The sequence below is a fragment of the Stenotrophomonas sp. 1337 genome (genome assembly GCF_031455455.1).
GTDB lineage: Bacteria > Pseudomonadota > Gammaproteobacteria > Xanthomonadales > Xanthomonadaceae > Stenotrophomonas > Stenotrophomonas indicatrix.
In genome coordinates, this window is sequence record NZ_JAVDSR010000013.1 from 1 (window position 1) to 55,983 (window position 55,983).

Consider the following 55,983-nt stretch of genomic DNA (forward strand, 5'->3'; position numbering starts at 1 on the left):
GAAACTAAAGGGCCTGAGCCCGGTAAAGTACCGGGAACAGGTCGCGCTGGCTGCCTGATCCCCAACTGTCCAACTTTAGGGGGTCACTTCATGGACGGGTTTACGGCGTCCCCCGCAACCGGACCCACCCCGCCATCCCACGGAATGCCCGCTTTTGACGTTGACGTTGACGTTGACGTTGATTCGGCAGGTGCAGGGCGCAGCCCTGCCGATCACCCCACCTGCACCCGCCGCCCTTCGCGCGCGCTATCCATCCCCGCCTGCAGCAGCCGCATCACCTGCAGCGCCTGCTGCGCGCTGACCGTCGGCTCGCCCTCACCCTGCATCGCCGCCGCGAAGTCGGCATACAGGCGCCGGTAGTCGCCCGGCAGGTTGTCCACGGTGCTGCGCAGGACGTTGTCCTCCGCATCGCAGTGCAGCAGCTCGCCGTGGCGCGGATCGATACCCCATCCCGGCGCACCTGGCGCGATGCCGCGACGCAGCTGCCCCTCCTGCACGTCCAGGCCCTGCTTGATCCAACTGGCCCGCGTGCCATGCACGGAAAAACGGGGGGCAGGCGCAGCGACCAGTGAACCGGCATGCACGATCGCGCGAAGGCGCGGGTAATGCAGTACGGCGTGGAAATAGTCGACGCCGCTGCCGCCTTCGCGCTGCACCGCAAGGTCCGCATCGATCGCCTGCGGGCAGCCGAACAGCACCAGCATCTGGTCCAGCAGGTGCGGCCCCAGGTCGTACCACAGGCCGCTGCCCGGCCCGTCCTGCTCGCGCCAGCGTTCGCGCACCTGCGGACGGTAGCGGTCGAAATGTGCGTGGCATTCGGCGATGTCACCGAGCGTGCCGTCGGCCAGCAGCGCCTGCAGGGTCAGGAAGTCCGCATCGAACCGCCGGTTCTGGAACACGGTGGCGATGCGTCCAGCATCGCGCGCTGCGGCCAGCACCTGTTCGGCTTCGCGCACGCTCACGGCGAACGGTTTGTCCACCAGCACATGCTTGCCGGCGGCGAGCGCGGCGATGGCCAATGGCGCGTGCTGTTCGTTCGGCGTGGCGATGACCACCGCATCTACTGCCGGGTCATCGAAGACCTCCTGTGCGGTAGCGCGTACGTGGACGTCGCTGAAGGTGCGCAGCAGCGTATCGCGCTGCGAACTGACCACGCTGTGCAGGGCCAGCCCCGGCGTGTGCTGGATCAGCGGGGCGTGGAAGACGCGGCCGGCAAGGCCGTAGCCGATCAGGGCCAGTTGCAGCTCAGGGCGCATGGGAGGACTCCGCGCAGATCGTGAAGTGCAGGACAGGAACCTCAGGGTAAACGAGATGACTACGCGCCCGGAAGCTGAACCATTCCCGCTGCGGGTGCGCCCATTCACGTGAGCGTGACCGCAGCGCCACGCCTGCACTACAAGCACTTGGCGACACTGGGCGCACCAACCAGTAGGAGAACCAAACGATGAGCACCACGACCCGTACGCTGTTGGCTTCCGCCCTCACCCTGGGCCTGGCGCTGTCCTCCTCGGCCGCATTCGCCCAGGACGCCGCAGCGAAGAGCCCGCCGAAAACCGATCATTCGGCGATGACCCATGCAGACCGCCATGATTCCAACGAGCCGGTCACCGACAGCTGGATCACCACCAAGGTCAAGGCCGATCTGCTCGCCAGCAGCAATGTGCCGGGTACCGAAGTAAAGGTGGAGACGGTCAATGGCGTGGTCAGCCTGAGTGGCACCGTTGCCACCAAGGCCGAGCATGACAAGGCCATCGCCACCGCCAAGGGCATCAAGGGCGTGACCCGCGTTGATGCCGCCGCACTGAAGGTCAGTGCCGCCAAGCGTTGATCGACGCCGCAGGTTATCGGCAGGGGCGCTCCCACGGGGGCGCCCCTGTTTTGTGCTGTGGCGCCTGCTCGATACGTGCTGGTGGGCGCCCCGGCGAATGACCCATTGCCCCAGAGATGTGACCGGCTGCGCTATATTGCCGGTTCCGCCGTGGCCGGTCCTGCCCGGATCGCACTCCCCGGCTGAGCTGACGAGGAACTATGGCGCTGGTTTTCAGTGATGACATCTGGGATCGCTGGCGACTGCCTGCTTTGGCACTGGCAGCGGCAGCCATCATCGTGGTCCCGTGGTTGACCCTGCGCAAACTGCAGCAGGACAACGAACTGGCCATGGGCTGGGTGACCCATACCCAGCAGGTGACCGTGGCCCTGCAGCAGCTGCAGACCGACGTGCGCGACATCGAATCTGCTGCGTTGACGCTGTCCAAGGGCGTGGACGCGCCGGGCCTGCGCGAGCGCATGGGCAAGGCCAATGACATCCCCGAGCGTCTGGCCGAACTGGGCCGGATGACCCGCGACAATCCCGACCAGCTGATCCGCATCGGCCGCATCCAGTCGATGCTGGAAGGCCGGCTGGGGGTTGCGCGTGAACTGGCGAAGTCCGAGCCGAACAGCGACCAGCGCGAGCTGGTGCAGGACCTGAGCACGCGCTACCCGATCCGCGGCCTGGTGGAAGAGCTGCAGGCCAGTGAGGAAGCGCTGCTGGCCCAGCGCACCGCGCAGGCGGAGCGACAGAAGCGGCAGACCAACTTCGTGTCGTGGAGCTCGCTGCTGGTGCAGCTGGCACTGCTCGGCCTGGTGCTGTGGCTGCTGCAACGGCAGATCGGCCGCCGCCTGCAGGCAGAGCGGCAGTCGCAGCGCGCAGCGGCACGCGCAGCGTCGGTGCTGCAGACCGTGCGCGAACCGATCGTGCTGCTGGATCGCGAGCTGCGCGTGCAGCTGCACAATCCCGCGTTCTCCGAGTTGTACGGGCTGCAGGATGAGCGCGCAGACGGCCTGCTGCTGGAAGACGTAGGCGAGGGCGCGTGGCGTGACCCGGTGGTGCGCCAGCGTCTGGCCGATGTGTTGCTGCGCGGCCGCGAACTGTGGGATTTCGAACACGAACAACGCACCGTCGACGGCATGTCCCGTTACATGCTGCTCAACGCCCGGCGTATGCCGCTGCCTGACACCGACGATGAAGTGGTGCTGCTGACCGTCAGCGATGTGACCGTGCAGCGTGCGGTGCAGACACGTGTTGAAGAACTGAACCGGCAGCTGGAGGGCAAGGTTGCCCAGGTCTCGGAGGTCAACCGCGAACTGGAAGCGTTCAGCTACTCGGTGTCGCACGACCTGCGCGCGCCGCTGCGCCATGTCGCCGGTTTCTCGGACAAGCTGTCGCGCCATCTGGGCGAGGCTGCCGACGAGAAGAGCCAGCACTACCTGGGGGTGATCTCCGGTTCAGCGCGGCGCATGGCCACGTTGATCGACGACCTTCTGGTCTATTCGCGCCTGGGCCGCGTGGCGATGCGCCAGCAGACCGTGGACATGCAGTCGCTGGTGGCCGATACGCGCGCGATGCTCGACGCGAACGTGCAGAGCGAAGCCGAGAGCAGTGGCCACGCCCATCAGGTGGAGTGGAGCATCGCGCCGCTGCCGATCGTGGTGGGCGACGAAAACATGCTGCGCCAGGTCTGGCTGAACCTGCTGGGCAACGCGGTGAAGTATTCAGCCAACCGCGAGCCGGCCAAGGTCCGCGTGGACTACCAGCAGCAGCCCGATGGCGGTCATCAGTTCACGGTCAGCGACAATGGTGCAGGCTTTGACATGGCCTACGCCGGCAAGCTGTTCGGTGTATTCCAGCGCCTGCACAAGGCCAGCGACTATCCCGGCACCGGTATCGGCCTGGCCAGCGTTCGCAGGGTGCTGACCCGCCATGGCGGCCGCATCTGGGCCGAAGCCGCACCGGATGCCGGCGCCACCTTCCACTTCTATCTTCCCCCCGTGCTCGACACGGACAAACAGGGCCCCATCGCATGACGACGCTGCGCACCATCCTCCTGGCCGAAGACAGCCCGGCCGACGCCGAAATGGCGATCGATGCGCTGCAGGAAGCGCGCCTGGCCAATCCCATCGTGCACGTCGAAGACGGCGTGGAAGTGATGGATTACCTGCTGCGCCGCGGCGCCTTCGCCAGCCGCGAAGAGGGCCTGCCGGCGGTGCTGCTGCTGGACATCAAGATGCCGCGCATGGATGGCCTGGAAGTGCTGCGGCAGATCCGCGAACACGATGAGCTGAAGCGGTTGCCGGTGGTGATCCTGTCCTCCTCGCGCGAGGAAAGCGACCTGGCCCGCAGCTGGGACATGGGCGTGAACGCGTACGTGGTCAAGCCGGTGGACGTGGACCAGTTCTTCGGCGCAGTGCAGACCTTGGGCAAGTTCTGGGCACTGATCAACCAGGCTCCGGAGATCGAGTAGGCCCATGCCCCTGACCGGTCCCGCGCTCGGCGCATTGCGCATCCTGCTGGTGGAAGATTCCCCGGAGGATGCGGAGCTGATGTCCGAACAGATGCTCGATGCAGGCCTTGAGGCCACCTTCGAGCGTGTCGAGAGCGCGGACGACCTGCGCCATGCGTTGGCGCGCTTTCAGCCGGACATCGTGCTGTCCGACCTGAGCATGCCCGGTTTCTCCGGCGACGACGCGCTGCGCATCGTGCGCGATGCGTTGCCGGAGGTACCTTTCATCTTCGTCTCTGGCACCATGGGCGAGGAGAATGCGGTGGCGGCCCTGCAGAAGGGAGCCAACGACTACATCATCAAGCACCAGCCGGCGCGCCTGCCGTCGGCCGTGGCGCGCGCGGTGCGTGAGGCACGCAGCGCCATCGAGCGCTCGCGGGTGGAAACCGAGCTGATGCGCGCGCAACGGCTGGAAAGCCTGTCGTTGCTGGCCGCCGGGCTCAGCCACGATCTGCGCAACATCCTGCAGCCGCTGCTGATCATGCCGGACCTGCTGAAGGCGCGTACCGAAGATCCGCAGCTGCACCACCTGGCCGACGTGATCGCCGAGTGCGGTCGCCGTGGCCATGAGATGGCCGAATCGATGCTGTCGTTCGTGCGTGGCTCGCGCAAGGCCAGCGAACGCATCCACATCGATGACCTGTTCCAGGCCGTGGCGCTGCTGTTGCGCAGCAACGTGCCCGATGGCGTCCGCCTGGACCTGGTGGTCGAGGATGAGGGGCTGGTGGTCGATGCCAACTACACCGAGTTGCAGCAGGTGTTGTTGAACCTGGCGCTCAACGCGATCCAGGCGATGCCCCAGGGTGGCAACCTGAGCCTGACCGCCAGCCATGGTGGCCAGCGCGATGGCGAGGACTGGCTGCGCATCGCGGTGGTCGATGAAGGCACCGGCATGGATGCGGACACGTTGTCGCACCTGTTCAACCCGTTCTTCACCACCAAGGCCGATGGCACCGGGCTGGGCCTGATTTCCTGCAAGCGCATCGTTGAAGGTGCCGGTGGCAGCATCCACGTCGACAGCCAGCTGGGGCGGGGCACCTGCTTCGAGCTGCGCTTGCCGATGCATGCCAGCGCCGAGGGCGGCGAACCGATCGAACAGCTGGTGGCACTGGGCAGTGGCCAGTCGATCCTGGTGGTCGATGGTGAAGCCACCCGCCTGTCGCTGCTGGGCAATGCACTGTCCAGCCAGGGTTATCAGCTGCAGTTGGCCTCCGATGGCCCGGCTGCGCTGCGCTGGATGCAGCAGGAGGCGATGCCGGCGCTGGTGATTGCCGATGCCGGCTCCAAGCTCTTGTCGGCCAGCCAGCTGCTGGGCGAAATGGCCACGCTCGGCTACCGCGGCCCGGCGCTGGTGCTGGAAGACGCTGCCGGCGAGATGCCGGAAGATGTGTTCCCCGCTGGCATCGAGGTGCACCTGCTGCGCAAGCCGCTGCAGATGCAGCAGGTGTTCCGCGCGGTGGCCGACGCGCTGGGCTGAAACAGGGGTAGTGCCGGGCGCTGGCCGGCATCTGTGGTCGGATCATTGCGGTTGCCGGCCATGGGCCGGCACTACCGGTCCTGGGGTTCCCACGGGAACCGCGGCAGGCTTTCCACCGCCTGTTCCAGCCGTCGCGACCAGTTCTGGTGGATGTCCGCATACAGCGGCGAATCGGCGCCCAGCCGCAGCTGCTGGCTGATCCGCAGTTCGCCGGCGCGCAGCAGCGCCAAGTCGACCGGCAGGCCCACCGACAGGTTGGAACGGATGGTCGAATCCAGCGAGACGATCGCCGTGCGTGCGGCATCTTCCAGGCGCGTGGACGGGGTCAGGATGCGGTCCAGGATCGGCTTGCCGTACTTGGACTCACCGATCTGCAGATAGGGTGTCTCCGGCGAGGCGGCAATGGCGTTGCCCAGCGGATAGACCATGTACAGGCCAGGCTGTTCACCGGCAATCTGTCCACCGAAGATCAGCGTCGCCTGGGTGTTCACCCCGTCGTGGCCATGCTCGGTGTGCTGGCTCTGCACCTGGCTGTCCACCAGCAGGGAGCCGACGTAGGCCGCAGCCTCGAACAGATGGGCCATGTCGCGCAGGTTCGGCGTGCGCCGCTCCTCGGCATCGCGCTTCAGCCGCGACACCAGCAACTGGGTCGTGGCCAGGTTGCCAGCGGCCATCACCACATAGGCGGCCTGGCCGGGATATTCGAACACGTGCAGTTTGCGGTGCACGCGGACATCGTCCAGCGCGGCATTGGTGCGGGTGTCGGCGGCGAAGACCAGGCCCTCGTCCACCTCGATTCCAACGCAATAGGTCATGTCGGTGCCCTATCATATGCGTCCCGGATTGTAGGCAGGCCGTTGTGACGATGGCATGCCCGCGCTCCACCTGATTGCCGTCACCGGAACCGCATGACCACCGTGCTCCTGAGCCTGGGCAGCAACGTCCATCCCCGCCGCTACCTCCACGCTGCGGTGGCGGCCCTGCGCGAGCGCTTTGGCGCGCTGCAGGTGTCTGCCGCCTACCGCACCGCTGCCGTCGGTTTCGACGGTCCGGCCTTCCTCAACAACGGCGTTGCCCTCGAGACCGACCTGCCGCTGCAGGAACTGGATGACTGGCTGCATGCGCTGGAAGATGCACATGGTCGTGACCGCAGCGGCCCGCGCTTCTCCGACCGGACCCTGGACGTCGATGTGGTGTTCTATGGCGACCTGGTGGTGGAGGGCCCCGGCCATCTGCGCATTCCGCGCCCGGAACTGAAGCATGCCTTCGTGCTGAAGCCGCTGGCTGACATCGCCCCGGACTTCGTCGATCCGGTCAGCGGCCTGGACCTGGCCACGCTGTGGCGCGCGCACAAGCAGTTTGGTGAAGCGTTCGAGGTCGTGGACCTGGAATGACGGGTTGTTGTTGCCGCTGCGCTCGCCGGGCATGGCCCGGCGCTACCGGTAGTGCCGGCCGCTGGCCGGCAACATTTCAGCTGACCGTACGCCCACCATCCACGCGCAGGGTGTGACCAGTGACGAAGCTGGCCTCGGCCGCCAGCCAGTACACCGCTTCGGCGATTTCTTCGACGGTGCCGATCCGCGCCAGCGGCGTGCGCGCCAGCAGCGCCTCGCGGGCGAAATCGTCCTTGCCCTGTTCCGGCCACAGGATCGCACCGGGTGCCACCGCGTTCACCCGCACCTTCGGCGCCAGTTCCAGCGCCAGCGAGCGGGTGGCCATTTCCAGCGCGGCCTTCGCCATCGTGTAAGCGATGTGGTCGCGCATCGGGTCGGTGCCGTGCAGGTCGGTCAGGTTGACGATGCAGCCGTGCTGGCGGCGCAGGTAAGGCGCGGCGGCCTGGGCCAGCAGCAGCGGCGCGCGCGCGTTGACCGCGTACAGCTCGTCCATCGCCTCGGCGGTGACCTGGCCGAGCGGGGTGGGGAAGAAGTTGGAGGCGTTGTTGACCAGCGCATCCAGGCGGCCGAAGTGGGTGACCGCCTGCTCGACCAGATCGGCCAGGGCATCGGCGTCGCGCAGGTCGGCCTGCAACGCCAGCACGCTGCCGGGGCGCTCGTTGTCCAGGTTGAAGGCGGCCTGCTGCAGTTCGGCGCTGGAGGTATGGGCGTGCAGCACCACCGACCAGCCACAGGCGTGGAACTGGCGGGCGATGGCCGCGCCGATCCGGCGTGCGCTGCCGGTGATCAGGGCCACGGGGGCGGTGTCACTCATCGAGGGTCCTCCAAGGCTCGGCTATCCTGTGCACCATTGTCACCGCATTCGAAGACGCCATGCAGCCTACCTTCCCCCTGCCCGAAGCCGATGCCCTGGCCCACAGCGATCAACTGGCCGCCGCCCTGCGTGCCGAGATCCTCGCACAGGGTGGGGCGATGCCGTTCTCCCGCTTCATGGAGCTGTGCCTGTACACGCCGGGCTGGGGCTACTACAGCGCCGGTGCCAGCAAATTCGGCGGCAGCGGCGATTTCACCACCGCACCGGAACTCGGCAGCCTCTTCGCCGGCAGCGTGGCCAATGCACTGGCGCCGGTGTTCGGCCAGCTCGATGCGCACGCACGGATGCTGGAACTGGGCGGCGGCACCGGTGCCTTCGCCGAGGCGGTGCTGCTGCGCCTGGCCGAGCTGGAGGCGCTGCCAGCCCGTTACGCGATCCTCGAACCCAGTGCGGACCTGCGCCAGCGCCAGCAGGAGCGCCTGCAGCAGAACCTGCCGCCCGAACTGGCCAGCCGGGTGGAATGGCTTGATCGTCCGTTCGAGGACGACTGGGACGGCGTGGTGTTCGCCAACGAGGTGATCGATGCGCTGCCGACACCGCGCTTCCTCATCAAGGACGGCGAGGTATACGAGGAAACCGTCGAACTGGACGGGCAAGGCAACTTCATCCGTGGCGCACAGCCGGCCGACCTGCTGCTCAACGGCGCGGTGCGCCATCTCGAGCGCTACCTGGAAAAGCCCTTTGCCGACGGCTACCGTTCCGAAGTGCTGCCGCAGCTGCCGTACTGGCTGCAGGCGGTGGCCGGTGGCCTGCGGCGCGGCGCGATGCTGTTCGTGGACTACGGCTACAACCGTGGCGAGTTCTACCAGGAAGAACGCGATGACGGCACCGTGCGCGCGTTCTACCGTCACCACGTGCACAACGAGATCCATCGTTGGCCGGGCCTGCAGGACATCACCGCATCGGTCGATTTCACTGCCATGGCCGAGGCCGGCCTGCACGGCGGATTTGAATTGGCCGGGTACTGCAGCCAGGCCAGTTTCCTGCTCGGCAACGGCCTGGACCAGGTACTGGCCCTGGCCGAGGAGCGCACCGATGAAGTGGGCCGTATCCAGTTGCGCGACCAGGTGAAGAAGCTGACCCTGCCAACGGAGATGGGCGAGCGTTTCCAGGCCATTGGCCTGCAGCGCGACGTCGATTTCGAACCGGCCTTCGAACTGGGCGACCTGAGCTGGCGCCTGTGAGTGCAGCGTTGCCGGTGATCAAGCCGCTGCGGCGGCCGCGACTGTGGACCGCGTTGTGGGTGTTGGCGGTGCTGACGGTGATCGTGGTCTGCCTGATTCCGCCGCCGCCGATCCCGCTGCCGGAAAACAGCGACAAGGGCGAGCATTTCCTGGCCTATTTCATCCTGGCCGGAAGCGCGGTGCAGCTGTTCCGGCGTGGCCGTCCACTGCTGTGGGTGGGTGCCGGCCTGGTGCTGATGGGCGTCGGCATCGAGTTCGCGCAGGGCGCGTTGACCAGCAACCGCATGGCCGATCCGATGGATGCGGTGGCCAACACCGTTGGCGTGTTGGCGGGGATGGCTACCGCATTGACCCCGCTGCGCGACATGCTGCTGCGCTGGCGGGGGTAAGGCAGCCAGGCATGGCCTGGCTCCGCGGTAGATCCACGCCATGCGTGGATGAATCTCGCCGGCGCCAACCAAGGTTGGCGTCTACCAAGGCAGCCAGGCATGGCCTGGCTCTACAGTAGATCCACGCCATGCGTGGATGGATCTCGCCGGCGCCAACCAAGGTTGGCGTCTACCAAAGGCAGCCAGACATGGCCTGGCGCTACAGTAGATCCACGCCATGCGTGGATGAATCTCACCGGCGCCAACCAAGGTTGGCGTCTACCGAAGGCAGCCAGGCATGGCCTGGCTCTACGTTAGATCCACGCCATGCGTGGATGAATCTCGCCGGCGCCAACCAAGGTTGGCGTCTACCAAAGGCAGCCAGGCATGGCCTGGCTCTACAGTAGATCCACGCCATGCGTGGATGGATCTCGGCGGCGCCAACCAAGGTTGGCGTCTACCAAAGGCAGCCAGGCATGGCCTGGCTCTACGGTAGAGCCACGCGATGCGTGTCCGCCGCTATTTCCCCAGCGTCACCTCATCCAGCACCCACATCGCCGGGCGCGTGTCGCCGGTGAAGTTGATGCACAGATCGCCCGTGCCCGAGGTGCCCTTCGGCAAAGCCGCACGCAGGGTCACGAAGCCGTCGGCATCGGTCTGCGCCGGCAGCGGCACCTGCGCCAGGACCTTGCCGGTGCAGTCACCGCGACGGATCAGCATTTCGCCGTGCGCGCTCCGGGCCTTTTCGAAGCGACGCTTCGGCTCGTCGTGGGCCAGCTGGAAGTAGTACGGAATGCGGCCTGCACGCACTTCCACGCTGCCGATGCCATCCAGCTGTGCCTGCGGCCAACGCCAGCACGGCTGGAAGATGTCGACGGTGAACACCGCACGCGCACCTTCGCGCGGACCATCATCTTCCAGGCGCAGTACCAAGCCCTTCTCGCCGACGCAGCTGCGCAGTGCTTCGCTGTGCCGCGACAGCAGCGACTGCGCGGTGTACGACGCCACCGTCGGCTTCGCAGCCAGCGGCTGGCCCTGGTAGAAGGCGGCAGCCTGCACCGTCGCCGGCAGCGTGGACGTCAGTGGCTGCCGGTACAGCGGCGATTGCGCGGTCACCGGCTTGCCGTCGCTGCTGTAGCGCACTTCATAGCCCAGTGGATTGGCCAGCGACACGGTCACCGTGTTCGCCGCGCGGTCATCGGTGTAGGCCACGCCTACTTCGAACGGCGTCTGCGCGTAGGCCAGGCCCCAGGCCCGATAGCGCTGCAGCTGCGAGGGCAGGCGTGCCAGGAAGTCGCGGAAATCGCGATGCTCCGGCGTGCTCCAGCCGGTCTCGGCCACGGCGGCCAGGCGCGGGAACAGGTTGTGCTGCAGACGCGCGTAGGTGCGCGTGTGCTCGGTGAACATGTTCGCCTGCAGGCCGAGGATGTGCCCGCGCTTGTCGGCGGCCAGTTCGGCCGGCACCGGTTCGTAGTTGTAGAGCTTGGCCAGGTTCACCTGCGTCGGCCGGCCCGGCGGTTCGTTCGGCGAGGACGTCTGCAGGTAATCCAGGTACAGATGGCTGACCGGCGACATCACCACATCGTGGCCGGCGCTGGCCGCAGCAAGGCCGCCTTCGGTGCCGCGCCAGGACATTACCGTGGCCTGCGGCGGCAGGCCGCCCTCAAGGATTTCGTCCCAGCCGATCAGGCGGCGGTCGTGTTGTTCCAGGAAGGTTTCCAGGCGCTTGATGATGTGGCTCTGCATGGCCATCTCATCCTTGATGCCCAGCGCGCGCATGCGCTGCTGCACCTGTTTTGACGCCTCCCACTGGTCCTTCACCGCCTCGTCGCCACCCACATGCACATACCTGGCCGGGAACAGCTGGATCACTTCTTCCAGCACGTTTTCCAGGAAGGTAACGGTGCCGTCCTCGACGTTGAACAGGTTCGGGAACACGCCCCATTCGCTCAACGGCTTCAACGGCGTGTCGATCGTACCCAGTTCCGGATAGGCGGCGATGGCAGCGGTGGCGTGGCCGGGTACATCGATCTCCGGAATGACCTGGATATGCAGCTTGGCGGCGTAGGCGATCACTTCGCGGATCTGGTCCTGCGTGTAGAAGCCGCAGTACGGATGCTCCTTGCCACTGACCGGATCGATGCCGCCATCACCGGCCGGAAGGCGGCAGCTGCCGACTTCGGTCAGCTTCGGGTAGCGCTTGATCTCCATGCGCCAGCCCTGGTCGTCGGTCAGGTGCCAATGGAAGGTGTTGAGCTTGTGCGCGGCCATCGCATCGAGCACGCGCTTGATCTCGTCCAGGCTCTGGAAGTGCCGTGCCGAGTCGAGCATGAAGCCACGCCAGCTGAAGCGCGGCGCATCCTGGATCTGCACGGCCGGCAGCACGCCGTTGCTGCCGCCGGTGGCGAGCTGGGCCAGGGTGGTGGCGCCGTAGAACAGGCCGGTCTCGTTGCCGGCCTGCACCAGCACGCCCTGCGCGGTGCTTTCCAGCGTGTAGCCCTCGCCGCTGTCGCGGAAGGTCGGCACGATCTGGAAGCGGATGCTGTTGCCCTTGGCGGCGGCCTTGCCGTTGGCCACGGCCAGTCGCGGCCCCCCACTGCGCGCCAGCAGGTCGGCGAACTGTGCGGCCACGCGCTGTGCGGCTTCGCCATCGGCATGCAGCACGGTAGCGGCGCCCACGGTGATGCCCGCGCCGTTGCCGCGCTGCACGTTGGCCGGTGCGGGAATCAACATCAGGCTGCCGGCGCGCAGCTGCGGGCCAGGGCCGGTATCGAGTGCCGGGGCATCGGCGGCCAGTGCCGGCAGCACAGGCAGGGCGGCCAGCAGGCTGCCCAGCAACAGAAGGCTGCGCATCCTGGCGCGGGTGGGCTTCGTCATCGGAAGGACTCCTTGGATCGGGTGCGATGTTCGCTATACATGAAAAACGCCGGGCCCGGAATGACCCAGGCCCGGCGTGCGTGCACGACTCGGCGATGAGGCTGCCGCTGGATCAGTACTTGAAGCGGAAGTTCAGGTAGTACTGGCGACCGTTGCTGTAGAACGAGGTCGGAATGGCCGCGGTCTGGTAGTACTTGTAGGTCGGGTTGTTGAGGTTCAGGCCATCCAGGCTGATGCTCAGCCAGTCGGTGGCCTTGAAGCTCAGCGACGCCGACAGCGTGCCGAAGTCATCCTGGTAGTACGGGTTGGTGCCCGACAGGCTGATCAGGAACGAGGAACGGTGGGTATAGCTGACCCGTGCACCGAAGCGCTCGTTCTCGAAGTACGCGCCCACGTTGTAGGTGTTCTTCGAGGTGCCCAGCAGGTTGTGCGAACCATCGGACCAGGTGTGCGCGGTCGTGCCGTTGGCGTAGGTGTAGTTGGCGTTGACGCCGAAGTATTCGCCGATCGGCTGCTCATAGGCCACTTCCACGCCGGTGACCTTGCCGTCGGCATTGATCGGGGTGGAGATCTGGTAGGTCTCAAGCTGGTTGGTCAGTTCGCTGTACAGCTGGCGCGAGACGACGTCGAAGGCGATGTAGTCCTTCAGGTCCATGTGGTAGGCGCCGATCGACAACAGGCCGCGCGGCATGAAGTACCACTCCAGGTTGGCATCCAGGTTGGTGGACAGGGTCGGCTTGAGGTTCGGGTTGCCGCCGCCGCCGGTCCGGTTCAGGTCGGAACCGTACGAGGACGCGCCCAGTGCCGAGTAGTCCGGCAGGGTCTGGGTCTGCGACGCGGCCACGCGCAGCACGAGGTTGTCGTCCAGGTCGAACTTGATGTTGGCGCTGGGCAGCACGCGGTTGCGCTTGTTCTGGAAGGCCATGCGTTCCCACATGCCGAACAGGCTGCTGACATCCGCATCGGCAGCATTGCTGACGGCGTTGTAGGTATCGATGTCCTGCTTGATGTTGACGTAGCGCAGGCCCAGGTTGCCGCTCCACCAGTCACCGCGGAAGTTGGCCTGCACGTAGCCGGCGAAGTTCTTTTCCTTCACCTGCCACTCGGCGCCGTAGTTGTGGCGACCGGTCGGGCCGTCGTTGCCCGCCAGCCAGGTGGAGTTGTTGGTCACCGCATCCTTCAGCGCACCCGGGGTGAAGTACCAGATGTTGCGCGGGAAGGTGCCGCCGATATCGCCGGCAAAACCGTTCGGGTAGTTGGAGGTGGCGCCGTTCTTCAGTGCACTCCAGATGTCACCCGGGGTCGCGCCTTCCGGCGACAGCGCTTCGCGCTTGTGGTCGGCAAAGCGCACACCGAAATCGAGCGAGCTCAGCACGCCGCCGTCGTTGAAGTACTGGTTGAAGTCGAGCGTGGCCCACTTCTCCTTGTCTTCGGCGGTGACCTGCTGGTTGCCCCAGGTGCCGAAGCTGGTGACGCCGTTGGGCGAGAGGTCGCCGCCGACGTTCCAGTCGATCGGCGAGCCGCTGCCGTGCGTGGCCCAGCTGGCGCCACCGCCGCCGGCCAGGGTGACCTCGGCGATGTACTGGCGCGGGGTCTCACCGGTGCCCTTGGTGCTGCCGGCCTGGAACTTGGCGGTCAGGCTGTCGCTGATCTGCCAGTCGGCATCGAAGGTGACGTAGCTCGACTTGGCCTTCGACTCGCGGTAGATCATGTCGTACACCGCGTAGTTGGTGCCCGGCACGCCTGCGTAGGTGGCGTTGGTCAGCACGCCATCCTTGACCACATAGCCCGGGTTCGGCGCCTGCACCTTGGCGAAGCTGTTGCCGAACATCATGAAGTTGCGGTTGTAGTTGTTCGCCTTCAGCTCGGAGCTGAAACCATTCAGGCCCAGGGTGAGGGTGTCGGTCGGCTTGAACTGCAGCGAGACCAGGCCGCCCTTGCGCTCACGGGTCTGTTCGAACAGGGTCGAACCCAGCAGGCCGGGAACGTTGACGCCGATCAGGTCCGGATTGGTCAGGGCCACCGGGTCGTCGGCGCCGATCTTGAAGAAGCCACCCGGAATTTCCTGCGCTTCACGGCGCAGTTCGCGCTTCTGGCTGAAGCCCTGCACCATCACGCCGAAGGTGTTTTCTTCGTTCTTGTAGTTGAACAATGCCGAGTACTGCGGGTCGTTCGACTTGGCCTGGTCCGAGCGCACCATGCCGATCGAGCCTTCAGCGGTGAACTGCTTGGAGAACTCCAGCGGCTTGCGGGTGATGATGTTGACGGTACCGGTGGTGCCACCGTCCTGCAGCTTGGCCTGCGAGGACTTGTTCACTTCCACCGAGCTGACCAGTTCCGACGGCAGCAGCGAGTAGCTGACGCTGCGGCCGACGTTGTTGCCCTGGCTGAGCACGAACCAGTCGGCCGAACCGACGGTGTGGCCGTTGATCAGGGTCTGGGTGAGGCTGGGGCTGGTGCCGCGCAGGCTGACACGGTCGGCTTCGTCGAAGCCGCCCTCATCGGCGCTGGACGAGCTGATGTTGACGCCCGGCAGGCGCTGCAGGGTATCGGCGACGTTGTGCGCCGGCAGCTTGCCCACGTCTTCGGCGGTGACCACTTCCACGCGCGCATTGGCTTCGCGCTTGGTGTCCAGCGACTTCTCCATCGAACCGCGGATACCGGTAACGGTGACGGTGTCCAGATCGGTGGCGGTCGGGGCGGCCTGCTGCGCGTGCGCACTGAAGGCGATGCAGCTGACGATGGCGGCCGAAAGCAAGGTCTTGCGGGTATTCATGATGTCTCTCCTCATCACTCGATTGGATGCCGGCGGCGATATGGGATTGCGGTTGCGATGACGTGCGCGGGGCGGCGGCGATGTCCCGGCATTGGCGTGCCACGTACTGCGTGCTGCGATTGCGTTGAAGCCGATTGCAGGTTCAGGCGTCGGCGTGGAGCAGGTACCAGCTGGCAGCGCCGATCACGCCCAGCTGTCCGTGCTCGACCACCTTCACCGGGATGCGTGCCAGCGCCTCGCCCATCGGCCCCTTCTGCAGGTAGCGTTCGACGAAGGTGCTGGTACGCAGGTACTCGCGGATCTGCGGCAGGATCCCGCCGGCCAGGTAGACCCCGCCGTGGGCGCCATAGAACAGGGCCATGTCGCCGATGGTGCTGCCGAGCAGGCCGCAGAACACATCCAGCGCCTGACGCGCCAGCGGATCGGTGCCGGTCATCGCCGCAGCGGTGACCGCATCGGGGCTGGCCAGCGCCGGTGCCTGCCCCTGCAGCGCGCAGATCGCGCGGTACAGGTTCATCAGGCCGGGACCGGAAAGGGCATGTTCGATCGACACGTGCGCGCGGTCGCGCTGCATGTGGCGGACGATCGCCATTTCCAGTTCGGTGCTGGCGGCCAGGGTCGGCTGCCCGGCCTCGGTGGCCAGCACCACCGGGCCGTTGGCGGTGGGAATCCACAGCGCTGCGCCCAGGCCCGTGCCGGGGCCGACCACCAGGGTCGGGCCGCGCGGCGCCGTTTCCGGGCCGCACAGGTGCAGCACGCCGCTGGCATCGACCTGCGCGGCCGCGTAGGCCACCGCTTCGAAGTCGTTGACGATGTGCACCCGCTGCAGGCCGACGTCGGCCTCGATCTGCCGCGCCGACAACGGCCACGGCACGTTGGCGGTGATCACCGTGCCGTCTTCGCGGGCATAGCCGGCGGTGGCGACCACGCAATGCGACGGGCGCGGGCCTTCGGCCAGGAAGTCGGCGAGGATCGCGCTGAGCCCGGCGTGGTCGGCGTTGCGGTACTTGCGGTAATCGAGCACCTGCACCGGATGGGCATCGTCGCCGCTGGCCTGGACCCGGGCGACACGCACATGGGTGCCGCCAACGTCGGCAGCCAGGAACGAGGGCGCGACGCGGGACAGGACATGGGCCGGGGCGGGATGGCTGGCGGTCACGCGGGCTCCTGCTGCAGGTGAGGCCGGCCCCGGGAAGGGCAACGATGGAGCCGGCGATTGGGCGGAGTCTGTAACCGCGTTGACAACGATGTCAACGAGTTCGTGACACTTTCGTTGCTGCGCCGCAACGAATGCAGATCGCCGTAAACGTTTACATGGCGTGAGTACTGCATCCCGGGCGGAACCGTTGCAGCAAGGGGCTTCAAGGGCCAAGCGCATTCAGCGGATGGCCGTGCAACGCGCTTGCGCAGTGCAACATGAGGTGTGGTGACCCGCGCATGGAAGTTGACAAACGGTCGCTGTCCATCGAAAGAATGTGACAACGTTGTTCCCAGCCACTCTCCGACGCCGTGTTCTGCGGCCGTCGCCGCAGGAGCCTTCCTGATGTCAGCCGTCCCCGCTGCAAGCGCACGCCCGAACGTGGCCTCGTCCATCGCCATCGTCGGCGTGCTGTTCTTCCTGATCGGCTTCTTCACCTGGCTCAACGGCCCGTTGATCACCTTCGTCAAACTCGCCTTCGAGCTGAGCGAGGTCGGCGCCTTCCTGGTGCTGATGGTGTTCTACCTGTCCTACTTCTTCCTGGCCCTGCCGGCGTCGTGGATCCTGCGCCGCACCGGCATGAAAAAAGGCCTGAGCCTCAGCCTGCTGGTGATGGCCGGTGGTGCGGCGTTGTTCGGTGAATTCGCCACCCAGCGCTGGTATCCCGGTGCACTGGGCGGCCTGTTCGTGATCGGTAGCGGCCTTGCGCTGCTGCAGACCGCGATCAACCCGTACATCTCCATCCTCGGCCCGATCGAAACCGCCGCACGGCGCATCGCGATGATGGGCATCTGCAACAAGATCGCTGGCATCCTTGCGCCGATATTGATCGGCACCCTGGTGCTGCATGGCATCGGTGATCTCGACGCTCAGGTGCAGGCCGCCGATGCGGCCACCAAGGCCACGCTGCTCAACCAGTTCGCGGCCAAGATCCACGCGCCGTATCTGGCCATGGCCGGTTTGCTGGTGCTGCTGGCGGTGGCGGTATTGTTCTCGCCGCTGCCCGAAATCAAGGCCTCCGAGGCCAATGCCACTCCGGCCGGCGTGCCAGGCAAGGCCGAGCGCAGCAGCATCTTCCAGTTCCCGCATCTGTGGCTGGGCGTGCTCTGCCTGTTCGTCTACGTCGGCGTGGAAGTAATGGCCGGAGATGCCATCGGTACCTACGGTCATGGCTTCGACCTGCCGCTGGACCAGACCAAGATGTTCACCGCGTTCACCCTGTTTGCGATGCTCATCGGCTACGTGGTCGGCCTGGTGTTGATCCCGCGAGTGGTCTCGCAGTCGCGCTACCTGACCATCTCGGCGGTACTGGGCGTGCTGTTCTGCCTGGGCGCCTTCTTCACCCACGGCTATGTGTCGGTCGCCTTCGTGGCGCTGCTGGGCTTTGCCAACGCGATGATGTGGCCGGCGATCTTCCCGCTGGCGATCCGTGGCCTGGGCCGCTTCACCGAAACCGGTTCGGCGCTGCTGGTCATGGGCATCGCCGGCGGCGCGATCATTCCGCAGCTGTTTGCCGTGCTCAAGCAGCACATCGACTTCCAGCTGGTGTTCCTGCTGCTGATGGTGCCCTGCTATCTGTACATCCTGTTCTACTCGGTGGTCGGCCATCGCGTCGGCCTGCCGCAGGACAAGGTCTGATCGGCGATGATGGACGGCAGCCAACCCCAGGAAAAGCCGATGCGCAGAGCGACCATCAAGGACGTTGCCGAAAAGGCCAAGGTCTCGCTGAAGACGGTGTCGCGGGTGATCAACAACGAGCCCTCGGTGATGCAGGCCACCCGTGCGCGGGTGCTGCGTGCCATTGCCGAGCTCGACTACGAACCCGATCCGTCGGCGCGCAACCTGCGCAGCGGCACCACCTTCGTGATCGGGCTGGTGTACGACAACCCCAACCCGTACCACATCATCGGCGTGCAGAACGGCGTGCTCGCGGCCTGCCGCGAAACCGGCTTCGGCCTGCAGATCCATCCGTGCGATTCCAGTTCGCCGCTGCTGGCCGATGAACTGGCCGACTGGGTGCAGCGCTCGCGCCTGGCCGGGCTGGTGCTGACCGCACCGATGTCCGAACGTCGCGACCTGGTCCAGGCGCTCACCGCGCGCGGCATCAAGCTGGTGCGGATCATTGCCGCCACCGAAGATCCGGCCGATGGCGCCTGTGTGTTCGTCGACGACCGCGAAGCCGCCTATGAAATCACCGAGCACCTGATCCAGCTGGGCCACCAGCGCATCGGCTTCCTCTGGGGTGGCACCTCGCACCGTTCTTCGGGCGAACGCTACGCCGGTTACGAGGCCGCGCTGAAGGACTACGGCATGACCGTGGACAAGCATCTGGTGGTGCAGGGCGACTACACCTTCGACGATGGTTTCCGCGGTGCGCGGCGCCTGCTGGCACTGCGCGAACCGCCCACCGCCATCTTCGGTTCCAACGATGAAATCGCCGCCGGCGTGCTGGCCGCAGCGAAGTCGGCCGGCATGAACGTGCCCTACGACCTGTCCATTGCCGGCTTCGAGGACAGTCCGTTCTCGCGCCAGTCGTGGCCGCCGCTGACCACTGCCAAGCAGGCCACCGAAGACATCGCCCGCCATGCCGCGCGCCTGCTGATCGCACAGCTGCGCAGCGATGCCTACGACGATGCGCCGGCGCCGCTGCACAACCAGGGCTTCGTGCCGCAACTGGTGGTGCGCGGCTCGACCGCACCGATGCGTCCTGCCGCCGCGCGTCCCCTTCCTTCCGATCCTTCCTGAGCCTGCCATGTCGCTGTCCGATCCCACCGCCACCCTGATGTTCGCCGAGGCTGCCGAAGCGGCCGAGGTCGTTGCCCGCCAGTTCGCCCGCAACCACGCCGTGATGGAGACGCTGGCAGCCAGCCTGCGCGCTGCGCCGCCGCCGTTCGTGGTGACCTGCGCACGTGGCAGCTCCGACCATGCCGCGACCTACGGCAAGTACCTGCTGGAAACCCAGCTGGGCCTGGTCGTTGCCTCGGCCTCGCCATCGGTGGGCTCGGTCTACGCGGCACCGCTTCAGCTGCGCGGTGCGTTGTTCATTGTCATCTCGCAGTCCGGCAAGAGCCCGGACCTGCTGCGCAATGCCGAAGCGGCCAAGGCCGCTGGCGCGCGCGTGGTGGCGCTGGTCAACGTCGAGGATTCTCCGCTGGCACAACTGGCCGACACGGTCATTCCGCTGCATGCCGGCGTGGAGAAGAGCGTGGCGGCGACCAAGAGCTACCTCGCTTCGTTGTCCGCGCTGCTGCAGCTGGCCGCGTACTGGAAGCAGGACAGCGCGCTGCGCAACGCTCTGGACCTGCTGCCCGATGCGATGCGCGAGGCCTGGCAGTGCGACTGGAGCGCGGTGACCGATGGCCTGGTGGAGGCCAACAACCTGTTCGTGCTCGGCCGTGGCCTCGGCCTGGGCGCGGCGCAGGAAGCGGCGCTGAAGTTCAAGGAAACCTGCAGCCTGCATGCCGAGGCCTACAGCTCGGCCGAGGTCAAGCATGGTCCGATGGCGCTGGTCGATCGCGGCTTCCCGGTGCTGGCCTTTGCCCAGCCCGATGAGACCGGCGCCGGTACCCGTGCCGTGGCTGAAGAGTTCACCGCACGTGGCGCCAAGGTGTGGCTGGCCGGTGCCGGCGGCAACCTGCCGGTCGCTGCCGCGCCGCATCCGCTGTGCGCGCCGCTGCTGACGGTGCAGAGCTTCTATCGCGCGATCAATGCACTGGCGCTGCGCCGTGGCTTCAACCCGGATCTGCCGCCGCATCTGAACAAGGTGACGGAGACGGTGTGATGGCAACCGTCCTGCGCAATGCCCGCATTCTTGCCGGCGATGAGTTCCGCGATGATCTTGCGGTGGTGATCGAAGACGGCCACATCAGCGCGCTGCTGCCCGACGCGGCGCCGCAGCTGGGTACGGCCGACGAGCAGGTGGATCTGGGCGGTGGCTGGCTGCTGCCCGGCTTCATCGATGTACAGGTCAATGGCGGTGGCGGCGCGCTGTTCAACAACACGCCCGACGTCGAGTCGCTGCGTACGATTGCCCGTGCGCATCGCCGCTTCGGCACCACGGCGATGCTGCCGACCCTGATCAGTGACGGCGTGGTCGTGATGCGCGAGGCGATCGGCGCGATGCGCCAGGCGATCGCACAGGGCGTGCCCGGCGTGATCGGCATCCACCTGGAAGGCCCGTACATCGCACCGGCGCGCAAGGGCACGCACGATGCCAGCAAGTTCCGCGTGCCGGACGAGCAGGAAATCGAACTGGCGTCGTCGCTGGACAACGGCGTGACCCTGCTGACCCTGGCGCCCGAGCGCGTGCCGCTGGAGACCATCCGCGCGCTGGTCGAGCGCGGTGTGATCGTCGCCGCTGGCCACACGGCCGGCACCTATGAAGAGATCCGTGCCGGCCTCGATGCCGGCGTGCGTGGCTTCACCCATCTGTACAACGCGATGTCGCCGCTGCAGGGCCGCGAACCCGGCGCAGTCGGCGCGGCGCTGGAAGATCGCGACAGCTGGATCGGCATCATCGTCGATGGCGTGCACGTGCATCCGGCCAGCCTGCGGGTGGCGCTGGCGGCCAAGCCGCGTGGCCGCCTGCTGCTGGTGACCGACGCGATGCCGCCGGTCGGTGCCGACGATCCGAGCTACGTGCTGTATGGCGAAACCATCACTGCCATCGACGGCGTGGTGCGCAACGCGGCCGGTTCGCTGGCCGGTTCGGCGCTGGACATGGCCACCGCCGTGCGCAACACCGTGCAGTTGCTGCGCCAGCCGCTGGCCGAAGCCGCGCGCATGGCATCGACCTATCCGGCGCAGTTCCTCAATGTCGATGATCGCCTGGGCTACATCGCCGAGGGCTACCAGGCCGACCTGGTGCTGCTGGACGACGCGCTGCAGGTGCGTGGTACGTGGATCGCCGGCCAGTACGAGGCGGCCTGACGATGAGCAGCGCGCCGCCACGCCGGTTGGGCTCGATCGACGCCCTGCGCGGCATGACCGTGGCGGCGATGCTGCTGGTCAACAACCCAGGCGACTGGAGCGCGGTGTTCGCACCGCTGCGCCATTCCGACTGGCACGGCTGTACGCCGACCGACCTGGTGTTCCCGTTCTTCCTGTTCCTTGTTGGCGTGTCGATGGCCTTCAGCGTCGCACCGCGCGCGCTGGATCCGGCCGCACGGCCTGCGCTTGCACGTGGCGTGCTGGAACGCGCGCTGCGCATCGCCGTTGCCGGTGTGCTGCTGCACCTGCTGGTGTGGTGGGCACTGCACACGCACCATTTCCGCATCTGGGGCGTGCTGCAGCGCATTGCGCTGTGCGCGGCCGTGGTGGGCGTGCTGGCGGTGTATGCGCGCCCGCGCGTGCAGGCGGCCGCGCTGGTGGCGCTGCTGGTGGGCTACGCCGCGCTGCTGCTGGGCGTGGGTGACCTGGCGCCGTGGACCAACCCGGCCAGTCGCCTGGATACCACCTTGTTCGCGCCATGGATCTACCAATGGCAGGCCGATACCGGCCTGGGCCATGACCCGGAAGGATTGCTGAGCAGTCTGGGCGCATTGGCCAGCACCGTGCTGGGCCTGCTGGCCGGGGGCCTGCTGCGCAGTGGCCGCGCCGGTGCATTGGCCGCGCTGGGTGCGGTCACCGCCGTGCTTGGCCTGCTGCTGGCAACCATACTGCCGCTCAACAAGCAGCTGTGGACGCCCAGCTACGTGCTGTGGACCGGCGGCCTGGCCGCGCTGGCATTGTGGCTGGGCCACCTGCTGATCGACCGCAAGGGATGGCCGGCACTGGGCCGGCGCTTCGGCGTCAATGCCATCACCGCCTATCTGGGGGCCTCGGTGATGTCGGTGATCCTGCTGGCCACCGGCGCCTGGGGTTGGGTCTGGCAACAGTTGGCCGCAGCGATGCCACAGGCGCTGGAGCTGGCCTCGATGCTGCAGGCGTTGGCGTTCGTCGCGCTGTGGTGGGGCGTGGCGTGGTGGTTGGACCGGCGTCGCATTTATCTGAAGATCTGAGCGCGGCAAACATCGTGGAGAAAGGCCCATCCACGCATGGCGTGGATCTACTGGGCATGGCCCATCCGGGTGTGGATCCATGGCTATCCAGGTGTGGCATGCCCGCTGTGCCATGCGTGGATGTTCCATCCCGGGCGATGGGAAATGAATCGGTTCATCGACATGCGGGCTGCGTGACTACTTCCCGGTTTCACAACGAAAGCGTGACCGACTGCCGATAAGTTCACCTATCGAAACCATTCATGGCAGGGCAGACTGCATCGGCAGTGTCGTACAGAGCATCCGCAGTTCCTGATCCCCGACCCAGGAGTGCTGTATGTCCCATGTCGTCCCGCGCGGGTTCCGCCAGCGCCGCTTGACCGTTTCCCTGCTGCAGATCCTGGCGATGCCCTCGCTGCTCGCCCTGTCCGCCCCTGCCGCCTGGGCCGGGTGCGACGCGACGGCTCCCGTGGCCGGGCAGACCGTCACCTGCAGCAGCACCGCCCCCAATCCCGAGACAGCAGCCATCAGCGCCAGTGGCGCGACGGGCATCACCGTGAATGTTGGCAATGGCGCGCAGCTGCAGCAGGCCGGCGCGGGCAGCGCCGTCTCCCTGCTCGGCGCGGGCGGGCACGTGCTCACCAATCTCGGCACCATCAGCTCGGCGAGCGGTACCGCGGTACAGCTTGGCGGCGGCAGCCGCGTCGACAACACCGGCAGCATCAGTTCCGGCAGCGGTATCGCACTGCAGTTCAGCGGTGCCGGCGACAGCGAGCTGGTCAACCGCGGCACCATCAGTGGCAGCAGCGGCGTGCAGTTCGGTGCCGGCAACGATCGTCTGCAGATGCTGGCCGGCAGCATCAGCGGCGGCGTGCAGCAGGGCGATGGCAACGACGTGCTGCTGCTCAGCGGCGGCACCATCGACAGCCTCGACCAGGGCAATGGCGATGACCAGCTGACCGTCAACGCCGGCACCATCACCGGGCTGGTGACGCAGGGCAGTGGCCGCGATGATTTCGTCATGACTGGCGGCACCATCGGCGCCCTGCAGCAGGGCGACAACATCGACACCTTCCGCATGAGCGGTGGCCGCATCGTTGGCGCGTTCGAAGATGGCGACCAGGCGTGGATGACCGGCGGCCGCATCGGCCGCGTCAACATGAAACTGGACAAGAACCTGTGGGACATGTCCGGCGGCACCGTCGACGGCAACGTGGTCACCGGCTTCGACACCGACACCATCATCATCTCCAACGACGCCTACATCGGCGGCAACATCAGCGTCAGTGGCGGCGCCGACAGCGTCACCATCACCGGTGGCACGGTGCGTGGCCAGGTGCTGCTGAGCACCGGCAACGACACCTTCAACTGGAATGGCGGCGGCATTGTCTACGGCGCCATCGACATGGGCCCCGACGATGACGTCGCGACCCTGGGCAATCTCAACCAGGCCAACCTCGGCGCTGTACCGCTGTTCGATGGTGGCACCGGCAGCGATCGCCTCAGCTTCAACAACGTCAAGACCGCTGGCGTCGGACGCTTCCAGAACTGGGAAGCGATCAGCCTGGCCAGCAGCACCGAGCTCACCTTCGATGGCGACCTGGTGCTGGGCGACAGTGCCACCGGCACCGGCAGCTTGAACGTGGACGAGACCAGCACGCTGTTCGGCGGTGGCGGCAACCATGCGATCCGTCCGTTCGCGACAGCTGCGCTGGTGAACATGGTCAACGCCGGACGCATTGATCTGACCAACAACAGCGGCGCCGGCGATGCCTTCACCATCCGTGGCAACTATCGCGGCGACGGCGGTGGCGTGTACCTGCAGACCGTGCTGGGTGCGGACGACTCAGCCAGCGACCGCCTGGTCTTTGATGGCGGCACCGCCACCGGCAGCACCGGCCTTGGCATCATCAACACCGGTGGCGGAGGAGCGGCCACGCTGGTCGACGGTATCCTGGTGGTGCAGGCGCTGAACGGCGCAACCACCGCGCCAGGCGCGTTCTCGTTGTTCGCACCGGTCTCGGCCGGTGCCTACGAGTATTTCCTGTTCAAGGGCGGCGTCAGCGCCGGCACCGGCGAGAACTGGTACCTGCGTTCGACATTGGCGGCCGGGCCGACGCCCGCGCCGAACGGCGGCGGCGAAGTACTGCCACCGCCACCGCCGACGCCCCCGGTGGCGCCACCACCGCCGATTCCCCCGGCACCCCCGCCGCCGCCAGAGGGTGCCACCGATCCGGACCTGACCGCAGGCGAGACCGCACCGCCGCCACCGCCGCCGGAACCTGCGCCCGTAGCGCCGCCCAGTGATCCACCCGTACCGGACGTGCCGGTGGCCGGTGGCAGCCTGCCCGGTACCGGTTCGCCGCCGCCCAGTGCGGGGGCAAGGCCCGCCGCGCCGAACGAGAACGGCCTGGTGCCGCTGTATCGCCTGGAGACCGCGGCCTACGCCGTGGTGCCACCGCTGCTGCGCGAGACCTCGCTGGCCAGCCTGGGGACCTTCCATGAGCGCCAGGGCGAACAGCGACTGCTGTACAACCAGGGCGCCTTCCGCACGGCATGGGGACGGCTGGTCGGGCAGAGCAGCGAGATCCACTGGAAAGGCGATGCACGGCCCGGCTTCGATGGTGACGTGATGGGTGTGCAGGCAGGCCTGGATGTGTGGGCTGCCAGCGGTGACAGCCACCGCAACCAGATCGGCGTGTTCGTCGGCCGTACCCGCGCCGATGGCAGGATCACCGGCCTGGCCGTGGGCTGGGACAACGTGTTGGTCGGCCAGAGCCGGTTGGACGACAAGCACGTGGGCCTGTACTGGACATTGACCGACAGCAGCGGCGGCTACATCGACGCGGTGGCGATGCAGAGCCGCTACGACGGCCGCACGCGCTCCTCGCGCGGGCTGGGCATCGACCTCAAGGGCGATGGCACCACGCTGTCGCTGGAAGCGGGCAAGCCACTGCTGCAGTTCGGGCAGTCATCGTGGTGGCTGGAACCGCAGCTGCAGGTGATCTGGCAGCGCAGTTCACTGGATGACCAGCGTGATCTGGTGTCCACCGTTTCCTTCGACAACGACAACGCCTGGACCGGCCGCGTCGGCCTGCGCCTGGCGGGCGATTACCAGTTGGCCGACAACGGCTGGCAGCCGTACTTCAAGTTGAACTACTGGCATGGCCGTTCAGGCGAGGACCGCATCCTGTTCGACAGCGACGCGATCATCAATTCGCAGCGCTCGCGTGCTGTGGAGGCCGGTGTCGGCGTGGTCGGGCGCTTCAACCGCACGATCAGCGCGTATGCCGTGGCCGACTACACCCGCGAGGTTGGTGGCAGCGACAACGGCAAGCGTCGCATCATCGAAGGCAACATCGGCCTGCGCGCGGACTGGTGACGACCTTCGCTTGGGTGGGTGTCGACCTTGGTCGACACGAATCCAACCGACGCCATGACCCGCTCTGGTGGGTGTCGACCCAGGTCGGCACGAATCCCCCCGGCGCCATGATCCGCTCTGGTAGGTGTCGACCTCGGTCGACACGCCCTGGCTACCAATCAAGCAATCCCAACGCCGCTGCATCACAACGGCGAACGCCCCAGCAACGCGCCCGCGTGATCGGCCAGCAGCTGCACCGCGTGCAACAGCCCTTCCTCCGTCAGCGGCGGGCACTGCGCTTCCACGTCGTCCAGTTCACGCGCCGCCTGCGTCGCCAGCAGCACACCTCCCAGCGCCGACAACGCCAGCAGGCAGCGCGTGGTGCAGGCCAGATCGCGCGCCCGCGCCGGCGTGATGCGCAGTTCCGTCCACGGCTCGCCGTCAGCGGCGTGGCAGCGCGTGACGTCGCGCAGCCGCTTGAAGAAGGCGGGCGTGGGGGCAGCTTCATCGGCTTCGGCCAGCGCGTCTTCCAGCGCTTCGGCGGTGGCGTTGGGCAGCTGCAGGTCGGGCAGGGCATCACCCAGCAATGTATGCAGGCGCGGATAGGTGGGGTGGAGCGTGGTCATGGCAACAACCTCACAGGGCTGGGCCACCTGCGGGATGCAAGGTGGCGGGCGGTGCGGGTTGGCGTGCCGGTGAAGCTTTCCAGAGGAAATGAAGCCGGCGGATCCGGAAGATCCCCTCGCACCGCCCGCCGCAGAACGACGGACGGTGCATTGTTCGGTCCTGCAACGTCGTTGCAAGTCCGCCTCTGAAAAGCTTCATTCGGGACGCCAATCCCGGCCAACACAGAACGCGCTGGCATAAGGAATTTCACACGCTGGCCGGCCTGTTGGAATGAGTGAAGTTGCAGATTTCCGGAGGGTGCATGTCGTGCCAGAAACGACGCGTTGCGTGATAGCGCCAGGCCATTGGACACAGTTATCCTTCCCGTTCACTACATGACACGGAGTCGTCAATGCTGAAGTACAGGGATGCGCGCATAGCCATGCTCGGCATGCTTCTGATTCCATCCGCTGCCGGAGCGGCGGAAGCTGCGGTCGAACTGCCTACGCCTGAAGCACGTGACCAGATGTTGGAACTGCTGGAAACGCAGTCGCTGTATCGCGACCGCGTGGATTGGAGCGAGGTGCGCATGCAGCTGGCCGCCGCTGGCAGTGACCGCGTTCTGCAACGCCGTTTGCTGGATGAGGCGGCTGCACGCAGCAGCGGAGGGCATGGGCGATGGATCTCGCCCGGCGAGCAGCACCAACGTTCCCAGCGCGCCCAGCGTTTGAACGGGGGCCAGAGCGCTGCCTTGTCCGCGCCTCGGCAGGACAACCCACGCATCGGCATATTGCAGGTGAGCCCCTTCGTTGAGGATCTGCGAAAGAGCGAGCAGGAGCGCTATACGGCGCGCAAGGCGTACGCGCTGGCGCTGCAGCAGCGCATCGCCACCTTGGATGATGGTGCACGGTGCGGTTGGGTGGTGGATGTAAGCAGCAATGGCGGCGGCAATATGTGGCCCATGCTGTTGGGACTGTTGCCGTTGCTGCATGGAACCACGGATCCCGAGGGAGGCGTGATTGGTGGGTTCCGCAGTGCTGGCGGCCTGCAGCCCTGGCGGCAGGGGGAGGGAGCGGTGACGGCCGGCGGCAATGGCTCGCTGCGCTCGCGTCAGGCCACCTACACGTTGCGGGTGTCGCCCGCACCTGTCGCGGTCGTGATGGGTGCAGGCACGGCCAGTTCCGGCGAGGCCGTGGCGCTGGCGTTCCGCGGTCAGCCGGGCAGCCGCAGTTTCGGTCAGCCCAGCGCGGGCCTTTCCACCGGCAACCGCCCGGTTCCTCTGGTAGATGGCTCGATGCTTGTGCTGACAGGGAATGTGATGACCGACCGCAGTGGACAGGGCGATGGCGCCAAGCTGCAGCCCGACCAGATCACGCCTAGTGGCCCTTCCACCCTGCTGGCCGCAGAAACATGGTTGCTCGCCCAGCCGGCCTGCAAGGACGGCTGAGCCATGCTGCTGATCGGCCAACACGAGCGGGTGCTGATTGTCGGCCCCACCGAATCGCACCACTGCCTGCGCTGCCAGACCGAAACCGAATTCGCCCCGCAACTGCGCTACAGGATGGCGCGCATCGACCTGCTGTTCGGCTTCGTCTACCAGCGCCGCTACGAGCTGGCCTGCACCGGCTGCGAACATGGCTGGGTGCTGGATACCGAAAGCATGGACCAGCAGCTGGGCGGGGTACCGATCCCGTTCCGGCACCGCTTCGGCCTGCCGGTGATGCTGGTGATAGTGGCCGGGCTGGCGGTGGCGGGGTGGATGTGGCGGCATGGACACGGTGGGGGCTGACCTTATAACTGAAGTGCTGCGTGCGGCTTATGATCTGGTTGGCGCTTGTACTGCGGAGTTTCCATGAACATTCGTCCTATTCGCACAGAAGTCGACTACCAGAACGCGTTGCGCGAGCTGGAGGCCTATTTCGAGAACGAACCTGCGCTGGATAGCGAAGAGGGAGATCGTTTCGAGATTCTCGCCACCTTGGTGGAGGCCTACGAAGCGAAGCACTACCCGATCGAGCTGCCGGACCCGATCGAAGCGATCCGCTTTCGCATGGAGCAGGGCGGTCTGACCGTCAGGGATCTGGTGCCCTCGATTGGTCAGCTCAACCGCGTATACGAGGTATTGAATCGCAAGCGCGGATTGACTCTGGAGATGATCCGCAATCTGCACCGCAACCTGGGCATTCCGGCGGAAAGCCTGATCGGCCGCTGAGGTCGATTCCGCTGCGGAACGAGGTGTACGTAGGCTGATGCCGGGCCTGCTAAAGTTGCAGCCAGCAACCACGTACCGGAACCGACCATGGACCACGAAACGCCGTTCGAACCCGCCAACGACCTGGAAGTGCGCCTGTTGCAGGCCCAGGACGGAACCCTCACGGCCTCGCAGTTCCTCGACGGCCTGCTGACCGCGCCGGTGTTCGTGCTGCTGGACAAGGCCATCGGTGAAGACGGCGCCTGGGACGAGAGCATTTCGCCGCTGGTGCTGACCAGCGAAAGCGGCGAGCCGATGTTTGCGGTGTTCACCGCGCCCGAGCGCGCGGAGATCTGGCATGAGCAGCTGCCGCAGTTTGCCCACGCCATGCCCATCGCGGTGCATGCACTGCTGTCGGGCATCGGCGAGGGCGTCGGCCTGGTGCTGAACCCCGGCCTGGACGTGGGCATGGAGATGATTCCCGATGCCGTGGCGCAGCTGAAAGAGCGCGCTGCGGCGATCACCCGTGGGATGGCGCACTGATAGCGCTGTGGTTGCCGGCCAGCGGCCGGCACTACCGGTGACAGCGCCGGATAAGCATCAGCGGGCGGCGGCGATCGCCCGTACACGCGCCTTGGCCAGCGCCTCACCAATGGCCGGGCCTTTCAGGTTTGTGGTGTCCAGGTCACGCGCCTGCACTGACAGCGCCGCCCGGTGCAGGCGCTTGAGTGTTTCGCCCTGCGGGTAGTCGCTGTCCTCGAAACCGAGCCGGCCGCGCTTGTCGGCCTCGCAGCACAGCGCGATGCGTGCCACCCGCTCCGGCCGGCGCAACGCATCGCAGCGGCCCAGCAGTTCCAGCACGGTGGCATCGCGCAGTTCGTCGATGCGATGCACGTTCAGATGCTCGCGGCAGACGGCCTCGGCCAACTGCTGGTGCTCGGTCGGAATCTTCAGGCGCGCGCACAGTGCTTTCAGCGGTTTGATGCCGCGCTGCTCGTGCATGATGTGGCGCGGCCATTCCTCGGCCGGGGTCAGGCCCTTGCCGAGGTCGTGGGTCAGTGCGGCGAAGCCGACCAGGTCATCACCGGGCGCGAGCGTCGCCGCCATGTCGCTGACCATTTCCTGGTGGATGCCGGTGTCGACTTCCGGATGGAATTCCGCGCGCTGCGGTACGCCGTACAGCGCTTCCAGTTCTGGCAGTATCGGGCCAAGCGCGTGCGCGTCGTGCAGGGTCCGCAGGAACGCCGATGGGCGTTCGCACACCAGTGCCTTGCGCAGTTCCTGCCACACACGTTCCGGTACCAGCGCGTCGAGCTCGCCACTGGCGGCCACCTCGCGCATCAGCGCCATGGTTTCCGGCGCGACGGTGAAGCCGAGCGAGGCGAAGCGGGCCATGAAGCGCGCCGCACGCAGCACGCGTAGCGGGTCTTCAACGAATGCGGGACCGACATGGCGCAGCACGCGCTGCTCGATGTCGCGCGCACCGCCATAAGGATCGACCAGCGTGCCGCTGTCTTCATCGCAGGCGATGGCATTGATGGTGAAGTCGCGGCGCTGCAGGTCTTCTTCCAGCGTCACCGCCGGATCGGCATCGACCACGAAGCCGCGGTAGCCACGGCCGGATTTGCGTTCGGTGCGGGCCAGCGCGTATTCCTCGCCGGTCTTCGGGTGCAGGAAGACGGGAAAATCACGGCCCACGGCGGTGTAGCCCTGCGCTTCCATCTGCGCGGGCGTGGCGCCGACGACGACCCAGTCACGGTCGCCGGCAGGGCGCTGCAACAGGCGGTCGCGCACGGCGCCGCCGACAAGATAGATCTTCATGGGGGGATGATGGCACGGTAGCGCCGGGCCGTGCCCGGCCGAACACATGGCGTTCGCCGGGCATGGCCCGGCGCTACCGATACAGCGTGATCAATCGCCGCCCTGGTCGGCGTTGGCGGCGCAGGTGAAGGCCTTGCGCTTGTCTACCAGGCGGCCCATCAGGCGGTCGCTCAGCGGCAATGCGTCGCCATTGAGTCGCCAGTCGTAGATCACGCTGAAGGCCAGCACGCGGGCGACATACTCGCGCGTTTCCTTGTAGCTGATGGTCTCGATCCACAGGTCCGGATCGAAGCCCGGGCGCTGGGTCTGCCAGCGTGCGGTCGGCGTCGGGCCCGCGTTGTAGGCGGCGATGGTCACGTAGGGCAGGCCGTCGTACTTGTTCATCAACTGCCGCAGGTACGCGGTGCCGATGGCGATGTTGGTATCCGGGTCGTACAGGCTGTCAGCGCCGCCGTAGCCGGTCAGGCCGATGGACCTGGCCACGCCGGCGCCGGTCGCCGGCAGTACCTGCATCAGGCCCATCGCATTGGCAGGCGAACGCGCGCGCGGGGTGAAAGTGCTTTCGGCGCGGATCTCGGCGGCCACCCAGGCCGGGTCGATGGCATTGCGTGCCGATTCACGGCGGATCGTGGCGTCGTGGTGCAGCGGGAAGCGCAGGTCGTACAGGCGTTGCTCCTGCGGTTGCTTGCCGAGCGCGAACACCGCGCGGTCGAACCAACCGTTGTCCTGCGCTACGCGCACGGCGAGGCGACGCTGGGTGTCATCGAAGCGCGACAGCGCATTGTTCCATTCGGCCACCGCCCAGCCGGCGCGGTCGATCTGGTACAGCGCCATCGCCCGCTGGATGGCCGGATCGCGGGCCACCGCGGCCTGCGCCTGTGCGCTGTCGTTGGGCTTCCACGGGCACAGCGTGTAGGGCTGCTGCAGCTTGTCCGCAGCGAGGAAGCCATGGAAGGTCGGTGCGCGCGCGGCTTCGCGGAACAACGGCTGCGCCTGCTGTGCCTGGCCGGTCTTTTCCAGCATGCGGCCTTCGAAATAGCGCCAGCGCGAATCGTTGCGCTGGGTCGGGCCCATCTTGCGGATCGCTGCCAGCGTCGCCGGCCAATCGCCGCGCGACATCGCTTCGCGTGCGCGCCATTCGTGCAGGCGTTCGTCGTAGGCCGCATCGGGCACGGCATTCAAACGGCGAGCCGAGTCGGGCAGGTACGACGCCACCGTCCACAGGGCGATCTGGTAACGCACCTGGCCCTGCTGTTCGGCGCTCAGGCCCAGCGCCTGCGCGTACTGCGGCAGCTGCTGCTCGGTAGCGTCCGGGTCGGCCTTGGCCAGCTTGGCCAGGCCGTCGGTGGCGATGCGCCGGCTGCGCTCGTTGCGCGGCCAGTTCAGGGCGCTGGCATTGGGCTTGTCGACGAAGGCGGCGTAGGTGTTGGCCAAGGCCAGATCACTGGCCGGCAGGCCGCGCGCGGCCGAACGCATCACCGCCGGCTGCTGTGCATCGGCAGCGGCATCGATGCGTTCCCAGCGCAGCGCATCGCTCATGCCACCCTGCGCCTGCAGCACGGCGAACACGGCGTCGCAGGCATCGGGCAACGACTTGCCGTTCTTGCGCCACAGATCCTGGGCTTCACCGATCCACTGCGGGTCCAGCTTGCCGGTGGCCTGGCGCGCTGTCAGCTGCGCACAGCGCAGGCCGAGGTTGTCGGTGGGAGCCCAGTTGGCCAGCAGCGTCGGCCAGTCCTGGCGGCGCGCTACAGAGGGCAGCCAGGCGCTGCGGAAGCTGTTGGCCACGGCCTGGCCCTGGTAGCGCTTGAGGAAGGCCTGTGCCTGCGCCGTATCGACGGTGTCGATGTTGCGCCGCAGGTTGGCGAACTCCAGCCAGCCATACGCGGGATGGCGGCTGAGCGCGGCGGCCTGGCCGGGATCGAACTGGCCACGTTCGGCGGCGGCGATGGCGGCCTTCAGCTGGGCGTTCTGGGCATCGAGGGACTGGGCACTCGCGCAGCCGATCAGCAGCGTGGTGGCCAGCGGGAGCAGGGACAGGGCGGTCGAAGATCGTCGGGTCATGGCGACCAGCATAGCGGGCAGTGGCTGAATTCAGTTTCGCATTGTGTACACGGCCGAAGACGGCAACGACAGCTGAATGATGATGGGATCCGCACTGCCGCGAGGGCGGTTGTGCGGCGTAGGTTTGGGCTGGGGCGACCGGCCCTGCTGCAGGGAGCGGCACATGGCATTCAGTAGCGCAGGAAGAAGCGGCCCGCTGGCGGACATCAACGTCACGCCACTGGTGGATGTAATGTTGGTGTTGTTGATCATCTTCATCGTGACCGCGCCGATGTTGTCGCGGCCGATCAACGTGCAGTTGCCGCAGGCCACCGATCGCGTGGTGGATCGCCCCGAACCGCCGCCGCCGATCGAGCTGCGCCTGGATGCGTCCAGCCAGTTGAGCTGGGACGGGCAGCCGATGGCCATCGGCGATCTGCAGTCGCGCCTGCAGGCGCAGGCCAGCGAGCATGCCGGCAACCTGCCGGAGCTGCGCATCAGCACCGATCCGTCGGCCGAGTACGACGGCATGGCCAAGATCCTGGCCGCCGCCGAAGCCACCGGCATGCAACGCATCGCGTTCGTGCAGTGAGCGATTCATCGGTGCGGCCTTCCCAAGGGAAGGCCGCACGTGTACCGGTAGCGCCGGGTCATACCCGGCGGCAGACCTGCGATGTGCGCCGGGCTTGGCAGAGACCTCTTCGACACTTCGCCGGGCATGGCCCGGCGCTACCGTGACCCGGGCGGGCATGGCCCGGCGCTACCGTGACCCCGCGGGAATGACCCAGCGCTACGGCGATGTTGTCGTACGCGCATTCCGGTGAATACGTAGGCAAATGACGTTATCTGCTTTCAGAATCGTCAAATTCGCGTGAAAGAGTGTCGGGCATCACGCCGCGATGTTTACCGCTTGTTTACAAAGGAGACGCTGCCGCCATGCAGGGGGGAGCGCGGCAGTCCATGTCCCGACATTCCTTTGGAGAGAGAGCGAATGAATTACCTGCATCACCGCCCCTTGGCGGTTGCCGTCGCGCTGTGCGTGACCGCACTGGCCCCGTTGGGGGCTGCTGCCCAATCGGCCACCACCGACCTGGATCGCGTCGAAGTCACAGGTACCCGCATCAAGCGCGCTGAAGTGGAAGGCCAGGTGCCGGTCCAGACGCTCAACCGCGCCGACATCGAACGCACCGGCCTGACCTCGATCGGTGAAGTGCTGCAACAGCTCACCGGCTCGGGCTCGGCGCTCAATGCCAAGTTCAATTCGTCGGGCAACTTCGGTTTCCCACCCGACGGTAGTGGCGTCGGCGCGGGGTCGGCGCAGGTGGACCTTCGCCATCTCGGGGCCAAGCGCGTACTGGTGCTGGTCGATGGCATCCGCTGGGTCAATGAATCCTCGGCCTCGGGCGTGGGCTCGGCCACCGATCTCAACACCATCCCGCTGGCGATCGTTGAGCGCATCGAAGTGCTGGAAGACGGCGCATCGTCGCTGTACGGCTCCGATGCCATCGCAGGTGTGGTCAACATCATCACCCGCCGCGATTTCGATGGCGGCCAGGTGACGATGAACTACGGCCAGTATGGCAAGGGCGATGGCACGCAGAAGGGCGTGGACCTGGCCTGGGGCAAGAGCGGCGACCGTTACAGCCTGTTCCTGGGGGCAAGCTGGACCAAGCAGGACCCGGTGTATGCGAAGGACCGCGAGCAGTCGCGCTTCCCGATCCCCGGCACCGGCCTGGCCTTCGGCAGCGGCGGCATTCCGCAGGGGCGCTTCGCCTTCGTCGATCCCAACACCGGTGCCGAACAGGACATCGTGCCCAACACCGGCGTGAGCAGCCCGCGTTACGACGGCAGCGCCGGCTGCAACCGCACCGACGACTACCACTGCTTCACCAGCGCCGACCGCTTCAACTTCGCCGAATACAACATGGTGCTGACACCGTCGGAGCGTAAGGGCCTGTTCGGCCAGTTCCGGTTCGACATCACCGACAACGTGCAGTGGTACGTCAAGGCACTGGGCAACCGCCGCGAGTCGACCAACCAGGCCGGCCCGGAACCGCTGTTCTTCGGCCCTGATGGTGCCACCGGCAATCCGCTGGCCGACAACATCGTTGTCTCGGCACTGAACCCGTACAACCCGTTCGGCTTCGACCTGGTGTCGTCGGGCAACATGAGCCTGATCGGCCGCCGCCCGGTGGAAGGCGGCGCGCGCGTGTTCGAACAGCAGGTGGATACCACGTACTTCGCCACCGGCCTGGTCGGCAACTTCCAGGCCGCTGACCGCAGCTGGTACTGGGACGTCAACGGCATGTACAGCAAGAACAAGGCCGAGCAGACCAACTACGGCAGCTACAACATCTACAACGTCAACATGGCGCTGGGCGATCCTGCGGTGTGCGCGGCCACGCCGGGCTGCGTACCGCTGAACATTTTCGGTGGCGCCGGTTCGATCACCCCGGACATGCTGCGCTGGATCCAGCCGGTGGTGCGCGACCGCAGCCAGAACGAGCTGAGCCTGTTCACCGCCAACCTGTCCAGCGATCTGTTCACCCTGCCGGCCGGCCCGGTGTCCTTCGCTACCGGCCTCGAACACCGTAAGTACAAAGGTTCGTACCAGCCTGATCCGCTGACGGTGATCGGCCACTACAACGGCGTACCGTCGCAGCCGACGTCCGGTTCCTACGACGTCAACGAAGCGTACCTGGAGCTGAGCGTGCCGATCTTCGCCGACTCGGCACTGGGCAAGAAGCTGGACCTGAGCCTGGCTGGCCGCTACTCGGATTACTCGACCTTCGGTGGGGAATTCACTCCCAAGTACGGCCTGCGCTGGCAGGTGACCGATGACTTCGTGCTGCGCACCACCTATGCCGAAGGCTTCCGCGCACCGTCGATCGGCGAGCTGTACGGCTCGGCCGCGCGCGCCGATCTGCAGTTGTTCGATCCCTGCTCGGTGGGCCTGGGTGGCACACCGCCGCGTGGCAGTGCGGCCAACTGCGCGTCGCTGGGCGTGCCGACCGGCTTCCAGCAGGCCAACTCGCAGATCTCGGTGACCACCGGCGGCAACCGCGAGCTGGAGCCGGAGCGGTCGCGCAGCTTCAGTGCCGGTTTCGTGTGGAGCCCCTGGTTCGGCAACGATGCATCTTGGTCGGAGCGCTTCGACGTGGAAGTGACGTTCTACCGCCACAACATCGATGGCGCGATCCAGGCGATCAACGCGCAGACCCAGCTGGACCTGTGCGTGGATACCCTGGACCCGATCTACTGCGATGGCATTACCCGTGCCAGCACCGGTGCGGTCAGCAGCTTCAACAACCGCCTGACCAACCTGGGTTCGATCAAGACCGACGGCTGGGATGTGGACCTGTTCTGGACCCTGCCGCAGAGCTCGATCGGCCAGTTCAAGCTGGGCTGGAAGAACACCTTCGTCGGTCGCTACGAGGCCACCGGTGCGGCCGGCCAGCGGCAGCCGCAGAAGCCCGGCGTGGAAGTGGCTGACAGTTCGATTCCGGAATGGACCAGCAACGCCAGCATCGGCTGGACGCTGGACAACTGGAGCGCCAACTGGACGGTACGCCACATTTCCGAACTGACCGAAGACTGCGGTGACGCCGTGGCGTTCCCGGTGTGCAGCAACCAGGCCGCCGGCACCAACACGCTGTCGGCCACCACCTTCCATGACATGCAGGTGGGCTACAAGATCGACTGGATGAAGGGCCTGCAGCTGACGGCGGGCCTGAACAACGTGTTCGACAAGGATCCGCCGATCTGCCTGTCGTGTTCGTTGAACGGCTATGACGCCTCGACCTACGACATCCCGCGTGGCCGTTACTGGTACCTGCGCGCGGACCTGCGGTTCTGATGTGGGTACAGCAGCGCCGGAGAGATTCCGGCGCTGCTGTTGCTGCGGTAGCGCCGGGCCATGCCCGGCGACGGTTCCTTCAGAACGACCAGGTAAACGTCAGCGAGCCGTTGCGACCATCGCCATACGCACCGTAACCGGTGATCTGCGAGTAGTACTTCTTGTCCAGCAGGTTGTTGAGGTTGGCCTGCACGCTGAACTCCGGCGAGATGCGGTAGCGCACGAACGCACTGACCAGCGCATAGCCTTCCTGTTCGAAACGACCCACCACCGGCGCTGCGTAGTAGATGCGGTTCTGCCAGTTGGCGCCGCCACCGACGGTCAGTTCCTGCAGCGACTGCGGGGTGTAGCTGGTGAACAGCTTCAGCGCGGTCTGCGGCAGGTTGGTGTTGATGTCGGCGTCATTGATATCCTTGGCCACGTAGCGCGACGCACCGAAGGTGGCATTCCAGCCCGGTGCCAGTTCGCCGTTCAACTCGAACTCGAAGCCACGGCTGACCGTGCCGCGTGCGGCGATATAGGCCGTTTCATTCTGCTGCCCATCCACCTTGTCCATGGTGGCTTGGCCGACGTTGTCCTGTTCGATGCGGAACACGGCCAGCGAGGCATTCAGGCGGTTGTCGAACCAGGCGCCCTTGACGCCCACTTCGTAGCTCTTGCCATCCACCGGGTCCAGGTAGCTGCCCTGCTTGTTGCGCAGCGTCTGCGGCTGGAAGATTTCGGTGTAGCTGGTGTACGCCGAGTAGGTGTCGTTGATGTCGTAGACCAGGCCGGCGTACGGCGTGGTGACCTTGTGCGAGCGATCATTGCCTTCGTCTTCGCTCTTCCAGTCGGTGTAGCGCGCACCGACGATCAGCTTCAGCGGATCAGCCAGTGACAACCGCGCGGCCACGTAGCCGGCCTTCTGGGTGATGGTGCCTTCGCTGGCCAGTGCCAGTGGATTCCAATTCGGCTGGGGGATGTTGCCGGTCCAGTTGAGGTAGGTATCGAACGGGGTCCAGCCCGGGCCGCCCATCTGGAAATCGCCGTAGTTGGCGAACTCGCGCTTGTTGTAGCTCAGGCCGGCCATGAACTGGTGCTCGCGATCGAACAGCTGGAACGGACCATCGATGTAGCCGTCGATGCCATCGACCTTGCGCTCGGTATTGTAGAAGCCAGCCATCGGCGTTACGCCCGCGCCGGTTGTCTTGTCGAAGGCGGTGTAGGACGGATAGAACAGCTTGTCATCGGCCTGGGTGCGATCATGCGTGGCGCCGATCTTGAACTTCCAGCCATTGCCGAACGCGTGCTGCAGGGTGGCGAAGGCGCGCTTGCTGGTGGTGTCCCAGTAGGTCCAGTCCGGCGAGGGATTGAACGACGTCGGGTAGTTGGTTGCAGTGCCGTCCGCGTACCACATCGGGAAGCCGCCCCACGTCGCGCCGCTGGCCTTCTTGTGCTGGTAGTCGTAGCCCACGCTGAGCTGGGTATCGGGGGTCAGGTCGGCATCGATCACCGCGTAGCCGAGGGTCTTGCGCTGGTTGTAGCGGTCCATCTGCGCGTCGGTGTCCAGGTAGCTGCCGATCACGCGGCCGCGTACGGTGCCGCTGGCGTTCAGCGCGCTGCCCACGTCCACGGTGGTGCGGGTGCGGCCCCAGCTGCCGACATTGACCGACACGCTGCCGGTCAGTTCGGCGCTGTCGGCGTGCTTGCGGATCAGGTTCACCGAGGCGGAAGGATTGCCGGCGCCGCTGAGCAGGCCGGTGGCGCCACGCACCACTTCCACGCGGTCATACAGGGCCAGGTCCAGGCCGGAGTCACCATAGCTCCAGTTCTGCACCATCTGCGTGGGCAGGCCATCGAACTGGTACGCATCGATGTAGAAGCCGCGCGCATAGAACTCGGTGCGCTCGCTGTCGGACTGGGTGCTGGTGACGCCGGTGGTGTTGCCCAGCACGTCGATGATGTCGTCCAACTGCTGATCTTCGATGCGCTGGTGGCTGATGATGCTGACCGACTGCGGGATCTCGCGCGGCGCCAGGTCGAAACGGGTGCCGGCCGAGGTACGGCGCACCGAATAGCCTTCGGCGCGCTCGCCCTTCACTACGACCTTGTCGAGGGTGGTCGGGTCGGTGGCGGTTTCGGCGAAAGCGGTGGGTGCGACGGCGCAGAGCGCGACGAGCACGGCAACGGACAGCCGCTGCGGCTGCGGGGTACGGAAGGCGGGACGGATCATGCGGATTCCTGCAACGGGCACGCGCGTTCGGCCGTCATCCAGGAGTCGAGGCGCTACGGGTAGGGGAAGGGCGGGCAGGCCGTCCTGGCACCACCGGAAACGAAAGAAATGGTAATACGAACTATTCCTATTTACAAATCATGAACAAACGCGTGCGACCTCGCGGCTCGGCTCGGTTGCCGTCAGCGGGTGCCCTGCGGTTGCAGCAGCGGCAGCGGGTCCCGCGCGCCGTCGGCGCCATAGATGCCCCAATGCAGATGGGGCGGCGTGCCCTTGGCGTTGCCGCTGTCGCCAACATGGCCGAGCAGGTCGCCGGGTTGCACCACCTGGCCGCGCGCCAAGCCATCGGCCCAGTCTTCCAGGTGCGCGTAGTAATAGCGCTCGCGTCCCGGCCCGATCACCCAGACCTGGCGGCCACCGAGTCCGCTGTCGCGGATGTCGGCGACAACGCCGGGGGTAGCGCTGCGCACCGGCGTGCCGCGCTTGCCGAAGATGTCGATACCCGCGTGCGTGCGGTCGCGCCCGCGCGGTGCGCCGAAGGTATCGGCGATCTGCCGGGGCCGCACGCCGTCCACCGGCACTGGCAGTTGCGTGGCCGGTGGCATGCGCGAGAGTGTCCACAGCATCTTCGGTGCGGCAGCCCACGGGCTGTTCCAGAAGGCCATCGCCGCGATGACCAGGATCAGCAGGACGGCGCCACGCAGCAACCAGCGGCGCAGGCGTCTGGCGTTGGAGGGGGAAGCGGTGTTCATGCGTCACCAGTGTAGGAGCAGGACAGGCTCGACGGCATCTGCGTCATGTCAGCGGCACGTCGAACCCGCGCTTCAACGTGCCCAGCGCCACCGACGTGCGGAAGCGCTCGATGTTGTCATCACCGCCGAACAAGCGCTCGGTGATCGCCTCGTATTCCTCCATCGATGCCGCCGAGAGCAGCAGCAGGAAATCGCCGTCGCCGGTGATCGAGTAACACTGCTGCACGGCAGGGTCGTCCTGCACGCGGCGGCGGAACGGGGCGACCTTCTCGCGCTGTTCGCTGACCACGCGCACCTCGACGATGATGGTCAATGGCCGGCCGATTTTCGCAGCGTCGATCACCGCCACGTTGGCGGCGATCACGCCGCTGTCCTGCAGGCGCCTGATCCGCCGCTGCACCGCCGGCGTGGACAGGTGCACGGCTTCGGCGATCTGCCGCTGCGGCAGGGTGTTGTCCTGCTGCAGGAGGGCGAGGATGGCGCGGTCGAAGCTGTCCAGCACGGGGGCGGTGGCCATGGTGAGCAGAAGTTGCGCGGACGGGCCGTCAATTGAGCCAAGTGCTCGCCGCCGACGCAATAGACTGGCGGCATGCAGACTTCTCGAATCGCGCCGATGTTGCCGGCGCTGGCGGTGCTCGGCTCGGTCACCGCACTGGCCATTGGTACCTCCTACGCCAAGCAGCTGTTTCCGTTGATCGGCGCGCAGGGCACCAGCGCGCTGCGCGTGGGCTTTTCAGCGCTGTTGCTGCTGCTGTTCTGGCGGCCATGGCGCTGGAAGACCAGCCGCGTGGATGCGGTCACCATCCTGCGCTACGGCCTCACCCTGGGCCTGATGAACCTGTTGTTCTACATGGCCTTGCGCACGATCCCGTTCGGCATCGCGGTGGCCATCGAATTCACCGGCCCGTTGACGGTGGCGATGCTGTCGTCGCGGCGGCCGATCGATTTCCTGTGGGTGGGTTGCGCGGCGGTCGGGCTGCTGTTGCTGCTGCCGATCGGCGGCGGCCCGGCACTGGACCCGGTGGGCGTGCTGTACGCCATGGGGGCGGCAGCGTGCTGGGGCCTGTACATCGTGTTCGGCAAGCGCGCCGGCCACCTGCACGCCGGGCATTCGGTGTCGCTGGGGCTGCTGGCCGCGTCGCTGGTGGTGGTGCCGGTGGGGGTGGTGCATGCCGGTGCGGCGTTGCTGGAGCCGAAGATCCTGCTGGCCGGGCTGGTGGTGGCGCTGGTGTCCAGCGCGATCCCGATGTCACTGGAAATGATGGCGCTCAAGCGCCTGCCGAAGGAGACCTTCGGCATCCTGATCAGCATGGAACCGGCGGTGGCCGCGCTGTGGGCGATGCTGCTGCTGCATGAGCACCTGCATGGCCTGCAGTGGCTGGCCATCGGCTGCACGGTGCTGGCCTCGGTGGGCAGCACGATGACCGCACGGCGGTTGAAGGTGCCGGTGGCGCAGGCGGGGTAGCGCCGGGCCATGCCCGGCGGAGAGCGTGCGGACCAACGGTCGGCACCCACCAGGTCAGCCTGCCAACGGGGTCCGCACCCACCAGGTCAGCGTGCCAACGGGGTCCGCACCACCAGGTCAGCGTGCCAACCAAGGTTGGCCCCTACCAAGGTCGGTAGCGCCGGGCCATGCCCGGCGAGCGCAGCGGCAGGGCTCAGCGCAGGGCGTCGGCCGGGACGTCGATTGCCATGGCCAAGGCAAGATGGTCGGAGAACGCAGCGGGCACCGCTTCCACGGTGCGGGTCTGCAGGCCGCTACTGACCAGGATGTGGTCGATGGCGCGGTCGGGGCGCCAGCTGGGGAAGGTCGGCACGATGCAGCCGGGCGGCTGCAGGCGGGTCTTCTGGTACAGCACCTGCATTTCCGGACGTTCGGCCAGGCAGTTGAAGTCGCCCATCAGCACCGCATTGGGATGGTCGGACAACAGCTCGGCAATGAAGCCGAGCTGGGCCATCCGCGAACCGGCGCCCAAGGACAGATGCGCTACCGCAACGGCCAGGCCATCGCGGCCATCGCCGAACTTGGCCAGCAGCACGCCGCGCCCGCCGATACGGCCGGGCAGGGCGTGGTCCTGCACTTCCACCGGTTCCAGCTTGCTCAGCAGGCCGTTGGCGCTGGAGGCGACGCCACCCATGCGCCGGTTCGGCTGGTGGCTCCAGTAATTGAAGCCGGCGCGTTGGGCCAGGTAATGGGTCTGGTTGGTGAAGCCCGAGCGCAGGCTGCCCGGGTCGGCCTCCTGCAGGCCGACGATGTCATGACCGCGCGCCAAAGTGGCAATCGCGTCAAGGCTGCTGCGCTTGCGACCCGCCGGCAGCGCATGTGACCAGCTGCGGGTCACATAGTCGCTGTAGCGGCGGGTACTTGAGCCGGCCTGGATGTTGGCCGTCAGCAAGCGCAGGGTCCGTGTTGTGGGGGAAGTCACGGCCGGGAAAACGTCTCTTTGATCAGTGAGCCTGGGCCGCACCGCGTTCGCGGGCGATCAGGTGGTCGGCAATGCGCAGCATGTCCGGGAAGCTCTTGCCCTTCACCAGGTACTTGCCGTTGACGATGATCGACGGGGTGCCGCTGATCTGGCTGCGCTGGGCGAACTGCTTGGCCGAGTTGGTCTTGGCATTGACCGCGAAGCTGCCCATGGTGGCGGCGAACTGCTTCGGATCCACGCCGTAGGCACCATAGAACTTGGCGATGTCATCGACCGAATCAGCACCGCGCTCGCCCTTCAAGGTCTTCTGCGAGTGGATGGCCGAGTACAGCGCTTCGTGGGTCTTCTCCTGCACGCCCAGGGTCTGTGCGGCGTAGAAGGCACGGGCGTAGTTGTCCCAGGTGCCGCCGAACATGGCCGGCACGTAGACGAAGTTCACATCGCTCGGCAGGCCAGCCTTCCACGGGCCGACCAGCGGCTGGAACGCAGCGCAGGCCGGGCAGACGTAACCGAAGATCTCGACCACTTCGACCTTGCCGGCGGCCGGCTGGAACGGCTGGCCGTTCGGGATCAGCTGGTAGTCGGCGCCTTCCACCGGGGCCGGGCCGGTCAGCGCGGCGGTGGTCGGGGCAGGCGCAGCGCTGGCAGCGGTCTTGTCACCTTCGGCAGCCGGTGCAGCGGCTTCGCCGCCTGCGGCCGGCGCGGCCGGTTCGGTGCTGGCCGGGGTCGCTGCCGGTTCTGCCGGGGCGGAGGTGTTGGTGGTGCCATCGTCGGCCTTGCAGGCCGCCAGGATCGGCAGCAGCGCTGCGAGGGCGAGGGCGGCAAAACGGGTCTTCATGAAAGCGTCTCCAGCATCTGGAAAGGTGGGGCCGGCGTCAGGCGCCGGCCAGAGGGAAATGATGACATGCGGCGGCGACAGCGCCGTGTCGATGGTGTGTGTTGGTTCAGCGGCCGCGGGCGGCGCGGGCCTGGGCGATCAGCGCCGAGGCGATGCGCAGCTGGTCGTCGAAGCTCTTGCCACGGACCAGGTACTGGCCGTTGATGATGATGGCCGGGGTGCCAGGCACCTGGGTGCGCTGGGCGAAGGCACGGGCGGCATCGACCTTCTTCTGTACCGCCTCGCCGCGCAGGGCCTGCGTGTAGCGCTCCGGGGTCACGCCGTAGGCCTTGTAGAAGTTGGCGAGCTCATCGGCCGAGACGTTCTGCATCGGCAGCGTGCCGTCATCGTGCAGGGCCTTGAACACAGCGGCGTGGCTGCGCTTGGCCACGCCCACTTCGTCGGCGGCGTAGTAGGCCAGTGCCCAGGCATCCCAGGCACCGCCGAAGGCGGCCGGGACCGGGGTGAAGCGCACGTCGGCCGGCAGCTTGGCGGCCCAGGCGGCCAGCTGCGGTTCGAAATGGGCGCAGTGCGGGCAGGTGTAGCCGAACACCTCGACGACCTCGATCTTGCCGGCCAGCGGCTGGAACGGGCCAGGCTGGGCGATGCGCTCGTAGTCTTTGCCTTCGACCAGCGGGGCGTTGGCGGGGGTGGCGGCGCAGGCCGCCAACGGCAGCAGCACCAGCAGGGACAGCAGAAGGCGGGGAATCAACCTCATCGACACGCATCTCCGTTGAAAATGACAACGCCGGCGCAGCCGCCGGCGTGAAGGAAACATACCGCAGCGACGGGCCGTCGTGGCGACCGGCGCCGACCAGTGGCGGTCAGGGGGCGGCAGCCGGTCGCGTCGAAGCGCCTTCGGCGGCGAGATCGTCGGCCTTGTTGTGCAGGCCCTGCAGGTAGCTGGAAAGGGCCTGCACCTCCTGCTCGGTCAGCTTCTGAGCCACCGTAGCCATGATCTGGAAGTGCGCCTTGTCGGTCTCGTTGGTCTGTCCGGCCTGGTACTCCTGCAGGCGCCGGGCGACATAGCTGGCGTGCTGGCCGCCGATGTGCGGGTAGGCCGGGCCGGGGTTGCCGGCGCCGCTGGGGCCGTGACAGGCCATGCAGGCCGGCAGCCCGCGCTGGGCGTCGCCGCCGCGGTAAAGCTGCTGGCCGATCTGGTAGAACTTCATGCCCTTGTACGGGCCCTCGGCCACCGGCGTGTCGTCGGCGATGCCGGCGTTGGCCTTCTGCGTGGCGAAGAACGCGCCGATATCGCGCATGTCCTGCGGGGTGAGGTTCTGCACGAAGGGCACCATCGCCACGGCGGCGCCGGAACTGCGCTGGCCATTGGCGATCAGGGCCATCTGCTGGGCGACGTAGCGCTCGCTCTGGCCGGCGATGCTGGGATACATCTCCACCGTGGAATTGCCATCGGCACCATGGCAGGCGGCACACGCGGTGGCCTTGGTCTGGCCGGCCTTGGCATCGCCCCAGGTGGTCTTGCTGAAATCCACCTCGAGCGAGGCGGTCTTGATCGGGCCGTTGTCGGGCAGCGGGGTCAGCGTGGTCTGCGCAAAGGCAGCAGCGGCAACAACGGCAGTAGCAAGGGCGGATACGGCAAGAACGCGAGCGTGGCGCATGCTGAAGCTCCGTATGGACCGGCCGGGCGGCGGCGGCCGGCATCGCCCGGATTATCAACGCCGTTTCCTTGCACGGTCAACGCAGCAGTGCAGCATTTTCCCGCTGGAAGGCCCCGGGCCGGGCGCGCGGCGCCGCAACATGCGATCCTATGCGCATGTCATTGCTCATCGAACGCGCCCAATACCACCTCTCTGCCCACAACATGGGGCAGCTGCCGCCCGATGAAGGTTCTGAAGTGGCCTTTGCAGGGCGCTCCAACGCCGGCAAGTCCAGCGCGCTCAATGCGCTGACCCGCCAGAACAGCCTGGCCCGGGTCTCCAAGACGCCTGGCCGGACCCAGCAGCTGGTGTTCTTCCAGGTTACCCCGGACGCCCATCTGGTCGATCTGCCCGGTTACGGCTACGCCAAGGTGCCGCTGGACCTGCAGGCGCACTGGCAGGCCTTCATCGACCGCTACTTCCGCACCCGCGAGGCCCTGAAGGGCCTGGTGGTGGTGATGGACATCCGTCATCCGCTGAAGGACTACGACCGGCAGATGCTGGCCTATGCCGTGCAGCGTGGCCTGCCGGCGCATGCGCTGCTGACCAAGGCCGACAAGCTGAGTCGCAGCCAGCAGATGCAGACCCTGCAGAAGGTACGCAAGGAACTGCATTCGTCGTTCGGCGATACGGTGAGTGTGCAGGTGTTCTCCGGCTCGGCCCGTACCGGCGTGGATGAAGCCCGCGGCATCATCGGCGGCTGGCTGGGGCTGGAATAAGCCCCGCCGCCCGGCTCGCAGCCGGGCGTTGTCAGGTAGTGCCGGCCGCTGGCCGGCAACCTGGCTCGCTCATTCCTTCGGCAACGGCGAGAACTCCGCCGGTACCCACGCATAGGCCTGGCCTTCGCTGCGCACGTGCCCCAGCCCGGGGAAGGGCAGGTGCGCGCCGGCAACCCACCATCCCTTGGCGGTGGCTTCCTGCAACAGGCTGCGACGGCTGGCCGTAGCCGCCGTGCGATCCGAATCGGCCTCGAATGCTGCTTCCGGGTGTGCGAACTGCACCGCATGGAAATGCAGCACATCGCCCCACACCAGCAGTGACTGGCCCTGGCTGTCGAAGCGGTAGGACACATGCCCCGGCGTGTGGCCGTGGGTATCCATCGCCACCGCGTGCCCCGGCAGGGCGTCGCCAGGCTGGAAGGTGTGCAGGCGACCGGCGGCCTGGTACGGCGTGATCGCGTTGCGTGCCAGCGCGAAGGCGAAACGCACGCCCTGCGGTGCCGTGGCTTCGCTGGCCGGGTCGAGCCAGTAGCGGGCATCGGCCTTGGACAGCCACACCGTCGCATTCGGATAGGCCGGCTTGCCCTGTGCATCGAGGATCCCGCACAGATGATCGGGATGGGCATGGGTCAGCAGCACTTCATCGATCTCGGCCGGGTCTACGCCGGCCGCACGCAGGTTGCCCAGCACCTGGCCCTGGTCAGGGCCGAAGCACTGCGCGGTGCCGGCATCGACCAGGGTCAGGTGCTTGCCCTGGCGCACCAGGAAGGCGTTGATCGCGGTCTGCAGGCCCTTCTTGTCTTCGGGCACATAGCGGCCTTCGAGCAGGCGGCTGACCAGCGTTGGCGGCACGTCGACCACTTCCTGCCGGCCGAGCGCAACCACGCCGTCGAACAGGGCCGTGACCTGCAGCGCACCGATGCGCTGGTGTTGCACGCCCGGCACCTGCTGGGTGGGGGCGGGCGAGGTGGCCTCGGCCAGCGCGGCCAGCGGCAGTGAGGACAGGGCCAGCAGCAGGGCGGCGTGCAATGGCAGATGACGCAGGGTCATGGCGGTTCTTCTCGGTGAGTGATGGGCAGGCCCGTTGCGCACAGCGTGCCGTGTTGCGCGTGCGTGCGGCGCTCAAAGCACTGCGCGGAATGCTCAATGGGGGGTATCGGCAGGGCTGCGCCCTGCACCCGCAGAGGCAACAGCAACGGCAACGGCCGAAGCAACAGCAGAAGCTGGTTTCCTGTGGGATGGCGGGGTGGGTCCGGTTGCGGGGGACGCCGTAAACCCATCCATGGGGGCTTGGCCGCGGCATCCATGCCGCGGACACCCCCGCAACCGGACCCACCCCGCCTTCGACAGGTTTCCGCGATCTGTTGGAATGGCATGACCTGCCTTTGGTGGGTGTCGACCTTGGTCGACACGTAGATCCACGCCATGCGTGGATGCTCTTCGAATTCAATTCGGAATCATCGAAATGAATCGAATGGAATTGGAGGAAATCATCCACGCATGGCGTGGATCTACTGGCCACCGGGAAACTGTCGAAGGCGGGGCGGTGTGGGTATGCAGGACCGTTGGCGCCATGGATGGCGCCATCGAGCCCCCATGGATGGGTTTACGGCGTGTCCTGCATACCCACACCGCCCCGCCATCCCACGGAATGCACGCTGTTGCTGTTGCTTCGGCTGTTGCCGTTGCCTCTGCGGGTGCAGGGCGCAGCCCTGCTGAAGAACCCTCAAATATCTGTGGGAGCCAGCCCGTACTGCTCGGCGAAGCGCTTGCTGAAACTCGCTGCGGAACGATACCCCGCGCGTGCTGCCACGGTCTTCAACGGCAGATCGGTGGTGTACAGCAGCTGCATGCCATGGGCCAGGCGCGCTTCGGTCAGCAGCTGGCGCAGGCTGGTGGCTTCGGCGGCCAACCGCCGCCGCAGGGTCGCGCCACTCAGTGCGAAGTGCGCCTCAACGTCGCGCGACTGCCAGTCGCGGGCCGGCTCGGCGGCGATGCGGTCGCGGATCTGCTCGCCCAGCGTCGGTGCGTGCGGCAACAGCAGGTTGCCGTGGCCCTGCCGGCACCACGCCAGCACCAGCGTGGCCAGCGCCAACCGCGCTTCGCTGTAGTGGCCGTCCTGCAACGACTGCCGCCAGCTGCGCAGTACCGTGGCGTGGTCGCCCAGCGCCTGCCGGGCCAGCGTCTCTCCGGCCGTTGGCAAGGCCTCGCTCCACAGCGTGCGCGCCGCCGCCAGGACTTCCGTGCACAGCGGCACGATCGCGCTGAGGTAGCGGCCGGTCTGCGGGTCCGGTGTGTTGACCACGTCGATGCGGCAACGCTGGGTGATCAGCAGGATGTCGCCGGGCACGAAGGTCAGCGACTGGTGTGCGGTACGCACCTGCTTGCGGCCTTCCAGCAGGATCGCGAACTGCGGCTGCGGTATCTCCACCGAGCTGGCGCCATGCTCGCGGCGGGCGGTGATGCAGGCATAACCTTCAGCGCGTTGGCAGCCGGCCAGGCTGGCCATCTCCGCCAGTAGTGCCAAAGCGGTGGGGGGCATGCCGGTCATATGACGTGCGCGCCCAGCAGGCGACCGACCGCGGCCGCGGCGGCCATCGCCAGTGCACCCCAGAACATCACGCGCAGGGCGCCGCGCGTGGGTGATGCGCCGCCGGCGCGTGCCGCCATCGCGCCGGTCAGGCACAGGCCGGCCAGCGTGCTGACCGTGGTGGCCGTGGCGACGTTCTGTACCGGCGTCAGCAGTGCGGTCAGCACCGGCAGCGCGGCGCCACAGGTGAAGGCGGCAGCCGACGCCAATGCGGCCTGCAACGGCCGCGCGCGCAGTTCCTCGGTGATGCCCAGTTCGTCGCGCGCGTGGGCACCCAGCGCGTCGTGGGCGGTCAGCTGTTCGGCAACCTGGCGCGCCAACGCCGGCTCCAGCCCGCGATGGCGGTAGATCGCGGTCAACTCGTCCAGTTCGCTGTGCGGGTCTTCGTGCAGCTCGCGCTTCTCCATTGCCAGATCGGCATTTTCGGTATCGGCCTGGGTCTGTACCGACACATACTCGCCGGCGGCCATCGACATCGCGCCGGCCACGGTGCCGGCCACGCCGGTGGCCAGGATCGTGCTGGCCGAGGCGCCGCTGGCGGCCACGCCGACCACCAGGCCGGCGACCGAGACAATGCCATCGTTGGCGCCCAGTACGGCGGCCCGCAGCCAGCCGACGCGATCGGCACGGTGCAGCTCGGGATGTCGTGAATGGCGGCTCATGGCCCTGAGTGTACGAGGGTCAAGAGGGTGTCGGTAGGATGCTGAAACCCGTCACCGTCGCATGACGTAACGAGCCGCCACGCTATAGTGCGCCCTTGCGATGCAAGGCTCCCAGCCCCACATCCCCTGCCACCGTCCAGCGAGCCACCCCCTTGTCGAGCCCCAGCCACGTCGCCGATACGCCCATTACCGACCGCTCGCAACTGGTGGCGGAGATCGCCTCCGGCGAGAAGCCCCGTTCGCAGTGGCGCATCGGTACCGAGCACGAGAAGTTCGGGTTCCGCCTGGATGACCTGCGTCCGCCGACCTTCGATGGCGAGCGCGGCATCGAGGCTCTGCTCAACGGCCTGGTCCGCTTCGGCTGGACGCCGGTGCAGGAGAACGGCAACACCATCGCCCTGCTGCGTGATGGCGCCTCGGTGACCCTGGAGCCGGCGGGCCAGCTGGAGCTGTCCGGTGCGGCGCTGGAAACCATTCACCAGACCTGCGTGGAAACCGGCACCCACCTCAATGAAGTGGCGCAGGTGGCCGGCGAGCTGCAGCTGGGTTTCCTCGGCATGGGCTTCCAGCCGAAGTGGACGCGCGATGAAATGCCGTGGATGCCCAAGGGCCGCTACAAGATCATGCGCTCGTACATGCCCAAGGTCGGTTCGCTCGGCCTGGACATGATGACCCGCACCTGCACCGTGCAGGTGAACCTGGATTACGCCAGCGAAGCGGACATGGTGAAGAAGTTCCGTGTGTCGTTGGCGCTGCAGCCGATCGCCACCGCACTGTTCGCCGACTCGCCGTTCACCGAAGGCAAGCCGAACGGCTACCTCAGCTACCGCTCGCACATCTGGACCGATACCGATGCCGACCGTACCGGCATGCTCGACTTCGTGTTCGAGGACGGCTTCGGTTACGAGCGCTATGTCGACTACCTGCTCGATGTGCCGATGTATTTCTCCTACCGCGATGGCATCTACCACGATGCCAGCGGGCAGAGCTTCCGCGACTTCATGCAGGGCAAGCTGCCGGTGCTGCCGGGCCAGCTGCCGACCCTGCGCGACTGGTCGGACCACACCACGACCGCGTTCCCGGAAGTGCGGTTGAAGAAGTACCTGGAAATGCGCGGTGCCGATGGTGGCCCGTGGAGCCGCCTGTGTGCGCTGCCGGCCTTCTGGGTGGGCCTGCTGTACGACGACACGGCGCTGGATGCGGCGTGGGATCTGGTGCGTGGCTTCAGCCTGGCCGAGCGCCATGCGCTGCGTGATGGCGTGCCCAAGCACGCGATGGGCCTGCCGTTCCGCGGTGGCACCGTGCGCGACCTCGCCCGCGAGGCGGTGAAGATTTCGGTGGATGGGCTCAAGCGCCGTGCGGCGCGCAATGCCGATGGCCAGGATGAAAGCAAGTTCCTGGACGTGCTGCAGGAAATCGTCGAGTCCGGCCTGACCCCGGCCGAGCGCAAGCTGGCGCTGTTCCATGGCCGCTGGCACGGTGACGTGGATCCGGTGTTCCGCGAGTTCGCGTACTGAAAATGCGCCCGCCGGGCATGGCCCGGCGCTACCCGCCACGAATCCGGTAGCGCCGGGCCATGCCCGGCGGGTGGCGTACGCAAAAAAACCCCGGCAATGCCGGGGTTTCTTCATTCCATCAGCGCAGCGATCAGGCCTTGATGGTGGCCATGTCGATCACGAAGCGGTAGCGCACATCGTTCTTGGCCATGCGCTCCCAGGCTTCGTTGACGTTCTTGATGTCGATCATCTCCACGTCGCTGACGATGCCGTGCTCGGCGCAGAAGTCCATCATCTCCTGGGTTTCGGCCATGCCGCCGATCGCCGAACCGGTCAGGTTCCTGCGACCGAAGATCACGCTGCCACCGGTCAACGGCGGGTCCAGTTCGGTCAGCACACCGACCAAGCACATGGTCGCTTCGCGCTTGAGCAGGCCCATGTACGGGTTGGTGTCATGGCTGACCGGGATGGTGTTGAGCAGGAAGTCGAAGCTGCCGGCATGCGCCTTCATCTGCTCGGCATCGCGCGAAACCAGCACTTCGTCAGCGCCCAGGCGCTTGGCGTCGGCACCCTTTTCCGGGGTGGTGGTGATCATCACCACGTGCGCGCCGAGCGCCTTGGCGAACTTCACGCCCATGTGGCCGAGGCCACCCAGACCGATCACGCCGACCTTCTGGCCCGGGCCGACCTTCCAGTGGCGTAGCGGCGACCAGGTGGTGATGCCGGCGCACAGCAGCGGCGCGGCTGCCTTCAGGTCCAGCGTTTCGGAGACCTTGACCACGAAGCGCTGCTCGACCACCACGTGGTCGGAATAGCCGCCGTAGGTCGGTGCGCCGCTTTCACGCTCGCGGCCGTTGTAGGTCCAGGTCGCACCTTCGGCGCAGTACTGCTCCAGGTCGTGCTGGCAGGCATCGCAATGGCGGCAGGAATCGACCATGCAGCCGACACCGGCGTGGTCGCCGACCTTGAAGCGGGTGACCTCGCTGCCGACTTCGGTGACCCGGCCGATGATCTCGTGGCCCGGCACCATCGGATAGATCGAGCCACCCCAGTCGTCGCGGGCCTGGTGCAGGTCGGAATGGCAGATGCCGCTGTACAGGATCTCGATGCGCACATCGTTCGGGCCAACCGCGCGGCGCTCGAATTCGAAGGGCACCAGCGGGTCGGTATGGGTGTGGGCGGCGTAACCACGGGCGAGGGACATGGGGAATCCTTGGCAGGGTTTGTCGAAAGGCGTTTTACAATACGCTCCGTACCTCAGGGTAAGAAGCGTATATATCGGCATGATTCATCAAGGCAGACTGCACAATCATGGCCACTGACAACCTGACCCACCTGGCCGCCTTCGCTGCGGTCGCCCGCCACCGCAGTTTCCGCCGCGCCGGTGCCGAACTGGCCCTGTCGACCTCGGCGGTGAGCTATGCGATCCGCGCGCTGGAGGAACGGCTGGGGGTGGGCCTGTTCCACCGTACCACCCGCAGCGTGGCCCTGACCGAGGCCGGGCAGCGCCTGCTGGAGCGCCTGCAGCCGGCGCTGGGGCAGGTGCATGACGCGCTGGAGGAAATGAACCACTTCCGCGCGGTGCCGGCCGGCCTGCTGCGGATCAATGCGACGCGGGCGGCGGTGGCGACCCAGTTGGGGCCGCGGCTGGCGCGGTTCCTGCACGCGCATCCGGACGTACGGGTGGAGCTGACCGAGAACGATGGCCTGGTCGATATCGTTGCCGAGGGCTACGACGCTGGCGTGCGCCTGCACGAGTTCGTGCCCGAGGACATGGTGGCGGTGCCGATGGGGCCGCCGCTGCGCGGATTGATTGTCGGTTCACCCGAGTACCTGCGGCGCCGGCCGGCCCCGCAGCATCCGCGCGACCTGGCCGCGCACGAGTGCGTACGTTTCCGTTTCGCCAGCGGCCATCTGTACAAGTGGCAGTTCGAACGCGACGGCCAGACCCTGGAGATCGACGTACCGGGTCGACTGACGCTGTGCGAGCAGGGCACCGTGGTTGGCGCGGTGCTCGATGGCATCGGCCTGGCCTATGTGCTGGAAGACACCGCGCGGCCGTATCTGGACGACGGCCGACTGGTGGCGGTGCTGGAAGATTGGAGCGAACCGTTCGCCGGGTTTGCGCTGTACTACCCGAAACAGCGGCAGATGCCCGGTGCATTGCGTGCGTTCGTGGACATGCTGCGCGAATGAATCGCGATCACCCGCATCCACGCGTGGCGTGGATCTACTGACCATCGCCGCACGCCCATTTTGATCCACGCGCTGCATGGATGCCGTTACATCTAGTAGATCCACGCCATGCGTGGATTGGCGCCCGCTACGCAGTGACCAATTCATTCGACCAGCGCGTTATACCCTGCATCGCTGAACTGGATCAGGCAGAAGCCATGGCCGAACGGATCGGACAGCACGGCGATCGTTCCCCAGAGGCGTTCGCGGACGGGGCGTTCGAGCGCGGCTCCGGCCGCAACCGCGCGGGCAAGCGCCGCGTCGATGTCAGCGACCACCCAGTCCAGATGCACCGGCGTCCAGTGGCGCTCGTAATCGCGCACATCGCCGTCTTCGGTCGCTGCGCTGCCGGCATCGTTCTGCAGCAGGTACAGCGGCGTGGGGCCACCGAGCAGTTCCAGCGCACCGGGGCCGAGGCGGCGACCGACCCGCAGGTCGAAGGCTGCGGTGTAGAAGGTTTCAGCGGCAGCAAGATCGGGCACGTCGAGGTTGACGATGAACGAAGTGGTGACGGAGTTCATGGGGACTTTCGTCATGTTGTTGGGCACGGATGTACTGTCTAGGATCGAACTGTAGTTCAGGATCGGAGTGCCCGGTCGTTGCGATCGGTGGCCTCGTTGCCAGGGAGGATTCCATGCGGGATCTGGAAGTGGAAGCGCGAGTACGCAGGCTGGAGCGACGGGCAGGCCGATGGCGCTGGCTGCTGGTGGCTACCCCCGTCCTATTGATGTCGATTGTGCTGGCTGGTCGCGGATTTGCCAGGCCGGAGGTCGGCATTGTTCCGGAGATCCGCACCCAACGCCTGATCGTGCTTGATCAGGAAGGGCGCAAGCGGGTGGAGATCGGTGAGGACGCGCCGGATCTGGACATCAAGCGCAACGCCCGGGTGGCGGGGTTGATCATCTTCGATGGCAATGAACAGGAACGCGGAGGCATGGTCACCGCCGACGATGGCAGCGCTACGGTTGCCCTGGATGCGCCGCGTGGTGTCGGCTATCGCGTGTCAGATCGGGCCGGAATGAAAGTGGGAGCGGACGGTTCGGCGCTCATCGGTGTCCTGTCCAACGCCGGGGGCTTTGCCGCAAGGCTGATCGCGCAGGGGGCGGAAGGACAGTTGGAGGTGAGCCGCGTGGATTCCACCGAAGGCGGAGCATCCACCCGTGTGATCCACGTGGAGGCTGATAGCAGGTGACGGAACAACCACAGGCGCAAACAGGGAGCGCAACATGCATGAGCAGGATATAGCCGTACGCTTGGAACGCCTGGAACACAGGCTGCGCCGCAGGAATCTGCTTGCTGCCTCGATGTTCGCGCTGGGCGCATCGTTGGCCCTGATCGGGACCAGCGTAGCCACGCCCGATGCCGGCGTAGTGCCGGAGATCCGTACCTACAAGCTGACCGTGCTCGACAGTGAAGGGCGCACGCGCGTGCAGATTGCCGAGGATGCCAGTGACATTGCCCGCAACTCACGTGCAACGGGCATGACCATCTACGATGCGAAGGGCGATGAGCGCGGTGGCATCGGCACCATGGCCAACGGCAGCGCGGTAATGGCATTGGATGCACCGGTTGGCGTGGGATACAAGGTTCGCGATCGGGCGGGCATGAGAGTCGCGCCCGATGGCACCGCCGTGATCACGGCACTGTCCAACGAGGGCAGCTTTGCCGCCAGCCTGGTGGCGCAGGGCAACCAGGGGCGGCTTGAGCTGAGCCGCAAGGACTCGGCCAGGGGCGAGATCAGCACCCGTGTGCTGACCTTTGATTCGGACTCGACGAAGGTCGAGAAGGCGCCGTGATGTGTTCGGTGGCGAATGGCGCGCCGCATCCACGCGTGGCGTGGATCTACGGGGCCGGCGGGTAGTCGAGGTAGCCCTCGCTGCCGCCGCCGTAATAGGTGCTGCGGTCGGGGATGGCCAGCGGGACATCGCGCTGCAGGCGCTCGACCAGATCCGGGTTGGCGATGAACGGTTGGCCGAAGGCAGCCAGATCGATGATGCCTTCCTCGATCAGCCGCAGGGCGCGTTCGCGGGTCATACCGCCGGCCAGGATCACCGTACCGCCATAGACCTGCTTGAAGGCCTTGAGGAAGGCCTCGCCGATCGCCGGTGCGCCGTGCAGGTAGTTGTCGTTCAGATGCACATAGGCCAGCCCGCGCTTGCCCAGTTCCTCGGCCAGGTACAGATAGCTGGCTTCGTTTTCCGCATAGGCGGGCATGTCGAAGACCTGGCTGTTCGGCGCAAGGCGCACGCCGATGCGGTGCGCGCCGATGCGCGCGGCCATCGCATCCACGGTGTCCAGGATCAGCCGGGCGCGGTTACGCAGCGAACCGCCGTACACGTCCTGCCGGTCATTGGTGACCGGGTTGAGGAACTGCTCGAACAGATAGCCGTTTGCCGCATGCAGTTCGATGCCATCGAAGCCGGCGGCGATCGCGTTGTCGGCACCCTGCACGAAGTCGGCGACGATGCCCGGCACTTCTTCTGTGCTGAGTGCACGCGGCGGTGTCGGATCGGCATGGCCACGGCTGCCGTCGTCCAGATACACGAATGAGGTGTTCTTCGGATCGCTCGCTACCGGCCGCGTGCCGGCGCTTACCGGCTGGCCGCCGTCGGGCTGCAGCGAGGCGTGTGACATGCGGCCGACGTGCCACAGCTGCGCGAAGATCGCGCCCTGCGCAGCGTGTACGGCGTCGGTGACAAGCGTCCAACCGGCCACCTGCTCGGCCGACCAGATGCCCGGCACGTCGATGTAGCCCTGGCCCTGCGGTGAGACCGGGGTGCCTTCGCTGATGATCAGGCCGGCGCTGGCGCGCTGCCGGTAATACTGGGCGGTCAGCGCATTGGCGACGGCGCCGGGGTTGCGGGCACGGGTCATCGGCGCCATCGCGATGCGGTTGTGCAGGGGTAGTCCAGCGAGGTCGAAGGGGCGGAACAGGGCGGCGGTCATGTCAGTCATCTCGGAGCGGGGGAGGGCGCCAACGGCGCGACAGCACCATGATGGAGTTGACATGTGGGCACATAAAGGCGGTAGATTTCCCGTCAGGCGGGACAATCTGTCCCCAATGGGCGAGCCTGCCGATGCTTCCCGTCGAATCCCTGAATGGCCTGGCGACCTTCGTCACCACGGCGCGCTCGGCCACCTTCACCGAGGCCGCCGACGCGCTGGGCATCTCCCGCTCGGCGGTCGGCAAGGCCATCGCCCGGCTGGAAACGCGGCTGGGCGTGCGCCTGTTCCATCGCACCACCCGGCGCATCGCGCTGACCACCGACGGCGAGGCGTACTACGCCTCCTGCGCCGCGGCCCTGGATGAAATCGCGGCGGCCGAAGCCTGCCTGGGCTCGGCTGCGCATCTGCCGAGCGGCCGCCTGCGCATCGACATGCCGTCCTCGTTCGGGCGGCTGGTGGTGCTGCCGGTACTGCTGCGCATGTGCAATGAACACCCGGACCTGCAGTTGACGATGACCTTCACCGATCACTTCGTTGACCCGGTGGAAGAAGGCATCGACCTGCTGATCCGCTTTGGCGGCCTGCATCACGCCGAGCACCTGGTCGCGCGCAAGCTGGCCAGCCAGCGCCTGGTGACCTGCGCGTCGCCGGCCTACCTGCAGGCCTATGGTGTGCCGCAGACGCTGGACGAACTGCGCGACCATCGCAGCGTGGTCGGCTTCCGTCATGGCCAGTCGGTGGCGTGGCGGATCGGCAGCGAGGGCACCAACGGCAGCTTCATCCCCAGTGCCACGCATCAGCTCAACGATGGCGATGCGGTGATCGAGGGGGCGATCGCCGGGTTGGGGATCTGCCAGATGCCGATGTCTCTGGTGCGCCATCACCTGGAATCCGGTGCGTTGCAGTCGGTACTGGACCACTGCACGCAGCACCATGTGGACATCCACGCGCTGTGGCCACAGACGCGGCATCTGCGGCCGAAGGTGCGTTACGTGGTGGAAGAGCTGACCCGGCTGGCCGCAAAGGGGGCCTTTGATTGAGGTCCGGATCGGCTCCTGTATACTATCCCCCAGTATAGTTC

The 55,983-nt window shown here is 66.7% G+C and carries 48 protein-coding genes; 26 read left to right on the forward strand and 22 right to left on the reverse strand.

The annotated features are described in order from the left end of the window. Positions 1-212: 212 nt before the first annotated feature. On the reverse strand, positions 213-1,256 hold the full coding sequence (locus J2X70_RS16645) for an oxidoreductase (protein ID WP_309911285.1): 1,044 nt from the start codon (positions 1,254-1,256) through the stop codon (positions 213-215). A gap of 188 nt (positions 1,257-1,444) precedes the next feature. Here J2X70_RS16645 and J2X70_RS16650 point away from each other — a divergent pair, with 188 nt between their 5' ends. The 4 genes from J2X70_RS16650 to J2X70_RS16665 all read left to right on the forward strand — a co-directional run bounded on the left by J2X70_RS16650 (position 1,445) and on the right by J2X70_RS16665 (position 5,799). Further along, a complete protein-coding gene (locus tag J2X70_RS16650) occupies positions 1,445-1,828 on the forward strand; it encodes a BON domain-containing protein (RefSeq protein ID WP_025878697.1) in 384 nt (127 codons plus the stop codon). Positions 1,829-2,028: 200 nt separating this feature from the next. Next, positions 2,029-3,846, forward strand: coding sequence for an ATP-binding protein (locus tag J2X70_RS16655; protein ID WP_025878696.1), 1,818 nt, complete (start codon positions 2,029-2,031; stop codon positions 3,844-3,846). Beyond that, positions 3,843-4,283 carry a response regulator gene (locus J2X70_RS16660; RefSeq protein WP_025878695.1) on the forward strand — a complete coding sequence of 147 codons (441 nt, stop codon included), beginning with the start codon at positions 3,843-3,845 and terminating at the stop codon, positions 4,281-4,283. The genes J2X70_RS16655 and J2X70_RS16660 overlap by 4 nt, the downstream gene beginning before the upstream one ends. A 4-nt stretch (positions 4,284-4,287) precedes the next feature. Beyond that, entirely contained in the window at positions 4,288-5,799 is a 1,512-nt protein-coding gene (locus tag J2X70_RS16665) for a hybrid sensor histidine kinase/response regulator (protein WP_032975381.1), read from the forward strand. A 71-nt stretch (positions 5,800-5,870) separates the two neighbouring features. On the opposite strand, the gene J2X70_RS16670 is transcribed toward J2X70_RS16665, so the two are convergent. After that, a complete protein-coding gene (locus J2X70_RS16670) occupies positions 5,871-6,614 on the reverse strand; it encodes a 20S proteasome subunits A/B (RefSeq protein ID WP_025878693.1) in 744 nt (247 codons plus the stop codon). Between the two features lie 93 nt (positions 6,615-6,707). Here J2X70_RS16670 and folK point away from each other — a divergent pair, with 93 nt between their 5' ends. Beyond that, on the forward strand, positions 6,708-7,193 hold the full coding sequence (gene folK, locus J2X70_RS16675) for a 2-amino-4-hydroxy-6-hydroxymethyldihydropteridine diphosphokinase (RefSeq protein WP_025878692.1): 486 nt from the start codon (positions 6,708-6,710) through the stop codon (positions 7,191-7,193). A gap of 76 nt (positions 7,194-7,269) precedes the next feature. Here folK and J2X70_RS16680 read toward each other — a convergent pair whose 3' ends face one another. Continuing rightward, complete coding sequence (locus J2X70_RS16680) at positions 7,270-8,007, reverse strand: pteridine reductase (protein WP_025878691.1); 738 nt, start codon at positions 8,005-8,007, stop codon at positions 7,270-7,272. Between the two features lie 59 nt (positions 8,008-8,066). Between J2X70_RS16680 and J2X70_RS16685 the strand changes: the two genes are divergently transcribed. Together J2X70_RS16685 and J2X70_RS16690 are read left to right on the forward strand one after the other, a co-directional pair. Further along, positions 8,067-9,251, forward strand: a complete 1,185-nt coding sequence (locus J2X70_RS16685; protein WP_140227680.1) for an SAM-dependent methyltransferase — start codon at positions 8,067-8,069, stop codon at positions 9,249-9,251. Beyond that, on the forward strand, positions 9,248-9,640 hold the full coding sequence (locus tag J2X70_RS16690) for a membrane protein (RefSeq protein ID WP_025878689.1): 393 nt from the start codon (positions 9,248-9,250) through the stop codon (positions 9,638-9,640). Before J2X70_RS16685 ends, J2X70_RS16690 begins: the two co-directional genes overlap by 4 nt. Positions 9,641-10,138: 498 nt before the next feature. Here the strand turns inward: J2X70_RS16690 and J2X70_RS16695 are convergent, their stop codons facing one another. The 3 genes from J2X70_RS16695 to J2X70_RS16705 all read right to left on the reverse strand — a co-directional run bounded on the left by J2X70_RS16695 (position 10,139) and on the right by J2X70_RS16705 (position 16,431). Then, the gene (locus tag J2X70_RS16695; RefSeq protein ID WP_309911290.1) at positions 10,139-12,496 is read right to left on the reverse strand and encodes a family 20 glycosylhydrolase; all 2,358 of its coding nucleotides are present in this window, start codon (positions 12,494-12,496) and stop codon (positions 10,139-10,141) included. 112 nt (positions 12,497-12,608) lie between these two features. Next, on the reverse strand, positions 12,609-15,272 hold the full coding sequence (locus tag J2X70_RS16700; protein WP_309911292.1) for a TonB-dependent receptor: 2,664 nt from the start codon (positions 15,270-15,272) through the stop codon (positions 12,609-12,611). 142 nt (positions 15,273-15,414) lie between these two features. Further along, positions 15,415-16,431 carry a glucokinase family protein gene (locus J2X70_RS16705; RefSeq protein ID WP_033832013.1) on the reverse strand — a complete coding sequence of 339 codons (1,017 nt, stop codon included), beginning with the start codon at positions 16,429-16,431 and terminating at the stop codon, positions 15,415-15,417. Positions 16,432-16,815: 384 nt separating this feature from the next. On the opposite strand from J2X70_RS16705, the gene J2X70_RS16710 reads away from it, so the two are divergent. The 6 genes from J2X70_RS16710 (at position 16,816) to J2X70_RS16735 (ending at position 25,830) form a co-directional block, all read left to right on the forward strand. Then, on the forward strand, positions 16,816-18,108 hold the full coding sequence (locus J2X70_RS16710) for a sugar MFS transporter (protein ID WP_059065118.1): 1,293 nt from the start codon (positions 16,816-16,818) through the stop codon (positions 18,106-18,108). Positions 18,109-18,147: 39 nt separating this feature from the next. Further along, positions 18,148-19,215: a LacI family DNA-binding transcriptional regulator gene (locus J2X70_RS16715; protein ID WP_025878684.1), complete on the forward strand. Its 1,068-nt coding sequence runs from the start codon at positions 18,148-18,150 to the stop codon at positions 19,213-19,215. Positions 19,216-19,222: 7 nt separating this feature from the next. Further along, the gene (locus J2X70_RS16720) at positions 19,223-20,251 is read left to right on the forward strand and encodes an SIS domain-containing protein (protein ID WP_025878683.1); all 1,029 of its coding nucleotides are present in this window, start codon (positions 19,223-19,225) and stop codon (positions 20,249-20,251) included. Continuing rightward, positions 20,251-21,399 carry an N-acetylglucosamine-6-phosphate deacetylase gene (nagA, locus tag J2X70_RS16725; RefSeq protein ID WP_309911295.1) on the forward strand — a complete coding sequence of 383 codons (1,149 nt, stop codon included), beginning with the start codon at positions 20,251-20,253 and terminating at the stop codon, positions 21,397-21,399. Before J2X70_RS16720 ends, nagA begins: the two co-directional genes overlap by 1 nt. A gap of 2 nt (positions 21,400-21,401) precedes the next feature. Further along, positions 21,402-22,469 (forward strand): heparan-alpha-glucosaminide N-acetyltransferase domain-containing protein, encoded by a 1,068-nt coding sequence (locus tag J2X70_RS16730; protein ID WP_309911297.1) that lies wholly within the window; start codon positions 21,402-21,404, stop codon positions 22,467-22,469. Positions 22,470-22,785: 316 nt separating this feature from the next. Continuing rightward, on the forward strand, positions 22,786-25,830 hold the full coding sequence (locus J2X70_RS16735) for an autotransporter domain-containing protein (RefSeq protein ID WP_309911299.1): 3,045 nt from the start codon (positions 22,786-22,788) through the stop codon (positions 25,828-25,830). Between the two features lie 182 nt (positions 25,831-26,012). Here J2X70_RS16735 and J2X70_RS16740 read toward each other — a convergent pair whose 3' ends face one another. Further along, on the reverse strand, positions 26,013-26,435 hold the full coding sequence (locus J2X70_RS16740) for a hypothetical protein (RefSeq protein ID WP_080149838.1): 423 nt from the start codon (positions 26,433-26,435) through the stop codon (positions 26,013-26,015). A 569-nt stretch (positions 26,436-27,004) separates the two neighbouring features. On the opposite strand from J2X70_RS16740, the gene J2X70_RS16745 reads away from it, so the two are divergent. The 4 genes from J2X70_RS16745 to J2X70_RS16760 all read left to right on the forward strand — a co-directional run bounded on the left by J2X70_RS16745 (position 27,005) and on the right by J2X70_RS16760 (position 29,149). Continuing rightward, positions 27,005-27,862, forward strand: a complete 858-nt coding sequence (locus J2X70_RS16745) for a S41 family peptidase (RefSeq protein WP_167552094.1) — start codon at positions 27,005-27,007, stop codon at positions 27,860-27,862. Positions 27,863-27,865: 3 nt separating this feature from the next. Further along, complete coding sequence (locus J2X70_RS16750; protein ID WP_088100945.1) at positions 27,866-28,204, forward strand: hypothetical protein; 339 nt, start codon at positions 27,866-27,868, stop codon at positions 28,202-28,204. Positions 28,205-28,267: 63 nt separating this feature from the next. Then, positions 28,268-28,627 carry a transcriptional regulator gene (locus tag J2X70_RS16755; protein WP_140225500.1) on the forward strand — a complete coding sequence of 120 codons (360 nt, stop codon included), beginning with the start codon at positions 28,268-28,270 and terminating at the stop codon, positions 28,625-28,627. A gap of 87 nt (positions 28,628-28,714) precedes the next feature. Next, positions 28,715-29,149 carry an SseB family protein gene (locus J2X70_RS16760; protein ID WP_059065110.1) on the forward strand — a complete coding sequence of 145 codons (435 nt, stop codon included), beginning with the start codon at positions 28,715-28,717 and terminating at the stop codon, positions 29,147-29,149. 57 nt (positions 29,150-29,206) lie between these two features. On the opposite strand, the gene J2X70_RS16765 is transcribed toward J2X70_RS16760, so the two are convergent. Beyond that, positions 29,207-30,427, reverse strand: a complete 1,221-nt coding sequence (locus J2X70_RS16765) for a multifunctional CCA addition/repair protein (RefSeq protein ID WP_309911304.1) — start codon at positions 30,425-30,427, stop codon at positions 29,207-29,209. Positions 30,428-30,517: 90 nt separating this feature from the next. Next, complete coding sequence (locus tag J2X70_RS16770; protein WP_032975397.1) at positions 30,518-32,503, reverse strand: transglycosylase SLT domain-containing protein; 1,986 nt, start codon at positions 32,501-32,503, stop codon at positions 30,518-30,520. A gap of 151 nt (positions 32,504-32,654) precedes the next feature. On the opposite strand from J2X70_RS16770, the gene J2X70_RS16775 reads away from it, so the two are divergent. Both J2X70_RS16775 and J2X70_RS16780 read left to right on the forward strand, forming a co-directional pair. After that, on the forward strand, positions 32,655-33,062 hold the full coding sequence (locus tag J2X70_RS16775) for a biopolymer transporter ExbD (protein ID WP_025878672.1): 408 nt from the start codon (positions 32,655-32,657) through the stop codon (positions 33,060-33,062). Between the two features lie 399 nt (positions 33,063-33,461). Continuing rightward, positions 33,462-36,326, forward strand: coding sequence for a TonB-dependent receptor (locus J2X70_RS16780; RefSeq protein WP_059065107.1), 2,865 nt, complete (start codon positions 33,462-33,464; stop codon positions 36,324-36,326). A 79-nt stretch (positions 36,327-36,405) separates the two neighbouring features. On the opposite strand, the gene fhuE is transcribed toward J2X70_RS16780, so the two are convergent. The 3 genes from fhuE to J2X70_RS16795 all read right to left on the reverse strand — a co-directional run bounded on the left by fhuE (position 36,406) and on the right by J2X70_RS16795 (position 39,807). After that, positions 36,406-38,538, reverse strand: a complete 2,133-nt coding sequence (gene fhuE / locus J2X70_RS16785; protein WP_025878670.1) for a ferric-rhodotorulic acid/ferric-coprogen receptor FhuE — start codon at positions 38,536-38,538, stop codon at positions 36,406-36,408. A gap of 182 nt (positions 38,539-38,720) precedes the next feature. Next, complete coding sequence (locus J2X70_RS16790; RefSeq protein WP_025878669.1) at positions 38,721-39,290, reverse strand: M23 family metallopeptidase; 570 nt, start codon at positions 39,288-39,290, stop codon at positions 38,721-38,723. A gap of 43 nt (positions 39,291-39,333) precedes the next feature. Beyond that, a complete protein-coding gene (locus J2X70_RS16795) occupies positions 39,334-39,807 on the reverse strand; it encodes an Lrp/AsnC family transcriptional regulator (RefSeq protein ID WP_025878668.1) in 474 nt (157 codons plus the stop codon). A gap of 72 nt (positions 39,808-39,879) precedes the next feature. Here J2X70_RS16795 and J2X70_RS16800 point away from each other — a divergent pair, with 72 nt between their 5' ends. Beyond that, entirely contained in the window at positions 39,880-40,755 is an 876-nt protein-coding gene (locus tag J2X70_RS16800) for an EamA family transporter (protein WP_025878667.1), read from the forward strand. Between the two features lie 193 nt (positions 40,756-40,948). On the opposite strand, the gene J2X70_RS16805 is transcribed toward J2X70_RS16800, so the two are convergent. The 4 genes from J2X70_RS16805 to J2X70_RS16820 form a co-directional block, all read right to left on the reverse strand. Beyond that, positions 40,949-41,716: an endonuclease/exonuclease/phosphatase family protein gene (locus J2X70_RS16805; protein ID WP_032952088.1), complete on the reverse strand. Its 768-nt coding sequence runs from the start codon at positions 41,714-41,716 to the stop codon at positions 40,949-40,951. Positions 41,717-41,738: 22 nt separating this feature from the next. Then, positions 41,739-42,554: a thiol:disulfide interchange protein DsbA/DsbL gene (locus J2X70_RS16810; RefSeq protein WP_025878665.1), complete on the reverse strand. Its 816-nt coding sequence runs from the start codon at positions 42,552-42,554 to the stop codon at positions 41,739-41,741. 106 nt (positions 42,555-42,660) lie between these two features. Further along, the gene (locus J2X70_RS16815) at positions 42,661-43,311 is read right to left on the reverse strand and encodes a thiol:disulfide interchange protein DsbA/DsbL (protein ID WP_025878664.1); all 651 of its coding nucleotides are present in this window, start codon (positions 43,309-43,311) and stop codon (positions 42,661-42,663) included. 106 nt (positions 43,312-43,417) lie between these two features. Beyond that, a complete protein-coding gene (locus J2X70_RS16820; RefSeq protein ID WP_025878663.1) occupies positions 43,418-44,215 on the reverse strand; it encodes a c-type cytochrome in 798 nt (265 codons plus the stop codon). A 155-nt stretch (positions 44,216-44,370) separates the two neighbouring features. Between J2X70_RS16820 and yihA the strand changes: the two genes are divergently transcribed. Continuing rightward, entirely contained in the window at positions 44,371-44,973 is a 603-nt protein-coding gene (gene yihA / locus J2X70_RS16825) for a ribosome biogenesis GTP-binding protein YihA/YsxC (protein WP_025878662.1), read from the forward strand. Positions 44,974-45,042: 69 nt separating this feature from the next. Here yihA and J2X70_RS16830 read toward each other — a convergent pair whose 3' ends face one another. From J2X70_RS16830 to J2X70_RS16840, 3 genes are all read right to left on the reverse strand, one after another. Beyond that, entirely contained in the window at positions 45,043-46,023 is a 981-nt protein-coding gene (locus tag J2X70_RS16830) for an MBL fold metallo-hydrolase (protein ID WP_309911310.1), read from the reverse strand. A 676-nt stretch (positions 46,024-46,699) separates the two neighbouring features. Next, a complete protein-coding gene (locus tag J2X70_RS16835) occupies positions 46,700-47,524 on the reverse strand; it encodes an AraC family transcriptional regulator (protein WP_309911312.1) in 825 nt (274 codons plus the stop codon). Beyond that, positions 47,521-48,225, reverse strand: a complete 705-nt coding sequence (locus J2X70_RS16840; RefSeq protein ID WP_033831997.1) for a VIT family protein — start codon at positions 48,223-48,225, stop codon at positions 47,521-47,523. The genes J2X70_RS16835 and J2X70_RS16840 overlap by 4 nt, the downstream gene beginning before the upstream one ends. 152 nt (positions 48,226-48,377) lie before the next feature. Here J2X70_RS16840 and J2X70_RS16845 point away from each other — a divergent pair, with 152 nt between their 5' ends. After that, positions 48,378-49,742: a glutamate--cysteine ligase gene (locus J2X70_RS16845; protein WP_309911314.1), complete on the forward strand. Its 1,365-nt coding sequence runs from the start codon at positions 48,378-48,380 to the stop codon at positions 49,740-49,742. Positions 49,743-49,872: 130 nt separating this feature from the next. On the opposite strand, the gene J2X70_RS16850 is transcribed toward J2X70_RS16845, so the two are convergent. Continuing rightward, complete coding sequence (locus J2X70_RS16850; RefSeq protein WP_025874083.1) at positions 49,873-50,925, reverse strand: NAD(P)-dependent alcohol dehydrogenase; 1,053 nt, start codon at positions 50,923-50,925, stop codon at positions 49,873-49,875. Between the two features lie 107 nt (positions 50,926-51,032). Between J2X70_RS16850 and J2X70_RS16855 the strand changes: the two genes are divergently transcribed. Beyond that, entirely contained in the window at positions 51,033-51,917 is an 885-nt protein-coding gene (locus J2X70_RS16855; protein ID WP_025874084.1) for a LysR family transcriptional regulator, read from the forward strand. A gap of 143 nt (positions 51,918-52,060) precedes the next feature. Here the strand turns inward: J2X70_RS16855 and J2X70_RS16860 are convergent, their stop codons facing one another. Beyond that, entirely contained in the window at positions 52,061-52,477 is a 417-nt protein-coding gene (locus J2X70_RS16860; protein WP_279208719.1) for a VOC family protein, read from the reverse strand. A gap of 113 nt (positions 52,478-52,590) precedes the next feature. Here J2X70_RS16860 and J2X70_RS16865 point away from each other — a divergent pair, with 113 nt between their 5' ends. Together J2X70_RS16865 and J2X70_RS16870 are read left to right on the forward strand one after the other, a co-directional pair. Beyond that, the gene (locus J2X70_RS16865) at positions 52,591-53,148 is read left to right on the forward strand and encodes a hypothetical protein (RefSeq protein WP_309911318.1); all 558 of its coding nucleotides are present in this window, start codon (positions 52,591-52,593) and stop codon (positions 53,146-53,148) included. A gap of 61 nt (positions 53,149-53,209) precedes the next feature. After that, a complete protein-coding gene (locus J2X70_RS16870; RefSeq protein WP_025874086.1) occupies positions 53,210-53,752 on the forward strand; it encodes a hypothetical protein in 543 nt (180 codons plus the stop codon). Positions 53,753-53,798: 46 nt separating this feature from the next. Here the strand turns inward: J2X70_RS16870 and J2X70_RS16875 are convergent, their stop codons facing one another. Beyond that, positions 53,799-54,902 carry an alkene reductase gene (locus J2X70_RS16875; RefSeq protein WP_309911321.1) on the reverse strand — a complete coding sequence of 368 codons (1,104 nt, stop codon included), beginning with the start codon at positions 54,900-54,902 and terminating at the stop codon, positions 53,799-53,801. A gap of 131 nt (positions 54,903-55,033) precedes the next feature. Between J2X70_RS16875 and J2X70_RS16880 the strand changes: the two genes are divergently transcribed. After that, positions 55,034-55,942, forward strand: a complete 909-nt coding sequence (locus J2X70_RS16880; protein WP_025874088.1) for a LysR family transcriptional regulator — start codon at positions 55,034-55,036, stop codon at positions 55,940-55,942. Positions 55,943-55,983: the final 41 nt, after the last annotated feature.

What these genes read in the sequence shown, in the direction of transcription:
- nagA (WP_309911295.1), top strand. Translation starts at nt 20,251, where the DNA reads ATGGCAACCGTCCTGCGCAATGCCCGCATTCTTGCCGGCGATGAGTTC.
- J2X70_RS16695 (WP_309911290.1), bottom strand. Translation starts at nt 12,496, where the DNA reads ATGACGAAGCCCACCCGCGCCAGGATGCGCAGCCTTCTGTTGCTGGGC.
- J2X70_RS16760 (WP_059065110.1), top strand. Translation starts at nt 28,715, where the DNA reads ATGGACCACGAAACGCCGTTCGAACCCGCCAACGACCTGGAAGTGCGC.
- J2X70_RS16860 (WP_279208719.1), bottom strand. Translation starts at nt 52,477, where the DNA reads ATGAACTCCGTCACCACTTCGTTCATCGTCAACCTCGACGTGCCCGAT.
- J2X70_RS16680 (WP_025878691.1), bottom strand. Translation starts at nt 8,007, where the DNA reads ATGAGTGACACCGCCCCCGTGGCCCTGATCACCGGCAGCGCACGCCGG.
- yihA (WP_025878662.1), top strand. Translation starts at nt 44,371, where the DNA reads ATGTCATTGCTCATCGAACGCGCCCAATACCACCTCTCTGCCCACAAC.
- J2X70_RS16815 (WP_025878664.1), bottom strand. Translation starts at nt 43,311, where the DNA reads ATGAGGTTGATTCCCCGCCTTCTGCTGTCCCTGCTGGTGCTGCTGCCG.
- J2X70_RS16685 (WP_140227680.1), top strand. Translation starts at nt 8,067, where the DNA reads ATGCAGCCTACCTTCCCCCTGCCCGAAGCCGATGCCCTGGCCCACAGC.
- J2X70_RS16840 (WP_033831997.1), bottom strand. Translation starts at nt 48,225, where the DNA reads ATGAGCCGCCATTCACGACATCCCGAGCTGCACCGTGCCGATCGCGTC.
- J2X70_RS16765 (WP_309911304.1), bottom strand. Translation starts at nt 30,427, where the DNA reads ATGAAGATCTATCTTGTCGGCGGCGCCGTGCGCGACCGCCTGTTGCAG.
- folK (WP_025878692.1), top strand. Translation starts at nt 6,708, where the DNA reads ATGACCACCGTGCTCCTGAGCCTGGGCAGCAACGTCCATCCCCGCCGC.
- J2X70_RS16790 (WP_025878669.1), bottom strand. Translation starts at nt 39,290, where the DNA reads ATGAACACCGCTTCCCCCTCCAACGCCAGACGCCTGCGCCGCTGGTTG.
- J2X70_RS16670 (WP_025878693.1), bottom strand. Translation starts at nt 6,614, where the DNA reads ATGACCTATTGCGTTGGAATCGAGGTGGACGAGGGCCTGGTCTTCGCC.
- J2X70_RS16780 (WP_059065107.1), top strand. Translation starts at nt 33,462, where the DNA reads ATGAATTACCTGCATCACCGCCCCTTGGCGGTTGCCGTCGCGCTGTGC.
- J2X70_RS16700 (WP_309911292.1), bottom strand. Translation starts at nt 15,272, where the DNA reads ATGAATACCCGCAAGACCTTGCTTTCGGCCGCCATCGTCAGCTGCATC.
- J2X70_RS16850 (WP_025874083.1), bottom strand. Translation starts at nt 50,925, where the DNA reads ATGTCCCTCGCCCGTGGTTACGCCGCCCACACCCATACCGACCCGCTG.
- J2X70_RS16745 (WP_167552094.1), top strand. Translation starts at nt 27,005, where the DNA reads ATGCAGCTGGCCGCCGCTGGCAGTGACCGCGTTCTGCAACGCCGTTTG.
- J2X70_RS16660 (WP_025878695.1), top strand. Translation starts at nt 3,843, where the DNA reads ATGACGACGCTGCGCACCATCCTCCTGGCCGAAGACAGCCCGGCCGAC.
- J2X70_RS16830 (WP_309911310.1), bottom strand. Translation starts at nt 46,023, where the DNA reads ATGACCCTGCGTCATCTGCCATTGCACGCCGCCCTGCTGCTGGCCCTG.
- J2X70_RS16880 (WP_025874088.1), top strand. Translation starts at nt 55,034, where the DNA reads ATGCTTCCCGTCGAATCCCTGAATGGCCTGGCGACCTTCGTCACCACG.
- J2X70_RS16810 (WP_025878665.1), bottom strand. Translation starts at nt 42,554, where the DNA reads ATGAAGACCCGTTTTGCCGCCCTCGCCCTCGCAGCGCTGCTGCCGATC.
- J2X70_RS16875 (WP_309911321.1), bottom strand. Translation starts at nt 54,902, where the DNA reads ATGACCGCCGCCCTGTTCCGCCCCTTCGACCTCGCTGGACTACCCCTG.
- J2X70_RS16720 (WP_025878683.1), top strand. Translation starts at nt 19,223, where the DNA reads ATGTCGCTGTCCGATCCCACCGCCACCCTGATGTTCGCCGAGGCTGCC.
- J2X70_RS16800 (WP_025878667.1), top strand. Translation starts at nt 39,880, where the DNA reads ATGCAGACTTCTCGAATCGCGCCGATGTTGCCGGCGCTGGCGGTGCTC.
- J2X70_RS16755 (WP_140225500.1), top strand. Translation starts at nt 28,268, where the DNA reads ATGAACATTCGTCCTATTCGCACAGAAGTCGACTACCAGAACGCGTTG.
- J2X70_RS16795 (WP_025878668.1), bottom strand. Translation starts at nt 39,807, where the DNA reads ATGGCCACCGCCCCCGTGCTGGACAGCTTCGACCGCGCCATCCTCGCC.
- J2X70_RS16730 (WP_309911297.1), top strand. Translation starts at nt 21,402, where the DNA reads ATGAGCAGCGCGCCGCCACGCCGGTTGGGCTCGATCGACGCCCTGCGC.
- J2X70_RS16715 (WP_025878684.1), top strand. Translation starts at nt 18,148, where the DNA reads ATGCGCAGAGCGACCATCAAGGACGTTGCCGAAAAGGCCAAGGTCTCG.
- J2X70_RS16865 (WP_309911318.1), top strand. Translation starts at nt 52,591, where the DNA reads ATGCGGGATCTGGAAGTGGAAGCGCGAGTACGCAGGCTGGAGCGACGG.
- J2X70_RS16740 (WP_080149838.1), bottom strand. Translation starts at nt 26,435, where the DNA reads ATGACCACGCTCCACCCCACCTATCCGCGCCTGCATACATTGCTGGGT.
- fhuE (WP_025878670.1), bottom strand. Translation starts at nt 38,538, where the DNA reads ATGATCCGTCCCGCCTTCCGTACCCCGCAGCCGCAGCGGCTGTCCGTT.
- J2X70_RS16665 (WP_032975381.1), top strand. Translation starts at nt 4,288, where the DNA reads ATGCCCCTGACCGGTCCCGCGCTCGGCGCATTGCGCATCCTGCTGGTG.
- J2X70_RS16645 (WP_309911285.1), bottom strand. Translation starts at nt 1,256, where the DNA reads ATGCGCCCTGAGCTGCAACTGGCCCTGATCGGCTACGGCCTTGCCGGC.
- J2X70_RS16750 (WP_088100945.1), top strand. Translation starts at nt 27,866, where the DNA reads ATGCTGCTGATCGGCCAACACGAGCGGGTGCTGATTGTCGGCCCCACC.
- J2X70_RS16770 (WP_032975397.1), bottom strand. Translation starts at nt 32,503, where the DNA reads ATGCTGGTCGCCATGACCCGACGATCTTCGACCGCCCTGTCCCTGCTC.
- J2X70_RS16820 (WP_025878663.1), bottom strand. Translation starts at nt 44,215, where the DNA reads ATGCGCCACGCTCGCGTTCTTGCCGTATCCGCCCTTGCTACTGCCGTT.
- J2X70_RS16655 (WP_025878696.1), top strand. Translation starts at nt 2,029, where the DNA reads ATGGCGCTGGTTTTCAGTGATGACATCTGGGATCGCTGGCGACTGCCT.
- J2X70_RS16855 (WP_025874084.1), top strand. Translation starts at nt 51,033, where the DNA reads ATGGCCACTGACAACCTGACCCACCTGGCCGCCTTCGCTGCGGTCGCC.
- J2X70_RS16710 (WP_059065118.1), top strand. Translation starts at nt 16,816, where the DNA reads ATGTCAGCCGTCCCCGCTGCAAGCGCACGCCCGAACGTGGCCTCGTCC.
- J2X70_RS16775 (WP_025878672.1), top strand. Translation starts at nt 32,655, where the DNA reads ATGGCATTCAGTAGCGCAGGAAGAAGCGGCCCGCTGGCGGACATCAAC.
- J2X70_RS16735 (WP_309911299.1), top strand. Translation starts at nt 22,786, where the DNA reads ATGTCCCATGTCGTCCCGCGCGGGTTCCGCCAGCGCCGCTTGACCGTT.
- J2X70_RS16835 (WP_309911312.1), bottom strand. Translation starts at nt 47,524, where the DNA reads ATGACCGGCATGCCCCCCACCGCTTTGGCACTACTGGCGGAGATGGCC.
- J2X70_RS16650 (WP_025878697.1), top strand. Translation starts at nt 1,445, where the DNA reads ATGAGCACCACGACCCGTACGCTGTTGGCTTCCGCCCTCACCCTGGGC.